The 57,103-nt window shown below is 68.3% G+C and carries 54 protein-coding genes (1 of these 54 cut by a window edge); 22 read left to right on the top strand and 32 right to left on the bottom strand.

Annotation, left to right across the window (positions count from 1 at the left end; all coding sequences use genetic code 11):
* Window positions 1–1,077, top strand: partial view of a fatty acid--CoA ligase FadD11 gene (gene fadD11 / locus ACWESM_RS29305; protein WP_452494496.1) — the 3' portion only. It extends 765 nt beyond the left edge of the window; the window shows 1,077 of its 1,842 coding nt (coding positions 766–1,842); the start codon falls outside the window, past its left edge; its stop codon occupies window positions 1,075–1,077.
* Here the strand turns inward: fadD11 and ACWESM_RS29300 are convergent.
* The 7 genes from ACWESM_RS29300 to ACWESM_RS29270 form a co-directional block, all read right to left on the bottom strand.
* Complete coding sequence (locus ACWESM_RS29300; RefSeq protein WP_364435040.1) at window positions 1,061–2,140, bottom strand: MBL fold metallo-hydrolase; 1,080 nt, start codon at window positions 2,138–2,140, stop codon at window positions 1,061–1,063. The genes fadD11 and ACWESM_RS29300 overlap by 17 nt on opposite strands.
* Before the next feature lie 43 nt (window positions 2,141–2,183).
* Window positions 2,184–3,422 (bottom strand): cysteine--1-D-myo-inosityl 2-amino-2-deoxy-alpha-D-glucopyranoside ligase, encoded by a 1,239-nt coding sequence (gene mshC / locus ACWESM_RS29295; RefSeq protein WP_452494494.1) that lies wholly within the window; start codon window positions 3,420–3,422, stop codon window positions 2,184–2,186.
* A 137-nt stretch (window positions 3,423–3,559) separates the two neighbouring features.
* Window positions 3,560–3,982 (bottom strand): hypothetical protein, encoded by a 423-nt coding sequence (locus ACWESM_RS29290; protein WP_355078009.1) that lies wholly within the window; start codon window positions 3,980–3,982, stop codon window positions 3,560–3,562.
* A gap of 78 nt (window positions 3,983–4,060) precedes the next feature.
* Window positions 4,061–4,870: an SCO1664 family protein gene (locus tag ACWESM_RS29285; protein ID WP_356966099.1), complete on the bottom strand. Its 810-nt coding sequence runs from the start codon at window positions 4,868–4,870 to the stop codon at window positions 4,061–4,063.
* Between the two features lie 4 nt (window positions 4,871–4,874).
* Window positions 4,875–5,459 carry a DUF3090 domain-containing protein gene (locus tag ACWESM_RS29280; protein WP_355078007.1) on the bottom strand — a complete coding sequence of 195 codons (585 nt, stop codon included), beginning with the start codon at window positions 5,457–5,459 and terminating at the stop codon, window positions 4,875–4,877.
* Between the two features lie 71 nt (window positions 5,460–5,530).
* Entirely contained in the window at window positions 5,531–6,289 is a 759-nt protein-coding gene (locus ACWESM_RS29275) for a histidine phosphatase family protein (RefSeq protein ID WP_355078006.1), read from the bottom strand.
* A 16-nt stretch (window positions 6,290–6,305) separates the two neighbouring features.
* The gene (locus tag ACWESM_RS29270) at window positions 6,306–7,235 is read right to left on the bottom strand and encodes an undecaprenyl-diphosphate phosphatase (protein WP_355078058.1); all 930 of its coding nucleotides are present in this window, start codon (window positions 7,233–7,235) and stop codon (window positions 6,306–6,308) included.
* Between the two features lie 281 nt (window positions 7,236–7,516).
* Between ACWESM_RS29270 and ACWESM_RS29265 the strand changes: the two genes are divergently transcribed.
* The 4 genes from ACWESM_RS29265 to ACWESM_RS29250 all read left to right on the top strand — a co-directional run bounded on the left by ACWESM_RS29265 (window position 7,517) and on the right by ACWESM_RS29250 (window position 11,553).
* Window positions 7,517–8,476, top strand: coding sequence for an aldo/keto reductase (locus tag ACWESM_RS29265; RefSeq protein ID WP_355078005.1), 960 nt, complete (start codon window positions 7,517–7,519; stop codon window positions 8,474–8,476).
* An 83-nt stretch (window positions 8,477–8,559) separates the two neighbouring features.
* Window positions 8,560–9,549, top strand: coding sequence for a heme/hemin ABC transporter substrate-binding protein (locus tag ACWESM_RS29260; RefSeq protein WP_355078057.1), 990 nt, complete (start codon window positions 8,560–8,562; stop codon window positions 9,547–9,549).
* Window positions 9,546–10,640 carry a FecCD family ABC transporter permease gene (locus tag ACWESM_RS29255; protein WP_364435050.1) on the top strand — a complete coding sequence of 365 codons (1,095 nt, stop codon included), beginning with the start codon at window positions 9,546–9,548 and terminating at the stop codon, window positions 10,638–10,640. Before ACWESM_RS29260 ends, ACWESM_RS29255 begins: the two co-directional genes overlap by 4 nt.
* An 82-nt stretch (window positions 10,641–10,722) precedes the next feature.
* Window positions 10,723–11,553: a heme ABC transporter ATP-binding protein gene (locus ACWESM_RS29250; protein WP_452494490.1), complete on the top strand. Its 831-nt coding sequence runs from the start codon at window positions 10,723–10,725 to the stop codon at window positions 11,551–11,553.
* A gap of 88 nt (window positions 11,554–11,641) precedes the next feature.
* Here the strand turns inward: ACWESM_RS29250 and ACWESM_RS29245 are convergent, their stop codons facing one another.
* The 5 genes from ACWESM_RS29245 to ACWESM_RS29225 all read right to left on the bottom strand — a co-directional run bounded on the left by ACWESM_RS29245 (window position 11,642) and on the right by ACWESM_RS29225 (window position 15,946).
* Window positions 11,642–12,430, bottom strand: coding sequence for a hypothetical protein (locus tag ACWESM_RS29245; protein ID WP_397276487.1), 789 nt, complete (start codon window positions 12,428–12,430; stop codon window positions 11,642–11,644).
* A 185-nt stretch (window positions 12,431–12,615) separates the two neighbouring features.
* Window positions 12,616–12,915, bottom strand: a complete 300-nt coding sequence (locus ACWESM_RS29240) for a recombinase family protein (protein ID WP_452494488.1) — start codon at window positions 12,913–12,915, stop codon at window positions 12,616–12,618.
* 29 nt (window positions 12,916–12,944) lie between these two features.
* Window positions 12,945–15,038 (bottom strand): MMPL family transporter, encoded by a 2,094-nt coding sequence (locus tag ACWESM_RS29235; RefSeq protein WP_452494558.1) that lies wholly within the window; start codon window positions 15,036–15,038, stop codon window positions 12,945–12,947.
* An 11-nt stretch (window positions 15,039–15,049) separates the two neighbouring features.
* Window positions 15,050–15,583, bottom strand: a complete 534-nt coding sequence (locus ACWESM_RS29230) for a hypothetical protein (protein ID WP_356966108.1) — start codon at window positions 15,581–15,583, stop codon at window positions 15,050–15,052.
* Window positions 15,584–15,589: 6 nt separating this feature from the next.
* On the bottom strand, window positions 15,590–15,946 hold the full coding sequence (locus ACWESM_RS29225) for a hypothetical protein (protein ID WP_397276481.1): 357 nt from the start codon (window positions 15,944–15,946) through the stop codon (window positions 15,590–15,592).
* 153 nt (window positions 15,947–16,099) lie between these two features.
* On the opposite strand from ACWESM_RS29225, the gene ACWESM_RS29220 reads away from it, so the two are divergent.
* From ACWESM_RS29220 to ACWESM_RS29210, 3 genes are read left to right on the top strand one after another with little or no spacing between them, the layout of a single operon-like run.
* Window positions 16,100–17,113, top strand: a complete 1,014-nt coding sequence (locus ACWESM_RS29220) for a YncE family protein (protein WP_452494485.1) — start codon at window positions 16,100–16,102, stop codon at window positions 17,111–17,113.
* Entirely contained in the window at window positions 17,113–17,412 is a 300-nt protein-coding gene (locus ACWESM_RS29215; protein WP_355077997.1) for a DUF5703 family protein, read from the top strand. The genes ACWESM_RS29220 and ACWESM_RS29215 overlap by 1 nt, the downstream gene beginning before the upstream one ends.
* 4 nt (window positions 17,413–17,416) lie before the next feature.
* Window positions 17,417–18,493, top strand: coding sequence for a quinone-dependent dihydroorotate dehydrogenase (locus ACWESM_RS29210; RefSeq protein ID WP_355077996.1), 1,077 nt, complete (start codon window positions 17,417–17,419; stop codon window positions 18,491–18,493).
* A 10-nt stretch (window positions 18,494–18,503) separates the two neighbouring features.
* Here ACWESM_RS29210 and ACWESM_RS29205 read toward each other — a convergent pair whose 3' ends face one another.
* Window positions 18,504–18,893, bottom strand: a complete 390-nt coding sequence (locus ACWESM_RS29205; RefSeq protein ID WP_355077995.1) for a hypothetical protein — start codon at window positions 18,891–18,893, stop codon at window positions 18,504–18,506.
* Window positions 18,894–19,653: 760 nt separating this feature from the next.
* Here ACWESM_RS29205 and ACWESM_RS29200 point away from each other — a divergent pair.
* From ACWESM_RS29200 to ACWESM_RS29190, 3 genes are all read left to right on the top strand, one after another.
* Complete coding sequence (locus ACWESM_RS29200) at window positions 19,654–21,135, top strand: PfkB family carbohydrate kinase (protein ID WP_364435072.1); 1,482 nt, start codon at window positions 19,654–19,656, stop codon at window positions 21,133–21,135.
* Window positions 21,132–21,872 carry a GTP cyclohydrolase II RibA gene (gene ribA / locus ACWESM_RS29195; RefSeq protein WP_356966117.1) on the top strand — a complete coding sequence of 247 codons (741 nt, stop codon included), beginning with the start codon at window positions 21,132–21,134 and terminating at the stop codon, window positions 21,870–21,872. Before ACWESM_RS29200 ends, ribA begins: the two co-directional genes overlap by 4 nt.
* Before the next feature lie 189 nt (window positions 21,873–22,061).
* On the top strand, window positions 22,062–23,894 hold the full coding sequence (locus ACWESM_RS29190) for an AMP-dependent synthetase/ligase (RefSeq protein ID WP_397276472.1): 1,833 nt from the start codon (window positions 22,062–22,064) through the stop codon (window positions 23,892–23,894).
* An 895-nt stretch (window positions 23,895–24,789) separates the two neighbouring features.
* Here the strand turns inward: ACWESM_RS29190 and ACWESM_RS29185 are convergent.
* The 3 genes from ACWESM_RS29185 to ACWESM_RS29175 form a co-directional block, all read right to left on the bottom strand.
* A complete protein-coding gene (locus ACWESM_RS29185) occupies window positions 24,790–25,068 on the bottom strand; it encodes a hypothetical protein (RefSeq protein ID WP_452494481.1) in 279 nt (92 codons plus the stop codon).
* Between the two features lie 2,010 nt (window positions 25,069–27,078).
* Window positions 27,079–27,609, bottom strand: coding sequence for a class IV adenylate cyclase (locus tag ACWESM_RS29180; RefSeq protein WP_397276465.1), 531 nt, complete (start codon window positions 27,607–27,609; stop codon window positions 27,079–27,081).
* A 73-nt stretch (window positions 27,610–27,682) separates the two neighbouring features.
* Complete coding sequence (locus ACWESM_RS29175) at window positions 27,683–28,135, bottom strand: winged helix-turn-helix transcriptional regulator (RefSeq protein WP_452494479.1); 453 nt, start codon at window positions 28,133–28,135, stop codon at window positions 27,683–27,685.
* 84 nt (window positions 28,136–28,219) lie between these two features.
* Here ACWESM_RS29175 and ACWESM_RS29170 point away from each other — a divergent pair, with 84 nt between their 5' ends.
* A complete protein-coding gene (locus ACWESM_RS29170) occupies window positions 28,220–29,530 on the top strand; it encodes an MFS transporter (RefSeq protein ID WP_452494477.1) in 1,311 nt (436 codons plus the stop codon).
* Between the two features lie 85 nt (window positions 29,531–29,615).
* Here ACWESM_RS29170 and ACWESM_RS29165 read toward each other — a convergent pair whose 3' ends face one another.
* Entirely contained in the window at window positions 29,616–30,242 is a 627-nt protein-coding gene (locus ACWESM_RS29165; RefSeq protein ID WP_452494476.1) for a hypothetical protein, read from the bottom strand.
* Window positions 30,243–30,551: 309 nt separating this feature from the next.
* Window positions 30,552–31,685: a hypothetical protein gene (locus ACWESM_RS29160; RefSeq protein WP_452494474.1), complete on the bottom strand. Its 1,134-nt coding sequence runs from the start codon at window positions 31,683–31,685 to the stop codon at window positions 30,552–30,554.
* Window positions 31,686–32,336: 651 nt separating this feature from the next.
* Here ACWESM_RS29160 and ACWESM_RS29155 point away from each other — a divergent pair.
* The gene (locus ACWESM_RS29155) at window positions 32,337–33,467 is read left to right on the top strand and encodes an FAD-dependent oxidoreductase (RefSeq protein WP_379252467.1); all 1,131 of its coding nucleotides are present in this window, start codon (window positions 32,337–32,339) and stop codon (window positions 33,465–33,467) included.
* Window positions 33,468–33,674: 207 nt separating this feature from the next.
* On the opposite strand, the gene ACWESM_RS29150 is transcribed toward ACWESM_RS29155, so the two are convergent.
* Together ACWESM_RS29150 and ACWESM_RS29145 are read right to left on the bottom strand one after the other, a co-directional pair.
* Window positions 33,675–33,902: a hypothetical protein gene (locus ACWESM_RS29150; RefSeq protein WP_379252466.1), complete on the bottom strand. Its 228-nt coding sequence runs from the start codon at window positions 33,900–33,902 to the stop codon at window positions 33,675–33,677.
* Window positions 33,903–33,998: 96 nt separating this feature from the next.
* Window positions 33,999–34,373 (bottom strand): DNA-directed RNA polymerase subunit beta, encoded by a 375-nt coding sequence (locus ACWESM_RS29145; protein ID WP_452494471.1) that lies wholly within the window; start codon window positions 34,371–34,373, stop codon window positions 33,999–34,001.
* A gap of 352 nt (window positions 34,374–34,725) precedes the next feature.
* Between ACWESM_RS29145 and ACWESM_RS29140 the strand changes: the two genes are divergently transcribed.
* Window positions 34,726–36,063, top strand: a complete 1,338-nt coding sequence (locus ACWESM_RS29140) for a hypothetical protein (protein WP_452494469.1) — start codon at window positions 34,726–34,728, stop codon at window positions 36,061–36,063.
* A 141-nt stretch (window positions 36,064–36,204) separates the two neighbouring features.
* Here ACWESM_RS29140 and ACWESM_RS29135 read toward each other — a convergent pair whose 3' ends face one another.
* Together ACWESM_RS29135 and ACWESM_RS29130 are read right to left on the bottom strand one after the other, a co-directional pair.
* Window positions 36,205–36,624: a hypothetical protein gene (locus ACWESM_RS29135; protein ID WP_364425722.1), complete on the bottom strand. Its 420-nt coding sequence runs from the start codon at window positions 36,622–36,624 to the stop codon at window positions 36,205–36,207.
* Between the two features lie 368 nt (window positions 36,625–36,992).
* Window positions 36,993–37,496, bottom strand: coding sequence for an HXXEE domain-containing protein (locus ACWESM_RS29130; RefSeq protein ID WP_452494467.1), 504 nt, complete (start codon window positions 37,494–37,496; stop codon window positions 36,993–36,995).
* A gap of 41 nt (window positions 37,497–37,537) precedes the next feature.
* On the opposite strand from ACWESM_RS29130, the gene ACWESM_RS29125 reads away from it, so the two are divergent.
* Window positions 37,538–38,107, top strand: a complete 570-nt coding sequence (locus ACWESM_RS29125) for a TetR/AcrR family transcriptional regulator (RefSeq protein ID WP_452494465.1) — start codon at window positions 37,538–37,540, stop codon at window positions 38,105–38,107.
* A gap of 162 nt (window positions 38,108–38,269) precedes the next feature.
* On the opposite strand, the gene ACWESM_RS29120 is transcribed toward ACWESM_RS29125, so the two are convergent.
* The 4 genes from ACWESM_RS29120 to ACWESM_RS29105 form a co-directional block, all read right to left on the bottom strand.
* Window positions 38,270–38,779, bottom strand: a complete 510-nt coding sequence (locus ACWESM_RS29120; RefSeq protein WP_452494463.1) for a hypothetical protein — start codon at window positions 38,777–38,779, stop codon at window positions 38,270–38,272.
* A gap of 16 nt (window positions 38,780–38,795) precedes the next feature.
* Window positions 38,796–39,329: a YbhB/YbcL family Raf kinase inhibitor-like protein gene (locus tag ACWESM_RS29115; protein ID WP_452494462.1), complete on the bottom strand. Its 534-nt coding sequence runs from the start codon at window positions 39,327–39,329 to the stop codon at window positions 38,796–38,798.
* Between the two features lie 22 nt (window positions 39,330–39,351).
* The gene (locus tag ACWESM_RS29110) at window positions 39,352–40,713 is read right to left on the bottom strand and encodes a M20/M25/M40 family metallo-hydrolase (protein ID WP_364425693.1); all 1,362 of its coding nucleotides are present in this window, start codon (window positions 40,711–40,713) and stop codon (window positions 39,352–39,354) included.
* 120 nt (window positions 40,714–40,833) lie between these two features.
* Window positions 40,834–41,337 (bottom strand): GtrA family protein, encoded by a 504-nt coding sequence (locus tag ACWESM_RS29105; protein ID WP_355077980.1) that lies wholly within the window; start codon window positions 41,335–41,337, stop codon window positions 40,834–40,836.
* Window positions 41,338–41,444: 107 nt separating this feature from the next.
* Here ACWESM_RS29105 and ACWESM_RS29100 point away from each other — a divergent pair, with 107 nt between their 5' ends.
* Entirely contained in the window at window positions 41,445–43,811 is a 2,367-nt protein-coding gene (locus ACWESM_RS29100; RefSeq protein WP_452494459.1) for a beta-ketoacyl synthase N-terminal-like domain-containing protein, read from the top strand.
* 299 nt (window positions 43,812–44,110) lie between these two features.
* Here the strand turns inward: ACWESM_RS29100 and sigJ are convergent, their stop codons facing one another.
* Window positions 44,111–45,031: an RNA polymerase sigma factor SigJ gene (gene sigJ, locus ACWESM_RS29095; protein WP_356966148.1), complete on the bottom strand. Its 921-nt coding sequence runs from the start codon at window positions 45,029–45,031 to the stop codon at window positions 44,111–44,113.
* A complete protein-coding gene (locus ACWESM_RS29090; protein WP_452494457.1) occupies window positions 45,028–46,221 on the bottom strand; it encodes an NAD(P)/FAD-dependent oxidoreductase in 1,194 nt (397 codons plus the stop codon). Before ACWESM_RS29090 ends, sigJ begins: the two co-directional genes overlap by 4 nt.
* A gap of 592 nt (window positions 46,222–46,813) precedes the next feature.
* On the opposite strand from ACWESM_RS29090, the gene ACWESM_RS29085 reads away from it, so the two are divergent.
* Window positions 46,814–48,268, top strand: a complete 1,455-nt coding sequence (locus tag ACWESM_RS29085) for a serine/threonine-protein kinase (protein ID WP_452494455.1) — start codon at window positions 46,814–46,816, stop codon at window positions 48,266–48,268.
* 13 nt (window positions 48,269–48,281) lie between these two features.
* Here the strand turns inward: ACWESM_RS29085 and ACWESM_RS29080 are convergent, their stop codons facing one another.
* Entirely contained in the window at window positions 48,282–49,259 is a 978-nt protein-coding gene (locus tag ACWESM_RS29080) for a zinc-binding dehydrogenase (RefSeq protein WP_364425720.1), read from the bottom strand.
* Between the two features lie 120 nt (window positions 49,260–49,379).
* On the opposite strand from ACWESM_RS29080, the gene ACWESM_RS29075 reads away from it, so the two are divergent.
* Window positions 49,380–50,150 (top strand): AraC family transcriptional regulator, encoded by a 771-nt coding sequence (locus ACWESM_RS29075; RefSeq protein ID WP_452494453.1) that lies wholly within the window; start codon window positions 49,380–49,382, stop codon window positions 50,148–50,150.
* 13 nt (window positions 50,151–50,163) lie between these two features.
* On the opposite strand, the gene ACWESM_RS29070 is transcribed toward ACWESM_RS29075, so the two are convergent.
* Window positions 50,164–51,165 (bottom strand): helix-turn-helix transcriptional regulator, encoded by a 1,002-nt coding sequence (locus ACWESM_RS29070; RefSeq protein ID WP_364425683.1) that lies wholly within the window; start codon window positions 51,163–51,165, stop codon window positions 50,164–50,166.
* Between ACWESM_RS29070 and ACWESM_RS29065 the strand changes: the two genes are divergently transcribed.
* Window positions 51,165–52,391 (top strand): epoxide hydrolase family protein, encoded by a 1,227-nt coding sequence (locus tag ACWESM_RS29065; protein WP_452494450.1) that lies wholly within the window; start codon window positions 51,165–51,167, stop codon window positions 52,389–52,391. The genes ACWESM_RS29070 and ACWESM_RS29065 overlap by 1 nt on opposite strands.
* Window positions 52,392–52,427: 36 nt before the next feature.
* On the opposite strand, the gene ACWESM_RS29060 is transcribed toward ACWESM_RS29065, so the two are convergent.
* Window positions 52,428–53,267, bottom strand: coding sequence for a LysR family transcriptional regulator (locus ACWESM_RS29060; RefSeq protein WP_397276434.1), 840 nt, complete (start codon window positions 53,265–53,267; stop codon window positions 52,428–52,430).
* 105 nt (window positions 53,268–53,372) lie between these two features.
* Between ACWESM_RS29060 and ACWESM_RS29055 the strand changes: the two genes are divergently transcribed.
* A complete protein-coding gene (locus ACWESM_RS29055) occupies window positions 53,373–54,098 on the top strand; it encodes an SDR family oxidoreductase (RefSeq protein WP_452494447.1) in 726 nt (241 codons plus the stop codon).
* Window positions 54,099–54,171: 73 nt separating this feature from the next.
* The gene (locus ACWESM_RS29050; RefSeq protein ID WP_452494446.1) at window positions 54,172–55,095 is read left to right on the top strand and encodes an NADP-dependent oxidoreductase; all 924 of its coding nucleotides are present in this window, start codon (window positions 54,172–54,174) and stop codon (window positions 55,093–55,095) included.
* A gap of 241 nt (window positions 55,096–55,336) precedes the next feature.
* On the opposite strand, the gene ACWESM_RS29045 is transcribed toward ACWESM_RS29050, so the two are convergent.
* On the bottom strand, window positions 55,337–55,849 hold the full coding sequence (locus ACWESM_RS29045) for a winged helix-turn-helix transcriptional regulator (RefSeq protein WP_452494444.1): 513 nt from the start codon (window positions 55,847–55,849) through the stop codon (window positions 55,337–55,339).
* A gap of 134 nt (window positions 55,850–55,983) precedes the next feature.
* Between ACWESM_RS29045 and ACWESM_RS29040 the strand changes: the two genes are divergently transcribed.
* Entirely contained in the window at window positions 55,984–56,937 is a 954-nt protein-coding gene (locus ACWESM_RS29040; protein WP_452494442.1) for an NmrA family NAD(P)-binding protein, read from the top strand.
* The last annotated feature ends 166 nt before the right edge of the window (window positions 56,938–57,103 follow it).

Genomic DNA, 57,103 nt, shown 5'->3' with positions numbered 1-57,103 from the left:
GGCGCGGTGCCGCGGGTGTGGGAGAAACTGAAGGCCGCCATCGAGTTCTCCGTCGCCGCCGAACCCGACGACGCCCGGCGCGGTGCGCTGCGGTGGGCGCTGGACGTGGCGGCGCGCAAGGCCGACGCCCAGCTGCGTGGCGAACCGATCGATGACCAGCTGGCGGCCGAATGGGCGCGGGCCGACGAGCAGGTGCTGTCGGCGTTGCGCGCCGGAATCGGTCTGGACCGACTGAAGTGGGCGATGTCGGGCGCCGCGCCGATTCCACCGCAGACCCTCGGGTTCTTCTTCGGCATCGGCATCCCGATCTCGGAGATCTGGGGCATGTCCGAACTGACCTGCGTGGCCAGCGCCTGCTCGCCGGAGCAGGCGCGGCTGGGTTCGGTGGGCCGGATGCTGCCGGGAATGCAGTGGCGGATCGCCGAGGACGGGGAATTCCTGGTGCGCGGGCCACTGGTGATGAAGGGCTACCGCAAACAGCCGCGGCAGACCGCCGAAGCGCTCGACCCGGACGGGTGGCTGCACACCGGCGACATCATGTCCGTCGACGCCGAGGGGTATCTGCGGGTGGTCGACCGCAAGAAAGAGCTGATCATCAACTCGGCGGGCAAGAACATGTCCCCGGCCAACATCGAGAACGCGATCAAGGCCTCGACGCCGCTGGTGGGCGCCATCGCCACCATCGGGGACGCGCGCCCGTACAACACGGCGCTGATCGTCATCGACGCCGAGACCGCGGCACTGTATGCCGCCGAGCACGCGCTGCCGGATGCCTCGGCGGCGGCGTTGGCGGCCGAGGACGGGGTGATCGCCGCGATCGCGCGCGGCGTGGCGGCGGGCAACGCCACGTTGTCGCGGGTCGAGCAGATCAAACGGTTCACCGTGCTGCCGGTGTTCTGGGAGCCCGGCGGCGACGAGGTCACCTTGACGATGAAGTTGCGGCGCAAGCCGATCGCCGACAAGTACGCCGAACAGATCGCACAGCTCTACGCCGAAGACCTCGCCGCGACCGTGCACGAACCCGACGGGCAGCGATCCCGCGCCGGCGGCGCGGACACGCTCACAGCTGGAAGGTGAGCCGCTGTGGGCGCACGTAGTCGGCCGGATCGTGCAGGGTGCGCAGTTCCGGTCGCCGTGGCGCGGTGATCCGTTCCAGTTCCGCGCGCAACGGTGCGTCGTAGGTCGCCGCGCTCGCGGTGAGTCCGGGCAGCCAGTTGTCGTGATGGCTCGGCACGAACAGCGCGGGGGTGAGGGCTTCGATGTAGGTGCGGGGATCGCGCAGCCCGTTGCTGATCTGGTTGTAGCCCTGCACCGCGCCGATCTGCACGTCGGTGGCCGGGAGCGCGGCGAGGGTGTCGAAGACCTGCGGGGCGCGTTCGGTGAGCGGTCCGGTCGAGTCGTGCCACACCAGGCACAAGCCCGGCACCCGGAACTGGTACAGCAGCACCCCTCCTTCGGGGTCGCGCAGCCGCGGCACACCTTGCAGCAGACCGCTCAGCGTCGGCGGGTGGGTCAGCACGATGCCCGGTTGCGGGCGGGGAAAGAAGCGCGGTGATCCGCCGACGGGATCGGACGGGGTGCGTGCGGAGTGCAGGTGCCGCACGACGGTCACCTCGACCGCGCCCACAGCGAAATCCTCCCGGGTGCCGATCGCGGTGCCCGCGTCACCGTGCACGGCGGTGGGGAACGCTGGATCGGTGACCTGTGCGGCGATGCTCGCGCAGTGCTCGGCGGTGCCGTGTACGACCGCGCCGCTGGCCTGGGCGATGCGTCCGGCGTCGGCGGCGTGATCGAAGTGGCCGTGGCCGATGAAGATCGCCGCGGGTGCCAGGTCCACCAGGTCCTGCGGGGTGGCGGGGACGTAACCGGTGCTGGTCAGCCGGGGCACCCACGCGTCGAGCAGGAACACCGAACCGCCGATGGCCAGGGCGAAGGTGGTGCAGCCGACCCACGACAGCACGACCCGGTCGGTGCGCAGGGCGCCGGTCTGCGGGTCGACGGTGTCGGCGCCGAAGAAGCGGGCGCGCGCGGCGATCGTGCGCGGGTCGGCGGGATCGGCCGCCGGCCGCAAGACGCCTGCGCTGAGGGAGGTCAGTTTGCCGCCGGGGCCGAACAGGCCGAGGCCGGGAAGCTTGCACACCCCCGTACCCCATCACGTGCGGGGGATGCGGGCAAGAGACCGGCTACAGGCGTACGCCCAGCAGGGCGTCGACGGCGGTGGTGATCAGCGCGGGGGCGTCGGTGTCCTGGCCGCCGTAGTCCAGTGCCTGGCGGGCCCAGTTGTCGAGGGCGTCGAGCGCCTTGGGGGTGTCCAGATCGTCGGCCAGGTGCTGGCGCAGGCGGGCGACGGTGTCGGTGGCCGACGGGCCCGCGGGCAACGCGGTGGCTTCGCGCCACAGCTCCAAGCGCTGCTGCGCCCGCTCGAGCAGGGCGTCGGTCCACATCCGGTCTTGCCGGTAGTGGCCGGCCAGCAGGCCGAGGCGGATGGCGGACGGGTCGACGCCGCCGCGGCGCAGCGTGGACACCAGCACGAGGTTGCCGCGGGACTTCGACATCTTCTCCCCGTCCAGCCCGATCAGGCCGGCGTGCACGTAGTGGCGGGCGAAGCGGCGGCCGGCGATGAGCGACTCGGCGTGCGCGGCGGAGTATTCGTGGTGGGGGTAGATCAGGTCGCTGCCGCCGCCCTGGATGTCGAATTCCGGGCCGATGCGGTTCAACGCGATCGCCGAACACTCGATGTGCCAGCCGGGTCGGCCCGGGCCGAACGGGGCGGGCCAGGACGGCTCGCCGGGCCGCGCCGCGCGCCACAGCAGCGCGTCGATGGTGTCGCGTTTACCGGGACGGTCCGGGTCGCCGCCGCGTTCGGCGAACAGCCGCTGCATGGTGGCGCGGTCGTAGCCGGATTCGTAACCGAACTGGTCGGTGGCGTCGGCACGGAAGTAGATGTCGGGGTACTCGGCGTCGTCGACGACGTAGGCGGCGCCGGAAGCCAGCAGTTTCTGCACGAATTCGACGACCTCGTCGACGGATTCGACGGCGCCGACGTAGTCGCGGGGCGGCACGATCCGCAGCGCGGCCATGTCCTCACGGAACAGGTCGGTCTCCGCCGCGCCGAGGTCGCGCCAGTCCACGCCGTCGCGGGCGGCGCGTTCGAACAGCGGGTCGTCGACGTCGGTGACGTTCTGCACGTAGTGCACGTCGTGGCCCGCGTCGCGCCACAGCCGGTTGACCAGGTCGAAGGTCAGGTAGGTGGCGGCGTGCCCGAGGTGGGTGGCGTCGTAGGGGGTGATGCCGCAGACGTACATGGTGGCGGTGGGGCCGGGGGTGACCGGGCGCACCAGACGGTCGGCGGTGTCGTACAACCGCAACGGCGGTCCTGCTCCAGGGACGGTGGGGAGGGCGGTATCGGACCAGGACTGCATGCTTACGAGGGTAAAGGTGTGGTGGAGATCATCGGGCCCCGGCCCGGTCGCCGCGCCCATGCGGCCGGTAGGGTCGCCTGCCGCGACCTGCGTCTTCCAGCAAATCGTGGGATGTCAATAATTACGGTTTCGCTGAATCAGCTGTCGGTGCCGCGGGTGGGATCGGTGACGGTGTTGGGGCCGATCGCGAACGTCCCGTCCAGTTCGGGGATGTCGGGATCGGTGTCGGCGAGCGCGAGCTGAGTGAATTCGCCGCGCGCGACGTCGAACTCGAGTTCGTGATAAGCGACCGTATCGCCCCAGTCCGCGGAAGGCAACGAGATGAACCGCATGGTGAACCGCCCGGAGTCCACCGAACCCTCGGTCATGACGTAGACGCCGAAGTGGTTCTCCCCCGCCGAGCTCAGCCAGTAGACGCCGTTGTCGTAGAGGTGCAGGTCGGTGTCGGGGTAGGGCTTCTTGTCGTAGAGGTGCACGTAGTGCAATGCGATGCGGTAGGTCGGCGCGCCGACGGCGACCCGCACCACCGGCGCCGCGCGATCGGGAGTGGAGTGGGGCATCGCGTCCTCCTCGTCGTCGCGCCGAGCGCTCGAAGCTTCAACTGTGCCAGGAAACCCCGCGCACGGCAGCGGTCGCGATCAGAACGCCGGCCACGGAATGGGCCGGGAGGTGCGCGGCAGCGGCATCACCGGGTCGTCGAGCACCTGTTGGGTGCGTTCGATCAACGCGTCGATCTCGGCGTCGGTGATGTGCTCGCCGAGCGTGTCGGCGAACGCGCCCGGCAACTGCTTGGCGAAGGCGGTGATGTCGGCGATCAGCCCGTCGTCGATGGGCTGCCCGGCCCAGCCCCACAGCACCGTGCGCAGTTTGTGGTCGGTGTGCAAGCAGATGCCGTGGTCGACGCCGTAGACCTGCCCGTCCACCCCTTCCAGCGCGTGCCCGCCCTTGCGGTCGGCGTTGTTGAGCAGGACGTCCAGCACCGCCATGCGCTGCAACCGCGGATCGTCGGCGTGGATCAGCGACACTTCGTTGCCGACGTCGTCCACCGCGCGCAGCACCTCGCGGAAGCCGTCGGGCACCGCGCCCGCGGGGCACAGGTCGATCAGGTCGAGGCGGTCGCCGCGGTCGGTGTGGTTGTCGACGCCCACGACCCAGCGTTGCACCATGCCGAAGCCGAAAGGGCCGTCGCGCAAGATGGTTTCGGGGATCACGCCCCAGCCGATCGCCTCGGAGATCAGATACGAGGCCACCTCGCGTCCGGCCAGGGTGCCGTCGGGGAAATCCCACAGCGGTCGTTCGCCGCGGATCGGTTTGTAGACCACCCGCAGGGGTGTCTCGCCGGTGGCGGTGTCGTTCACGTCGCAGACCAGGGTGACGTTGCTGGCGGTGCTGACCCGCCCGATCACGGTCAGTTCACCGTTGTGGAATCCGTCCCCGGCCTCGGCCACCGAATCACTCCTCCATTTCGGCCGCGCCGAAGATCTCACCGCGTTTGTAGCCGTTGGTGCGCACGCACATGTGCCCGCGCGCCGACAGCGGCTCACCGCACAGCGGGCACGGCGGGCGGCCCGCGGCGATCACCCGGGTGGAGCGCAGCGCGAATTCGCGGGCTTGGATCGGGGTGAGGAACACCCGCACCGCGTCGGGCCCCTCTTCGGTGTCGTCGAGGACCACCGACTCGTCGACCTCGGTCTCGGTGATCGCCAGCAGTTCCACCACCACCGCGCCCGCGTCGGCGTCCCAGCCCAGGCCCATGGTGCCGACACGGAACTCGGCGTCGATGGGGGTGACCAGCGGTGCGTTGTCGGCGACGTCCTCGGCCTGCGGGGGCACTTCGGCGCCGAAGCGGCGCGCGACCTCGTCCAGCAGCAGACCCATCCGGTCGGCGAGCACCTTGACCTGCTGCTTTTCCAGCAGCACGCTGACCACGCGCGGTTCCTGCACGGCCTGCAGATAGAACGCGCGATCGCCCGGCTCACCGACGGTCCCGGCGACGAAACGATCGGGGGTGCGGAATACATGGATTGCGCGTGACACATGCACCTCCTGATATGACCCTGATCGACTACCCGCGGCGCGGGGATTCCATACAACGACCGCTCGGTTGTTTACAAGGAATCTCGACGCTCCGCATTCCCATTATCCGCACTTGCGCTATTGCCGAGCTCGCCACCGGGGACTGGTCCGGAGACCTCGGGTCCCGGCGTCGACGACGACGCCGCTTGCTGTTGAGCGCCGGAGGCGGCGAGGGCCGACAGGTCGGCGCCGGTGTCGTTGAGCCGCCACACGTACGGTGCGGTCGGGGTGTAGCGCACGACGCTGAGCGAGGCCGGTTCGACGAGGATCCGCTGGAAGCCGTCGAGGTGGATGCCCAGGGCGTCGGCGAGTACCGACTTGATCACGTCGCCGTGGGTGCACGCCACCCACAGCGCGTCGCGGCCGTGCTGGGTGGCCAGGGCGCGGTCGTGTTCGCGGATCGCGGCGACCGCGCGGGCTTGTACTTGCGCCAGCCCTTCTCCGCCGGGGAACACCGCGCCGGAGGCGTGCCGTTGCACGACCTTCCACAGCGGTTCCTCCAGGAGTTCGGCGATGGGCCGCCCGGTCCACTCGCCGTAGTCCACCTCGACCAGCCGGTCGTCGAATACCGGTTCCAGCCCGAACTTTTCCGCCAGCGGCGCGACCGTGCGCTGGCAGCGCAGCAGCGGGGAGTGCACGATTCGTTCGATCGGCAGCCCGGCCAGTCGTTCGGCCACGGCCCTCGCCTGCTCCTCGCCGCGCTCGGTGAGCTCGACGCCGGTGCTGCGACCGGCCAGGGTGCGGGCGGTGTTCGAGGTCGACACACCGTGCCGCAACAGGATCACCGTCATGCGGTCAGCCTAGCGATCATGTCGCCGAGACCACCCCGCCCGCCAGCAGACCCATGAGGATCGCGCCCAGCACGATGCGGTAGCCGACGAACCAGTACAGCGAGTGCCGTGCCACGAAACGCAGCAGCCACGCCACCGACGCGTAGCCGACCGCGAACGCCAGCACGGTGGCCACCAGCAGTTGCGGTCCGCTGGCGTTGAGGCCCTCACCAGCGGGTTCGAACGCGTCCGGCAGGCTGAACAGGCCCGAGGCGGTCACGGCCGGGATGGCCAGCAGGAACGAAAACCGTACGGCCGCTTCGCGCTCCAAGCCCAAAAACAGGCCCGCGGTGGAGGTGGCGCCCGAGCGCGAGACACCGGGGATCAGCGCCAGGCACTGCGCGAAACCCATGGCCAGCCCGTCACGGGTGGTCAGTTGCTCGATCGGGCGATCCTTGCGGCCGAAGTGTTCACCGGCGGCGATGACCAGGGCGAAGAAGATCAGCATGAACGACACCAACCATAGATTGCGGGCGCCGGTGCGGATCTCGTCTTTGAGCAAGAATCCCAGCACACCGATCGGGATGGTGGCGATGATCACATACCAGCCGATGCGGTAGTCGAGTTCGCGCTGGGCCTGTTCGTCGAAGACGCGCTTGTGGTCGGCGGTGATGACCGGAAGTCTCGTCGTGGGCTGATCGTGCAGCGGGATCTGCTGGCGACCGCGCGTGGTCAGTTGCTCGCGCAGACCCGCGAACCAGGCCAACAGGATCCGCCAGATGTCCTTGGCGAAGTACACCAGCACCGCGGCCTCGGTGCCCAGCTGGGTGACCGCGGTGAACGAGGCGCCCGCGTCGTCGCCGAAGAAGACCGACGAGACGATGCGCAGATGCGCCGAGGAGGAGATCGGCAGGAACTCCGTCAGTCCCTGCACCAGACCCAGCACCAAGGCCTGCACCCAGGTCATCGACTCGCCGACCACGAACCATCCTCCACTTCCGCGCGGAATACGCGTTGCTACCTGGGCATTGGTGCGGCGATCGGTCGATTCTTCCTGACCACCGCGCCAATCACGCAGCGACAGTACAGTGTCGAGGCCGCGGCGGCGTGCCCGGCCGTGGCGCTGCCGCCGCCGCGCGGGTCGCGGGTGTGCTCGCCGCACCCGAGCGCGACCCACTGTGCTGGTGGCCGCCGAGTCGCGTATCCACACTCTAGGCTTGGCGCCGTGACGAATGCGCGGACACGGTGATGGAACAGCGGACGGTGGGCCGCAGCGGCCTGCGGGTGTCGCGGATGGGCCTGGCGACCCATACCTGGGGTGCGCACACCGACGCCGAGGACGCGGCGGGGCAACTGGTGGCGTTCGTCGAGGCGGGCGGCACACTGGTGGACACCTCCCCCGCCTACGCGGGCGGGGCCGCGCAGCGGATCCTGGCCGAATTGCTCGGTGACCTGGTCTCCCGCGACGAGCTGGTACTCAGCGGTTGCGCCGGGATCGCGCCGTGGGGATTCGCCGCGGCGGGGATGCCGGAGGCGGCGCAGGTCACCGTGGACACCTCGCGGCGGGCGCTGCTGCGGCAGCTGGACCGCACGCTGCTGGAGTTCGGCACCGACCATCTCGACATCTGGAATGTCGCGGTGTGGGATCCGCGGACGCCGTTGGAGGAGGTCGCCTCGACGTTGGAGCAGGTGGTGCGCTCGGGCCGGGTGCGTTACGCGGGGGTGCGCGGGTTCGGGGCCTGGCAGCTGGCCAGTCTGGCCGCGGTGGCGCCGGTGACCGCGGCGCAGACGCCGTATTCGCTGCTGGCGCGGGGGGCGGAGACCGATGTCGTGCCCGCCGCGCGGTTCCACGGTGTCGGGGTGATCGCCTCGGCGCCGTTGGCGGGCGGCATCCTCACCGGCAAGTATCGCGACGGTGTTCCCGCTGATTCGCGCGGCGCCGACGAGGCGACCGCGGCGGAGATCCGCAGTGGTCTCGACGACCGCGCCACCCGGGTGGTGGATGCGCTGGTGACCGCCGCGGACGGGTTGGGCACCTCGCCGCTGGCGGTGGCGCTGGCCTGGATCCGGGACCGGCCGGGTGTGGCGAGCATGATCGTCGGCGCCCGCGATATCGGGCAGCTCACCGGCGTGCTGGCCGCCGAGACCCTGGAGTTGCCGCGGGCGATCGCCGCGGCCCTGGACGACGTCAGTGCACGCGCGGAGTGACACAGATTAGCCTTGCCTGCATGAGCACTGCAGCGGCCAGGGGTGGGAGTCGGATCCGAACCGGATGGCGGCGCGCCCTGCCGATGTTGTTCGCGGTGAGCTTGCTGGCGGTGGTGGTCGCGTGTGGTACCGACGCCGGGTCCTCGCACGGCGGGCACGGGCCGACTACGGCGACGCTGACCGATCTGGATCCGGTGCCCATCGGGCCGGAGCCCACGCCCACGCTGCCGGTGACGGTGCGTTCGTTCGACGGCGCCGAGGTGACCGTCACCGACGCCTCCCGCATCATCGCCGTGGATCGCTACGGCACCCTCGCCCAGATCGTGTACGCGCTGGGGCTGGGGCCCAAGCTGGTGGGCCGCAGCACCTCGGCGGCGTTTCCCGCGGTGCGGGATGTGCCGAACGTGGCCGGGGGCAACGGGTCGCTGAATGTGGAGTCGGTGCTGGCGATGCGGCCGTCGGTGTTCTTGACCGACACCACCAGCGCGGCGCCCGCGGTGCGTGAGCAGTTGCGTGCGGCGGGGGTCACGGTCGTGTACTTCGATCCGGAGCGCACGATGGACGGGGTGGTGCCGCAGATCGAGGCGGTCGCGGGCGCGTTGGGGGTGGCGCAGCGGGGGCAGGCGCTGGCGCAGCGAACCCGCGACGAGATCGCCGCCGCGAGCGCCGCGGTGCCCGCGCAGGACCCGCAGCTGACCATCGCGTTCCTGTATCTGCGTTCCACCGCGATCACGATGCTCGCCGGGCCGGGGTCGGGTGCGGACGCGTTGATCGCGGCGTTGCGGGCGCGGGACGCGGGCGCGGTGGCCGGGGTGAAGGAGCCGTTCACGGCGATCACCAGTGAGGCCATGATCGGCGCGGCGCCGGATGTGCTGCTGGTGATGTCGGACGGGTTGAAGTCCGTCGGCGGTGTGGAGGGGCTGGAAAAGGTGCCGGGGATCGCGCAGACCCCGGCGGGCCGCGACCGGCGTGTGGTGGACATGTCGGATGCGGTGCTGCTGAGTTTCGGGCCGAACACCGGCCGGGTGATCGCGGCGTTGAGCGCGGCGGTGTACGGCACCGGGCACGCATGAGCGTCTCGGAGACGGACACCGCGCGGCCGCCGGTGCCGCCGCTGCCGAAGTCGCGGGGCCGTTCGCGGGTGCTGCTGGTGTTCGCGGTGGCGGTGGCCGGGCTGGTCGCGCTGGCGGTGGCGTCGGCGGCGATCGGTCAGGTGCCGACGACGCCCGCCGAGGTCGCGGGCAGCGTATTGCACCGGATCGGGCTGGATGTGGGGCCGATGCCCGCGCATCCTGCCGGTGAGGTGACGTTGTGGCAGGTGCGGTTCCCGCGGGTGGTGCTGGCGATGCTGGTCGGTGCGGCGCTGGCGACAGCGGGTGCGTTGTTGCAGGGTGTGTTCGCCAATCCGCTGGCCGAGCCGGGCGTGATCGGGGTGTCGGCGGGGGCTGCGGTCGGTGCGGGCGCGGTCATCGTGGTGGGTGGGGCGTTCGTGGCGGCGTGGTCGGTGGCGGCGGCGGCGTTCGTGGCGGGGCTGGCGACCACGTTGCTGGTGTATCTGCTGGCGCGCTCGGGTGGGCGCACCGAGGTCGTCACGCTGGTGTTGACCGGTGTCGCGATCAACGCGTTCGCGGGCGGATTGATCGCGCTGCTGCTGTTCGTGGCCTCCCCCGCCGCGCGCGATCAGATCGTGTTCTGGCAACTGGGGTCGCTCAACGGGGCCACCTGGGAGTCGGTGGGTGTGGTCGCGCCGCTGGCCGCGGTCGGGGTGGCGGCGGCGGTGCTGCTGGCGCCGCGGCTGGATCTGCTGGCGCTCGGAGAGTCGGCGGCCCGCCATCTGGGTGTCGACGTGGAGCGGTTGCGGCGCAACGTGATCGTGGTGGTGGCGATCCTGGCCACCGCCGGTGTCGCGTTCACCGGCATCATCTTGTTCGTCGGTCTGATCGTGCCGCATCTGGTGCGGATGCTGGTCGGCCCTGCCCACCGGATCCTGATCCCGCTCAGCGCCGTGGTCGGCGCGGTGGTGTTGCTGGCCGCCGACGTCGCCGCCCGTTCCCTCGTCGACAACGCCGACCTGCCGCTGGGCATGCTCACCTCCCTCATCGGCGGCCCGGTCTTCTTCTACCTGCTGCGCCGCACCCGCGCCCGGGCCGGAGGCTGGGCATGAGCGGGCCGCGCCGAGTGGCGCATGGCTGCGGTGAACGCCGAGAAGACCTCTCGATGGTGTGCCACTCGACGGGAGATGTGGGGTGAAGGTGCGGGTTGTGCACGAGGTGCCGGGGTGGCCGCGTCGGGGCGATGTGACGGTGCGGGCGTCGGGGGTGAGTGTGGAGCGGCGCGGGGGCGGGCAGGCGCGGCGGGTGCTCGACAGTGTGGATTTCGAGGCGGTGGCGGGGCAGGTCGTCGCTCTCGTCGGGCCCAACGGGGCCGGTAAGTCGACGTTGCTGGCCGCGTTGGCCGGTGAGTTGGCGCCGAGTGCGGGGACGGTGGAGCTCGACGGGCAGCCGTTGGCGCACTGGACGACGTTGGACATGGCCCGGCGGCGGGCGGTGTTGCCGCAGACCCACACCGTCGGGTTTCCCTTCACCGCGCGGGAAGTGGTGGCGATGGGCCGCGCGCCGTGGGTGCGCACCGAACGCCGCGAACACGACGAGAAACAGATCGCCGCCGCGATGGCCGCCACCGATGTCGCTCATCTGGCCACGCGATCGTTCCCGACTCTGTCCGGTGGTGAACGCGCCCGGGTGGCGTTGGCGCGTGTGCTGGCGCAGGACACCGCCACCCTGCTGCTGGACGAGCCGACCGCCGCGCTGGACCTCGGCCATCAAGAGGCCGTGCTGCGTCTGGCCGCCGAGCGCGCCGACGACGGCGCCGCGGTGGTGGTCGTCTTGCACGATCTGGGTGTCGCGGCCGCCTACGCCGACCGCGTCGCGGTCCTGGACTCAGGTCGCATCGCCGCCGACGGTCCACCCCGTGAGGTGCTCACCACCGAACTGCTCACGCGGGTCTACCAGCACCCGGTCGAAGTGCTCGACCACCCGGTCACCGGGGCACAACTGGTGCTGCCGGTGCGCCGCTGACCGCAGCAGCGGCACCGCCTGCCGGGGGTGCGGTCAGGGATCGTGTCCTCGGGTACATGACGAACCGTGACCACAGCTGTTGCAGTGCTCATGTCGCCAGGAAGGTTCTGATGGCTTCGTCGCTGGAGAGGTGGTTGGCACTGATGGTGACGTCGATCGTCGGGTAGTTTCTGCGCACGGCCTCGGCGATGCCGGTGAGTCGATCGGCGACTACTGCGGGGTCGCGCAACGAATCCTGCCCAAGGCCGTCGAAGCCGGGGAACCCGTCGGCGACCAGGTTTACCTCGGGGTTGGTGATGATGTCGTCGTAGGTTTGGAATTCCACGCTGACGATCTTGGATGTGTCGACGCGACCCGGTGTGGTGAATACGCGGTCGCTGACTCCCTCGACGTAATCGGCCGCCGAATGCCCTTCCGCGGCCATCGGATTCACCCGGATACGGGTGGCGTCGATACCCAGTACCATCCCCGCGGGATGGAACCGCATCGTGCCGTCGCGGACATCGGTCCAGCTCGTGATCGTTCCGTACACACCGGCGATATCGGGGCCGTCGGTCAGGTAGACAACGTCTCCGGCGGTGCTGTGCGACGCTGTGCGGATATAGCCTTCCTCGGCTGTGGTTTCTGGTCCACGGAAAGCTCGGGGAAAAACTTGGTCGACCTGCCACAGGCGTGCTCCGTTGTAGAAACGATCCGGCGGCGCGGAACCGGGTTCCAGCAGCGGACGCGGGAACGACGGGTCGCCGGTATCGAAAGCATGGCGAAAACCTCTGTCGGCGTCGGAAAACACTCGGGCTGCCGCCGCGGCTTCACCAGCGACGGGCCTGACGCCGTGTTCGGCATCAGCTCTGGCCAATCTCCTGATCTCGTTGCTCAAGTGCTGGGCGAATCGGGCATACGCCCGTGCGATCACCTCGGATCTGGTCAGCAAGTCAACGCCCTCGGCTCGATCACCGCAGCTTCCCCGTCTTCTCCCGGCACCGTCGCCGACGTCCGTGTGGTCCTGTGTTCGCGACCGTCAGCCGTGCCGGGGATACAGCCGGGTCGAGCCCAAAGCTGCCGTCAGGGAGATCTGGTCGTCGCGTCTGGCAGGCCGCGGGCGGCGGGGTCGTCACCGACCGCTCGCGCGGTCGGGACCGAGCGGGCGAGCCGGTCGAGTCCCGGGACCACGAGAGCGTCCCCGGCGCGGGCCGCCGCGCGCGTCTGGTCGGGCCCGGGGCGCTCACGGTTGGTGCCTGTCGATCCGTGGACGGGACAGCTGCGTTGCCCGCTGCTGCCGAGCTCACACAACCGGTCGCGCTGAGCGATGAGATCCTTTGTGCCCGTGGAACAGCGGGCATAGACGATCAACGTGCCGGACATGCCCGAAAGCGTAAACGATTGCCGGTGTCCTACCGCCAGATCAGTTTCAGCACCGCGGGTGTCAGCAGCATGCGGATGACGGTGGCGTCCAGGATCAGGGCGGCGATCATGCCGTAGGCGATGTATTTCATCAGCACCAGATCCGAGAACCCGAACGCACCGGTGACCACGATGAGGATCGCGGCGGCGGAGGTGATCACGCCGCCGGTGTGGGCGATGCCGTAGCGGATGGCCTCGGGTGCGTCCGCGCCGGCGGCACGCGCTTCCGACACCCGCGACAGCAGGAATACCTCGTAGTCGGTGGACAGCCCGAACACCACCGTCACGATCAACGCCAGCACCGCGAACATCAGCGGTCCTGGCGTGAACTGGAAGATCCCCGCGCCGTGCCCCTCGACGAACATCCAGGTCAGCATGCCGAGGGTGGACACGAGGCTGAGCGCGCTCATGGCCACCGCTTTCAGCGCGAGCACCAGCGAGCGGAACGCCGCGTACATCAGCGCCAGCGCCGCGGCGACCAGGATGGCCAGCAGTACCGGCAGGCCGTCGAGCAGGCCGTTGATGCTGTCGCGTTCCAGGGCCGGCACGCCCGCGACCATCACCTGTGTGCCGGGCGGTTCGGGAATGGCGCGCAGTGCGGCGATCACCCGGTCGGCGTCGCGTTTGTCGGTCAGCCCGGCGGCGAGCACGTTGATGCCGTCCTTGGTGGGTGCGGCGGGTTCGAAGCGTCCGGTCAGGCCGGGGATCTGGTTGGCGGCGTAGCGGATGTCGCTCAACTGCTGTGGGTCGGCGCCGAGCACCACCAGTTTCAGTGGCTCGGTGCGGAAGCTGGGAAACAGGGCGTCGAAACGTTCCTGCGCCACTCGCGCCGGGTTGTCGTCGGACAGATAGCGTTCGCTCAGGCCGCCGAATTCGATGTGACGTATCGGGATGCTCAACGCCAGCAGGGCCAGCACGATCGGCACGGCCACCGCCAGGGGGCGGCGCATCGCCCACAGCGCCAGGCGGGAGAAGAAACCGGCGTCGATCTGGGCCTCGGTCTTGCTGCGGGAGAAGCGTTTCCACCCCAGGAAGTCGATGCGGCGTCCGACGATGCTCAACGCCGCGGGCAGCGCGGTCACCGACAGCAGCGCCGCCAGCAGCACCGAGCTGATACCGCCCAGCGGCACCGAGCGCAGCACCCCGTTGGGGAAGATGAACAGCGCCCCGAGGCTGAGGGCGATGATCGCCGCGGAGAACAGCACGGTGCGCCCGGCGGTGGCGACGGTGCGGGCGGTGGCCTCTTCGACGGTGTGGCCCGCGGCGAGTTCCTCGCGGAAGCGGGTGACGGTGAACAGGCCGTAGTCGATCGCCAAGCCCAGGCTGACCAGGGTCATCACGGCGCTGGCGAAGACGTTGACGTCGAGGTGGTCGGTCAGCGCCCGCAGCGCGCCCTGGGTGCCCAGGATGGTCATGCCGCCGATGAGCACCGGCAGCAGCGCGCCGATCACGCCGCCGAACACGAAATACAGCAGGATCGCCACCAACGGCAGGGCGATCATTTCCGCGCGTTTGATGTCGCGTTGCATGCCGGTGTTGATGCCTTCGACGATCGGCTGCAATCCGGCCAGTTGCACGGTCGTGCCGCCCGGGCCGCCGCCTGCGCGTCCGGCGCCGAGATGGTCTTCGATCGCGGCGTAGTTCTGCACCGTCGCGGTGCCCGAACCGCGCAGGCCGACGCTGGCGAAGGCGTGGGTGTGCGTGGCGTCGGTGGCCTGGGCGGAGAACGGGCTGTCCCAGTAGCTGTCGATCTTCTGGATGCGGTCGGGGTAGGCGGCCAGCAATCCGGCCAGGTGCTGGGTGACCGGGCCGCGGACGGCCGGGTCGTCGACGGTGGCGCCGTCGGGTGCGGTGTAGAGCAGGATCAGGTCGCTGTCGGTGTCGCGACCGAAGGTGCGGTCGGCCAGTTCGGCCGCGGCCACCGATTCGCTGCTCTCGTCGAACCAGCCCTCCTGGGTCAGCCGCCCGGCCAGGTCGCGGCCGTACCAGCCGGAGACCAGCACGAACAGTACGAACAGGGCGAGAACGAGGTAGCGGTTGCGGTGGACCCACCGCCCCCACCGCAGTGATCCGGAACGGCGCATCGCGTCGCGGGTCAGCCGCAGGCCGGGGTGCGGTAGTCGGCCGAGCGCAGGATGCCGCACAGGTCGGTGCGCGAGATCTTCCACTTGCCGTCGACGAGCACGAAGTGCACGACGGTGGTGCGGACCGCGGCGCCGGTTCCGTCCTTGTCCAGCCGCATGGTGGCGGTCAGGGTGCCGTCGTGGTTGTCGAACACCGGGTCGGTGACGCCGTAGACGGCGCGCGGGTTGTCCTGCAGCGCCTTGTACATGTCGGGGATGGCCTGGCGGAAGGATTCCCCGTCCTCGATGAGGGCGGTGCGTTCGCTGTCGGGCAGCGCAGGGTCCAGTGCCCGCTTGATCTGGGCGTCCAGGTCGGCGGCGGTGGGCAGCGGCGGGTGGGCGGCACGGGAGGACACGGCGATCGAGGACGACAGCGACGCGTTCGCCGAGGACCGGGCGGCGTCGACGGCGGCCTCGTCGGTTCCGGTGTCGCACGCGGCGACGACCGCCGTCAGCAGCAGACCGGCGGCGGTGAGCGCGGCGCGGGCGAGTGGTGTGTGGGTCATCACTTCCTACATACCTTCGATGACGGAGCTGATCCGTCCCAGCAGGGCACGCACGGTCGTGACGTCCCGTCCCGCGGCGGCCTCGATCGTCGCGGTGTCGGGGATCATATCCCGCACCAGGGCGGCGACACTGCGCTCGTCGTCGAGGTCGATGTCGGTGACCGTGGCGTCGGCGGTGGCGAGCACGTCCTCCGGGCCGGGGACGGCATCGCCCAGATCGCGGCGGTAGATCTCCAGTGTCAGGGTGGCGCGGATGGTGCGGAACGCGAAGGGGTGGCCCTCGGCGGTGGTCCCGAAGCCGTGCGCGTGGGGGCCTACGGTGATGTCGTCGATGACAAATCCCGACGTATGGTCGGCTTTCAACCCGGATCTCCCTGTATCGGACAGTGTGGTCTCCACCGTAGCCGCCGCCGCCGACATTCCGCTCGAGCCGCCACCCCGGTCGGTCGGTTGGTTGCCGCATCATGGTCAGATGGTGAGGTTGCGGAAAATTCGTCGGTAGAAGGAGTTCGGTGGATGCGTCCTCGCGGCTCGCTCGTCTCGGTGTTCGCGGGTGCGGCGGTGCTGGTGTTGCTGGCCGGCTGCTCCTCCGGCTCGGGCGGCCCTGATCTGCCGACCAGGGAACCGGCCACCCCCGCGGTCGCGCCTGCGGTGACGACGCCGCCGGTCGGGCGGGTGCTGCCCGCCGGTCCGCTGGCCGAGCTGCAAGCCGATTCCGGCGGCGGGTTGCTGGCCGGTCTGGACGGTTCGGTCCTCACCGTGCTCGATCCCGCCGCCGCCGCGCCGGTGGTGCGCACGGTGACGTTGCCCGATCGCGCGGGCGGTCTCACGCCGGGCAAGCCGGGTGAGATGCTGGCGGCCGCACCGGGGCGGGTGCTGCGGGTGGACCTCGCCTCCGGGGCGGTGTCCGCGGTGGCCGTCGACGGCGATGTGCGGTCGGTACGCGCACGCCCCGACGGCGGGTTGCTGGTCGGCACCGCCGACGGCCGGGTGCTGGACCTGGCACCCGACGGTGCGGTGACCCGCACGGTGTCCGGGCTCGTCTCCGCCGATGTGCTGGCCGAAGCCGACGGGAACCTGACCGTGCTCGACCGGCATCAGACCGCCATTTTCGAACTCGACCCGAGCGAACAGCGCCCCGGATTGGCGCTGCGCGCCGGTGACGGGGCCACGCAGCTGATCGGCGACACGCGCGGACGGTTCGTGGTCACCGACACCGCGGGCGGCGAACTGCTGGTCTACACCGCGGGACCACTCGTGTTGCGGCAGCGTTTCCCGGTAGGATCTTCGCCTTACGCACTTGCCTACGACCAGCGGTCGGACACCGTGTGGGTGACGTGCACGCAGCGCAACGAGGTCGTCGGATTCGACCTGTCGACTGGTATACCGAAGGAAGTGGGCCGCTACGCCACCGTCAGGCAACCGAACTCGGTGGCTGTCGAGCAACGCACCGGTGATCTGTTCGTGGGGTCCGCGACCGGCGACGGTCTGCAACGGATCGGTGCGGACGATCGGAAGAGAGGGCACTGATGGCTCGGACACCACACGCGGACGAGGATTCCGCGGCATCTACCGAACCGGCAGCACATCGGGGGCGCGGGCGCGCACTGCCCGCGGGCTGGGAAACCACCAGCGACGACTACGAGTACGTGCCGTTACGGCTGCCGCCGGATGTCACGCGGGTGACCGCGTCCATGCGGCTGGCGATCCAGGCGGAGTTCGGCGGCTGGGAACTCTCGCGGGTGCGCGCCTACACCGACGGCAGCAGGCGGGTGCTGCTGCGGCGGCGAAAATCCGCACTACTACCCCAGCCCGAACCCGGAATGTGAGCCGATGTACGCCCTGCTACTCCGACTGATGTTCCTGGTCGCGCCGGAACGCATCCACCACCTGGTCTTCGCGGTCATGCGGCTGGCCGCCTGGCTCGCGCCGCTGCGCTGGGCGATGAGCAAGGTCCTCGTCAGCCGCGATCCGATTTTGCGCGCCGAGGCGTTCGGGGTCGAGTTCCCCGCGCCGCTGGGACTGGCCGCCGGTTTCGACAAGAACGCCGACGGTGTGGATGCCTGGGCGCCGCTGGGGTTCGGTTTCGCCGAGATCGGCACCGTGACCGCGCAGCCGCAGCCGGGCAATCCGGCGCCGCGGCTGTTCCGGCTGCCCGCCGACCGCGCTCTGATCAATCGGATGGGGTTCAACAATCACGGCGCCGCCGCGGCCGCCGAACGGCTGCGTGACCGGCGTGGTGGGGTGCCGATCGGCGCGAACATCGGCAAGACGAAGATCGTGGCGCCCGAGGCCGCGGCCGCGGACTACGCCACCAGCGCCGCGCTGCTGGGGCCGCTGGCCGATTTCGTCGTGGTCAACGTCAGCTCCCCCAACACGCCGGGCCTGCGGGATCTGCAGGCGGTGGAATCGCTGCGGCCGCTGCTGCGGGCGGTGCTGGACAGTGTGCGGGTGCCGGTGCTGGTGAAGATCGCGCCGGATCTGTCCGACGAGGACATCGACGCCGTCGCCGATCTGGCCGTGGAACTCGGCTTGGCGGGGATCGTGGCCACCAACACCACCATCCGCCGGGACGGTCTGCGCACCGACGCGGCGCAGGTGGCCGCCATGGGGGCGGGTGGCTTGTCCGGTCCGCCGGTCGCCGACCGTTCGCTCGAGGTGCTGCGGCGGCTGTACCGGCGGGTGGGTGACCGGCTGGTGCTGATCTCGGTCGGAGGTATCGAAACCGTCGACCAGGCGTGGGAACGCATCCTGGCCGGGGCGACGTTGTTGCAGGGCTACACCGGTTTCATCTACGGCGGCCCGTTCTGGATGCGCAGGATCCATCGTGGGCTGGCGCAGCGGTTGCGTGCCGGGGGCTATCGCAGCATCGGTGAGGCCGTCGGCGCGGAGCACAAAGCCCACGCCTGAATCAGGTGAGCTAGCCGAGTACGAACGGTGGTTCGGCAGTGCGGGTGCGCACTCGCCGGGATCGTGGTCGATGCCCCGGCGGTGTCGGATCTCCCTTCGGCCGCAATTGCTGGCCCAGCCGAGCGGCCATTCGCTTGGCGAGCAGGATCACCGCGTGGTCGCGCAAGATGCCCAGTTGGTCGGCATAGGCCTCGACGCGGGCCTGGGTCATGCGGTCGTGCACGACGTGCGGGTCGCTGAGCAGTTCGTCCAAAGACATCCCGGCCAGTGCCTGGCCCCGGGTCAGCCGCCGGTCCGGTAGCCAGCTCAGCCGCCAGCTGTCGGTCGCGTCGGTGTCGCGGTAGGCCGATTCCGGGGTTATGTCACTGGTCATCGTCCATTCGGTGGTGTGTATGGTCATCGCGGTCTCCGGTGCAACAGGTGGAGTGAGGCCGGCTCCAGGGTGCTGAGTTCGATGATCACGAATGCCTCCTGTCGTGCATCCGCTGGTGCGGCGCGGTGCAGGCGCCGCATCGTGTGTTCCGCCGGTCCGGCGGGCGCGGTGGGTGTGCCCGGGCCGGAGAAGTCCGCTGCCGGGCCGGGTGGTCCAGGGGGTGGCTCGCTGCTGTGCGGCGGCCGGGGGCGCCGCGGTATCGGGCGAGTCGGTGGGCGTCGCGCGCCGAGGGTGGCGTGCGAGGCTGGATCGGCGCGGTGGCAGGCGCCACGGCTGTGGGATTCGGGAAACGGAGTGGGTAGCGGCCGTCGGGCCGAGAGGCCGGGGGCGCTACGGCGTGTGGTCGGCGTACCGGTGTGCCGCCGCGAGGCGGGTGATGACCGGCGCGTTGCCGCGGGGAGCGTCCGGCGGCCGGTTCAGTCCCTCACCTGCTTGGGCACCAGCTCGGTATCGGATCCGCCGGAGCGGTGTCGCCGTCGCCGTCGCGGCTGCCGTATCTGAAGAATCATTCTCATCACCAGCCCTCCCGATGTGCCTGGTGGTGCGATGGGGATCGCCACATACAGTGTGGCATTTGCCGTTCCCCGCGCGCAATTGCCGTTGTAATTTGGTAATTGACAATTTGCCCGCTGGCTAAACCCGATTTGCGTGGCCAACATGCGCGCGACGGCCCGGTGTCGCGCCGATAGAGGAGGGTGGCATCGCCATGGTCCCGCAGGATTCGGGAATGGTTGCCGTTCGCAATATCCTCACCCGCTTGTGCAAACGCTCCGGCCTGAGCTCGGATCGGTTGCGCAGCACCGAGATCGACGTACTACCCCTGCTGGATCTGCTGGCCGTGCGGCAGTACGCCCGGCGTGCGGGCGTCGACCGGGAAGAGGCGGTGCTGCCGCTGGTGCGCGAACTGGCGCTGCGCTTGGGCCCCACCCACCGGCTCGTCGTCGACGCGGAACTGTCACTGGGGCTGTTGCGCGAAAACCCGCCTGCCGGAGTGGATCCCGGCCGGCTCTACGCGCCGGACCTGGGTGAGCGCCGCGAATATCTCGCCGAGCGATGGGCGGTGTTGCACGAAGCCCTTGGGGCGCAACCGATTCCCGGCACACTGACGGTGCGCTCACTGCGTGGCGCCCCCGAGCGCCGGGCGTTCACCGAACTGGCCGCGCAACTGGCCACGGCATCGGTGTTCGACGGCGCGCACGTCGTCGACTTCGGTGCCGCGACGGAAACCGCTGCGGCCGAAACCGTTCCGGTGGACGACCGCAGTGTGGTCACGGTGATCGGCGACGCGGTCATCGACCACATGTACGTGGTCGACCGTATCCCCGGCTCCGGCGCGACCGCGCGCGGCAGCTACCGGGAGCATCCCGGCGGCAAGGGCCTCACCCGCGCCGTGGCCGCGGCCCGGCTGGGGCTGCGGGTGCGGTTGATCTCGGCGGTCGGCGACGACGACGCGGGCGATCGCATCCTGGAATACCTGCGCAGCGAACGCGTCGAGACCGAACTCGTCAAAGTGGTGCCTTTCGCGCCGACGCCCGTGACCGCGGTGATCGTGGCCCGCACCGGCGCGGCGAGCACGATCGGCTGCAAGGACGAGCGAATCCGGTTGAGCGCGCAGGAATTGCGCACCGACGCGATCCGTTCGGCGATCGCCACCGCGGACGCGGTGCTGCTGACGTTCGAGCAACCCACCGGCGTCATCGAGCAGATCATGGGGCAGCTGCGCGAACTGCCGCGGCGGCCGCTGGTGGTGGTGCATCCGGCGCCGCGATTGGAACGCCCGCAGTACCTGTATCAGCATCTCGGGGCGGTGGACTACCTCGTCGGCGGCGACAAGGACCTGCAAGCGCTGGCGATGGCCGGCGATGACGCGACCCGGTGTGGCGAGCCGACCGCCACACGGCTGCGCGCGCTCGGCGTCGGCGCGGTCTGCGCGATCCAGGATTTCCGGTGCGAGGTGTGGTCGGACCAGGTCAGCGACCGATTCCAGCCGTTCCCGACGGCGCTGGAGGACTCGGTGGGCGCTCACGCTGCCTTCTCCGCCGCCCTGGTATATCGTCTCGTTTCGACGCGCCGCCCCGCCGAACGCAACGACTACGTCTGGGCGACCGCCGCAATGGTGGCGACGCAATCGATCGGGGATGTCCCCGGGGCAATGCCACTGGTGAGTGAGGTCGAGCGAATTTACAAACTCGCTACGGAGGAGCATTGACCAAAGTTGTGGATCCTGCCGACACCGAGCATCGGTTCCGTCGCAACGGGCATGATCTGCGAGTTCGGGTGGTGGAGTTGACCGGGGAGGGCGAGAAGGGGCACCTGCTGCTGTTCGGCGCGGTCGCCGACGGCTGCCTGGTGCGGGTGCACTCGCGCTGCCTCTACGGAGAGGCGCTGCGGTCGCAGGACTGCGACTGCGGGCCGGAACTGGACAAGGCGCTGGATCTCATCCAGGCCGCGGGCTCGGGCGTGCTGGTCTACCTGGAACAGGAGGGCCGCGGCGCGGGCCTGATCGCCAAAGCGCTGGGCTACCGGGAAAGCGAGCGCTCGGGCGCGGATACCTTCTCGAGCTACGAAGCCCTCGGCTACCCAGCCGACGGGCGCACCTACGTGGCCACCGCTCGCGCACTGGCCGAACTCGGACTGCGCTCGGTGCAACTGTTGACCAACAATCCCGCCAAGGTCGAGGCCCTGCGGCAGGAAGGGTTGCGGGTCACCCCCGTGCCGTTGCGTACCCGGGCGCTGAGCGAACGCGCCCGCGAGTACCTCGAGGCCAAGCGCACCCGGCGCAAGCACTGGATCCCGACCGACTCCGCGCCGTGGGCGTTCGAGGAGCACGACAGCGCTCCCACCGGCGAACTGCGGGGGGCGGTGGACGCGGTCGTGCTCGCACCCGGTGAGAACGTCCGTCCGCGTCCAGGGCCCGGCGCCGCGCCGGATCTGATCGGTGCCTGAAGGATTGTTGAAGTTTGCCCCACCCGGCTTCCCGCCTGTGGCTACCATGAGTGAGCCGCGCCACATGTGGCGCGCCGACTCGTAGGACTGACAGCGCCTTCATCGCGCTGTGTCACGGCTTCGAGTCCTGGATCGGGCGTCGGCGCGGACCGGCGCCCGGTTCACGCCAGCGCTATCGGGAACAGGGATATGACGACAACAGAAATCGGATACGCGCATCAGTCGGGCAAAACGGTGTACACCGTTCCCGCCGCATTCCAAGAGACCGCGCGGCTGCGCCCCGACCAGATCGCCTTGCGCAAGGTGGGCGGCACCCAGCAGTACACCTGGCGCGAGTACGCCGCACGGGTGCGTTCGATCGCCGCGGGCCTGGCCGGGCTCGGCGTCGGCCACGGCGACACCGTCGGCATCATGCTCACCAACCGCCCCGAGTTCAATCTCGTCGACACCGCCGCCCTGCATCTGGGCGCCACCCCGTTCTCCGTCTACAACACCAGCTCCCCCGAGCAGATCACCCACCTGTTCACCAACGCGGGCAACAAAATCGTGGTGACAGAACAGGTCTTCCTCGACCGGATCACCGCCTCCGGCGTGCCGGTCGACCACATCATCCTGGTCGACGGCCCCGCCGAGGGCACCGTCACCCTGGAAGAGGTGGAGGCCGCGCCCGCCGCCGACTTCGATTTCGACGCCGCCTGGCAGGCCGTCGGCGCCGACGATTTGGCCACCCTGATCTACACCTCCGGCACCACCGGACCGTCCAAGGGCGTGGAGATCACCCACCGCAACGTGCTCGCCCAGATCATCGTCCTGGTCAGCGGCCCGCTGCAGGTCGGCCTGGACGACCGGGTGGTGTCCTACCTGCCCGCCGCGCACGTCGCCGACCGGATCTCCGCCCACGCGCTCAACCTGCTCACCGGCATCCAGATCACCACTGTCCCCGACCCGCGCGAAGTCGCCGCCGCGCTGCCCGACGCGCGCCCGACCACCTTCTTCGGCGTCCCGCGCGTCTGGCAGAAGATCAAGGCCGGTGTCGAGGGCAAACTCGCCGAAGAACCGAGCCCGGTCAAGAAAGCGCTGGCCAACTGGGCGATCAGCACCGGAATCGCCGCCGCACGCGCCGATCTGGCGGGCAAAGGACGCAGTCCCCTGCTGAGCGCGCAGCATCGGATCGCCGAGACGCTGGTGCTGTCCAAGCTGCGCCACGCCTTGGGCCTGGATCACCTGAAAGTCGCCTCCTCCGGCGCCGCGCCCATCCCGCCGGAGACCCTGGAGTACTTCCTCGGCCTCGGCTTCACCGTCAGCGAGGTGTGGGGCATGTCGGAAACCACCGGCGTGGGCACCTACACCGAACTGGACAAGCCTCGCCCCGGTTCGGTCGGGCGCGCGGCCGACGGCGTGGAGGTGCGACTGGACGCCGACGGTGAGGTGCTGGTGCGCGGCGCGATCGTCACTCGCGGCTACCGCAACATGCCGGACAAGACCTCCGAGGCCATCGACTCCGACGGCTGGCTGCACACCGGCGACATCGGCACCTTCGACGCCGACGGTTACCTGCGGATCGTGGACCGCAAGAAGGAACTGATCATCAACGAAGGGGGCAAGAACATCGCCCCCAGCAACATCGAGAACTCGGTGAAGGCCGCCTCCTCGCTGATCGGTCAAGTCGTGGCCATCGGTGACGCCAAGCCCTACATCGCCGCCCTGATCGTGCTCGACCCCGACGTCGCCGCCCTGCGCGCCAAGGAACTCGACGCCACCGGCGAGGACATCGCCGCCCTGGCCGCCCGGCCGCAGATCGTCGAGGAAGTACTCGCCGCGGTCCAGGCGGGCAACGCCAAACTGTCCCGCGTGGAACAGATCAAACGCTTCACCGTCCTGGGCGCGGTCTGGGAACCCGGCGGCGACGAGCTGACGCCGAAGATGTCGCTCAAACGCGCGCCCATCGCGGCCAAGTACAGCGCGGAGATCGAGGCGCTGTACGCCAAGGAACCCTCCGGCCAGGTGGTCAGCGTCAAGTAAGCCCGGCGAAAAGCGCTGTGGCCCAGAGCATCACGCCCGGGTCCACAGCGCTTTGTGGTCCCGGGCCCCAGAGACGAAGATCGTGGCCGTCATGCGACTGTCGCCACGCGCGACGAGATCAACAGTGGTTCCGGTAGTAACCGCGCGAAAAGCAACGGATACGGCGAAGGCGCAGTTCAGCGGCGGCGGTTGGCTCCCGGACCGAGCAACGCGGTGAGATCGCGCATCGCCTGCGGCGACGGTTTGAAGTAGCGGCGCAGGTTCTCGGCTTTGCGGTGCCGGGACTTGGCCATCAGTTCCAGCAGGCTGGCCCGGACTCCCCGAGGTGCGTCAGGCCGGAGTGCCGGAGTTCGTGCAGATCCCAGCCGGTTGCGGGTCCCTCGATCGCGGTGGCAGGGTCGAGCAGGTCCCGGGCCTGGTCGTAGGACAGCTGCGCCGGGCCGGTGTCAGGCAGAGGTCGCGCTCGGCGAGGTACTTGCCGGGCCGGCGGTGAGTGACGAACACCGGTCCCGGGTGCGTCCTCGGAGCAGTCGCGGCAACAGTCGGGCGGTGCCCGCGTCCCAGTACACCTTTTCCAAGACGTGCTCATGGTGGGCGGCACCGCGGCGGTGGGTGCGGTGTTCGGCGCCTTTGGACTTCACCCGGGCGCACCGTCCCGCCTGGTCCAGTTCTTCGATGTTGAGTTGGAGCAGTCCTCTGCGCGAGCGCATGTTTCGTAGAGCATCCGCCACAGTGTCTTCTCCTGGACATGGACCTCGCGGCGGGCGATGAGCCGGTCGATCGCGGCGCGCGAGCGCGCCGGGGTGTCGCAGTCCGGGCGAGGTCGACCGCGCAGCCGAGGCGGGCAGTTCCGGTCCGTCCCAGCCTTGTTCGGCGCACCAGCTCAGCCATTTGCCTACCGCGCGGCGCGGCGCGCGTTCCGAGTGTTGACCGCCGCTGCGCCCCACAGCGATTCCAGCGCTGCGCCGATCTCGGCGTCGGACACCGAGTCCAAGGCGCGCGAGCGCGCGATCAGTCCCTCGGGGCCGTGTCCGTCGAGGGCGTCGACGGTTTTGACGATCGCGAAGCCGGAGGCGCGGCGGGTGTTCGCCGATCCGATCGTGTCCAGGAACGCCTCGGCGCTGCGCAGGGTCCGAGCCGGCGGGGTGCGCGGCCGGGTCACGGTCGCGGCCATCGGCCCTAAGGGGACCGGGCATGTTGCGTCGCAGTCCGATCGCCGCAGTACGGCACTGACACTTCCCCGGATAGCAGACTGTCATCCGGGGAAGGAGATGCGCAGGCCCAGCCCACCGAACATGTAGGCAGTATGCGGAGCATGATCGTGCGTTCCGCCGACTGGCTGGCCGCTTCAGGCAGCGCGGCATGCGGCATGAGCGTGCGTTCTCGGCACGCCCGGTGGAGCGTCGAATCCAGGATTCGACAGGTGAACACCGTGCTCGAATCCGCGACCTACACGACCGAATGCATCGGAATGCGGGTCGCTGATAGAGGTCACGGTCACGATCCTGGCCGCCGACGGCCCGACCGATCTGCAGCTTGCCGCGGGTAGCGCCACGCCCGTGGCGGTGATGCAGTCTCTTCGAAAGTTCGGAGCGCTCTCCCTCGCCGAAGCCCCTGCGATGGCCGAGGAGCTCTGTCACCCGGGGGCTCAACGGAGCCGGGTCGAATTGGAAGTTCTAGCGATTGCGCTTCGCGCAACGGGTGCGCTTGTCACTACCCGGTCCTACGACACAATTTGAGCAGTCACTCATCGGCATAATGGTGCGTCGCCGAGCTCGAGATGTTCTCGGCGCGTCGTTTTCTCGTCGACCAGAGCTCGCGCCAAGTATCGCGCGCCACGTGGCATTAGAGTTCGTTGAAATGGCGGTGGACAGGGGGACTTTGTGACGTCCGATGAGTTGCGCGGCGAATGCCGCGATCTGGTGGCGGTGCGTTCGCCCGACGGACACATCCAGCGCTGGTCGGTGACAGCGCGAGCCCTTGTCACAGGTCGGTGGCGAGTCATGTTGACCGATGGGGCCGGCGGGGAATGGGTCGCTGAGAGCGACGATGTGTTCGATGGGTTCGCGGCGGTGCGAAAACTTCCGGAGGGCAGTGGTTTTCGATTTCTCGTTGTCGGCGCACGGCCGGAGTATTGGCCGACCCCGATGAGCAGTGGGATGGGTGGTGGGTTCGAGTTGTGGGCCCGCTACCGGTGTGGCCTTCGTAACGTTTTTCGTACTGCGATCGCAGGTGTGTCGCGAGGTCGCGGCTACCGGTACATATTTTCGCCCGCGCCCGCGTCGAAGGTTTCGACTGTCGAGCAACAGCACGCCTACCGTGAGCAGTGGCTGGCCTGGAGTCGGTTGAACTGATGTGACATTGGTACGAGCGCGCCTGCCTCCGAGGCACCGGCCAAGCTGTCCTGGCGCGCGATATGCGGCATGACAGTGCGTTAGCCGGTCAGAGCGGAGCCTCAGTCTGCCCGCCGCAGCCACTGAACCGTCATGACCGGGCGCGCTTCCAGGCTCGCGCTCGCTGTGCCGGTGCCGCCACTCGGTCCGGACACCACGGCGGCCGGCCCAGTATGAGCGGTTTCCCTGCTCGTGCGCTGCCGAGTAGCTTCCCGAGCAAGGTCAGGGTTGGAAGGTGACTGCGGTGAGTCGTTCACCGTCGGCCCATAAGCGCGCGTCTCGCCTACCTGAAGTGGCCGCTGCCGCCGCTCACCGGGCGAGCCCCAGCCTGGCATCGGAGCTTGTGGTCGGGCCGGTGGCGGTAACAGGCATGAGGTCGCTCGCCGACGGGTCGAGGTGTGCGCAGCAGAACCCAGGCCCTCCTCGAAAGTTCCCGCCGCAGCGGATCCCTATGGATCTCCCTGGCAGGCACCGTTATTGCTGCCCTCGTGGCGACGTCTGGACCTCACGCAGTTGGCTTGCACCCACCGCAATAGGCAACACTTGTAGTAATCGCGCGGAAAACACCTCATATGGCTGGACCAGTGGCGATGGCGTTGTGATCGGTTCGGGCTGCGGGCGGCCGCGAACACCTGCGTCGCCACGAAACCCGACCTCCACCACGCCGACCAACCTCATCGGCACCCGAGCCGAGCACCAAACATGCTGCGCCGCAGTCCGAATCAGTCGATCACCGCTGGTGAAGACAACTTCGTTGTTTTTCGCGCGATTACTACCAGAACCCCCAACACTCAGAACCGTAGTTCGCCGACAGTGTTGAGATCGATGCCGTGCCGCGCGTAGATCTTGATCGTGTTCTCGCCGGTCAGATCGGCTTCGGTGTAGCCGAGCAGTCCGGCGATCCGGATGACGTCGTCCTTGGTCGCGGCTTCGATCTCCAGATACGGCGGGATCCGCGGCCAGGTATCGATCTCGAGCTGCGCGCCGTCGAGGACGAAGCTGATCCGCTTGGTCTCCTGATAGGACTTCGCGGTGAAACCCAGCATCTCGAGCAGGGCATTGGCGGCGGCGAAGTCGTCGACGCTCACCTCGACTTCGTGGGTGCCGTCGATGGCGTCGCTGGTGATGTGCTTGACGGCGAGTGTGGTCCCATTGCCGTTGTCGCGCAGCCTGATCCACTTCGAGTCATCGCCCGGTGTGATGTCGTAGACGTAGCGGCGCATGAATCGCTCGCCGAGTTTCCGGCCGCCCTTGTCGATGATGTGCTGTTCGATGGCGCCGGGGTCGATGTCGAGAATCTTGGCTTCGTGCTCGATGGGCACTGCTGACTCCTGTTTCGGATGGGCGGTCGATCGAACTTACCCGCCGCGCGCCGCTGGTACCGCCAACTCCTGCTCAGCCGACCTTGTCGACTCGGGTCGTTGCCGCGGTGAGGGTCTTGCCTGCCGGGGTTTGCGGGCGCAGTTCGGCGACCGGGCTGCCGTCGAGGTCCAGGAGTGTGGAGCGCGGCTCGTTGCCGGTGAAGGCGTGGCGTTCTCCCCACTGGCGCAACGCGACAAGCGTGGTGAAGAGGTCCTGCCCGGCTTCGGTGAGTTCGTAGATGTGCCGCTTGCCGCCGGGGTTCGGGCTGCTGGTGAGGATGCCGTGATCCACCAGCCGACGGAGGCGGTCGGCGAGGATGTTCCGCGCGATGCCCAGGCGCTGCTGGAACTCGGTGAACGCGGCCGCGCCGTCCATGGCCTCGCGCACGATCAGCAAGCTCCACCGATCGCCCACCAGGTCGATCGTTCGGGCTACGGGGCAGGTGGGGTCGGTCCACTCGCGTGCGGAACCGAGCGGCGTCGTCATCGCACTCCTCCCTATCGGTTGCAATACGAAACCATTATGCCTACGCTTCAATGGTTTCATTTTGCTACCAATGATGGAGGTGTGGTGTCGACCGGAGTTACACGATCGCAGCGATGGATCCTGGCGCTGATCTGCGCCGTGGCGGTGTCGACCATCTACGCGATCCAGCCCGTAACCGAAGCGGCGGGACGGGATCTGGGGCTGTCGCCGCAGTCGCTGGGCGGGCTGGTCGCCGCCGGACAGATCGGCTACTTCGCCGGTCTGGTGGTCTTGGTGCCGCTCGGAGACGTGGTGAACCGCCGCCGCCTCATCACCGCGCATCTGGCACTCACCGCGGTGGGCACCGCTATCGCGGCCGCAGCACCGAACGGTGTTTCCGTGATGGCGGGGTTGGCGATCGCGGGGTTTTTCGCAGTCGTGGTGCAGGTGACGGTCGCGTATGTCGCTGCTGTCTCCGAGCCGGGCGAGCGGGGCCGCAATATCGGGGCCGTCACCTCGGGCGTGGTGATCGGCATTCTCGGTGTCCGTGTCCTCGCGGGCGCGCTGGGCGATACGGTCGGCTGGCGAGCGGTCTACGCGCTGCTCGCCGCGTCCTGTGCGGTGCTCGCCATCACCGCCCGAGCGAGGCTGCACCCGGACCACAGGACGAGCGAGGTGCGATACACGCAGATGCTGGCATCGATGGGACGGCTCGTGCGCACAGATCGACTGTTGCTGAGCCGGGGCCTGATCGCCCTGTTCCTGTTCGCGTCCTTCGGGACCCTGTGGAGCGGGCTCGCGCTGCCACTCGGCGCCGAGCCGTGGAAGCTGGGCACCACCGAGATCGGGCTGTTCGGATCGGCCGGGCTGGCCGGAGCGCTCGGGGCCGCCCGTGCGGGACGATGGGCCGATTCCGGTCGCGCGCAAACGATCACCGGCTGGTCACTTGCTCTGCTCACCGGCTCCTGGTTGCTCATCGCCCAAGCCCGATCGAGCCTCTGGCCGCTCATCGCCGGTATCGTCCTGCTCGACTTCGCCGTCCAAGCCGTGCACGTGAGCAGCCAGCACCTGCTGACCACCGCCCATCCGAACCGCGCCAGCAGCGTCATCGGCGTCTACATGGCCTTCTACTCCCTCGGATCCGCCCTCGGCGCCATCACGACCACCTGGGCATACAGCTCGTGGGGATGGCTGGGCTCCTGCTGGGTCGGCGCGATCTACGCCCTGTCGGCACTGATGCTGTGGGGGCTGGGCCGACTCGGCGGCATCGCGCGTCCCGCCGACCCGAGTGCCCAAGGCGCGAAAGCGCGGACGAACGCCGACCCCCGGCTCCGGATCCCACCGCCCACAGCTCGTTCCGCGAGCGCCCCGCACTCTGAGCTGGAGTGCCGAGCCGGATCGTCGGAGCATCCTTGACGGATGGCAGGCATCCGGCCTGCCACACACGCCTGCGCGCTCGGCGCGAAGCCGCCCCGACCCGCGGTGGTCGATGTTCGCGGGCTCACTGCCACAACTGCTTCGACCAGTCACCCCGAACGCGATAGGCACGGCCATCGCCGATCTGCGTCGTCCCGCCGGGAACGACATCCCCGTGGTAGGGGTACTGCTCCGTCACCGCCGCCAGCACGAACTCCAGGAAGCCGCCCTCGAACAGGTCCCACTCCCGCATCGAGTCGAACTTCGCGGCGACCGGCCACCGGTCCGAGTCCGGGCCCCGCATCAGCCAGAAGAACTGGTCGGAGCTCCAGTTGTTGCCCCACTTCAAAAGCCCGCCCTCGGCCGGGAACAGCGGATACGGGCACTCGTCGTAGTCCCCGCCCTGGTAGGCCTGGGCCAGCATGGCGCAGTATCCGTAGGGCTCCGTCGTGAAGTACAAGAATCCCTCGAAACCCAGCGGCGCCCCGATCTGGGGGCTGGGCGCTGCTGATGGTGTGTAGATGTGCAGCTCGTCCCTGATGCTCACCATCCCGTACCGGTCGGCGAACGCCCGGTAGTCCGCGGGCAGTTGGAAACCGATCGTCTCGGGCCCGAGCTCCCACGGAACCGGGACCACTCCGCCCACAGGCGGCGGCCCGATCACCGAGCCGAGCCGGTCCAGCATTTCCTCGATGTTCACGTCCACTCCCATCAGCCGTCCGTTCTCGCTGGAGGCTATCCACCTCCCAGAGTTGGAAGCACGGGGTCGGGTTCCGCTCGCCCTGATGTCCGAACACACCCGCGACGGGCTGGCCGCAGCCAGAGCCCGAGGACCCACTGGCGGCCAGAACCCCGGACTCGGCCCCCGGGAGGTGTGTCCGGATCGGCAAATGTACGACAAAAGTGACTGATCACAGCCCTAGCGGCGCGCTTATCCGGAGCATCACCATCGGCCGCGAAGTCGCTGGATGTCCCAGCCCAGACCCCAAGTCGAGCTGTTTTTCGCCTGCCCGAGAGTTGATCAGTACGCCCACGAGCTGTTCAGTAGCCCCTGCGCCGCAGTGACGATGTCTGTAGCAAGCTGGGAAGGCGTGGCGGTTTGGTTGGCTTCCCAGTCGCTGTAGCGGTCGGTGAGCTCCAGCAGCGGGCGCAGCGATTGCGGCCGGTCGAGCTGCATCCAAGCCTGGGTCGCGATCAGTTCGGCACCGATCACGGGCGGCAGATGGCCCTGTATGATCTGACGAAGCCACCATCGAACCAGCAGGTGCCGGACATCGCGCTCACCGGTGGGAATCGTTGCCACGATGTCGAGTTCGTCCAGCACCTGGTCGAACAGTTCCTCGGCTCGGTCTTGCTCTGCTCGAGTGAGTCCGCCGAGCAGAGGCAGGGACTCGCTGTCGATATCGACAACCAGTGCGACGAGGGCAGCTTCGATGAGCTTTTGCGGTTCCACCGGGCGTCCGATGAGACGTTCCAGCGCCAGCATGCGCAGTTGTTCTACGGCTTGGTCGGGACTGACAGCGTAGGGATCAGACGGTGCGACGACCCGCAAGGTCGGTGGTCCGCCGCTGTCGCCGAGCAGGTAGTTCCAAAAGGGAACTGTTGCGTGAGCCAAGTCGAGGTCGCTGGCCTGTCTCAGAAATTCATGCCGAAGATAGTCGGAAAGGTCCAGGCCGTAGTAAATCGCGTCGGTCCGGACAATCGACAGCACCGGGTGACCCCATTGCCCCGCGATGCCGGGCAGGAACCGATGACCGAAAACAGGAACCAGCCGCGGCGCGGCCTCGAGCCCGCGGCGCGCGATCCCCAGACATCGGATCGGATCAGCGGGCCGGTCACCCCATGCCGGGTGCCAGAAACCGTTGTGCTCAACGTCGAAAAGCACACCCTCGGCGGGTTGAGCGAGCCACGCACGCAAGACTTCCGTGTCGTCGCGTCGCCAGTCCGGCCAGCCTCGCCATCCGGACTCAGGCTCGTCCACGGGAAGTCCGGCCGCCAGGAAGGCTCGGTGGTCGTCGGCGAATCGAAAGTTGTAGCGGGATTCGATGGCGTCGAATTCGCTGTCGGTCAGCCCCGGTGTGATCTCGGCCGGCAGCTGGCGCTGGAGCCGGCGGGCAGATTCGATCGACAGCCTGTCACGCCGGTGCTCATCCATGGCCGCTCGAACACACCGCTACCCCGCTCCGCCCGAACGGGTTCGTTCCGATCCTCACGCGACCTCATTGTCCTCGGCTCCTTCATCGAACCCCCCCCCACCAGGCACGGGAAGGAACATGCCCGCCCCTCGCCGGCATCATGCACCCCGCACGCGGTTGCTGCCCGCCGTGTAACGAACCAGCAGGGGTCAACGCCGGTGTCGAGATGTCGACCCGCGCAGGAAGGTCGATGCCGCAAGACGACACCACTGAAACTCCTTGCCGCACAACGCGAATAGCTATCGGTGGTTCCTCAGCGCCGAATTCCGCGGACTTGGACCTCAACCCCCTACCCGCCGACGATTCTGGCCAACGTCGGTTCCGCGGACAAGTCGGGGACACAGATCAATGAGGTGCTCTGCACCGCAAACGTGTACGGGCCCGGTAGGCCCCGGCGCCCGGCCCTTCGTGAAAGCTGTCGAGCAACCGGGGCTGTCAGTCCGGTCGATCCATTCCCAGCGCAGATCTGAACGCAGGCAAGGCGTTTCATGGCTGGATGCCTGACGAGTTTCACGCTGCGCGTGGCCGTATGCGGCATACGGGGGATGGACGCATGCGGGTGCAAGCCGGGCGCAAGGACGGTGCAATCCCTGCCCAGCACTCTCGTCACCATGACCAAGTCAGTAACGATCATCGGCGCCGGACTCGGCGGACTCGCTCTGGCCCGCGTCCTGCACGTCCACGGCATCCCGGCCACGGTGTACGAGGCCGAACCGACCCCGACGGCACGCACGCAGGGCGGCATGCTCGACATCCACGACTACAACGGCCAACTCGCCATCGCGGCGGCCGGACTGATGGACGAATTCCGCGGCCTCATCCTGGAGGGCCGCCAGGCGATGCGGGTCCTCGACCCGAACGGGACCGTCCTGCTGGACAAACCCGACGACGGCACCGGTGGACGCCCCGAGGTGCAGCGTGGCGAACTGCGACAACTGCTGCTCGACTCGCTGCCGGCAGGCACCGTCCGATGGGGTCACAAATTCAGCGGCGCTCGCGCTCTCGGCGCGGGCCGCCACGAGGTCACCTTCGCCGATGGCAGCACGGTCGTCACGAGCCTGCTGGTCGGCGCCGACGGCGCGTGGTCACGGGTCCGGCCGCTGCTGTCCACCGCCGTACCCGACTACACCGGCGAGTCGTTCGTCGAGACCTACCTGTTCGACGCCGACACCCGCCATCCCGCCGCCGCGGAAGCGGTCGGCGGCGGGTCGATGATGGCGCCCTCGCCGGGCCGAGAGATCCACGCGCACCGGGAAAGAGGCGACACCTTGCACGCCTACGTGGTGCTCGCCCGGCCGTACGACTGGTTCGCCGCCATCGATTTCACCGATGCCGCCGCGGCCACCGCACGGATCGCGCAGGAGTTCGACGGCTGGGCACCGGAACTCACCGCACTGATCACCGACGCCGACCTACCGCCGGTCTGGCGCCCGCATTACACCCTGCCGATCGGGCACCGGTGGGATCGGATACCAGGGGTGACCCTGCTCGGCGACGCCGCCCACCTCATGCCCACGAACGGCGAAGGCGCCAACCTCGCCCTGCTCGACGGCGCCGAACTCGGCAACGCCCTCGCCGCGCACCCCGACGACATCGAGACCGCCCTGAGCGAATACGAGCAGAACATGTTCGCCCGCAGCACCGAGGTCGCCACCCAAACCGCCGAGCTCTTCGGGGACCGGAACGACGGAACGGCCCAGGGCCTGGTCGCCGCGTTCACCGCACGCGAGCACACCCCCTGACCTCGAGCCACTCCGTCGGGCATTCGTACCTGACGCGGGCGCGCGTTGATCGGCAACCCAGCTTCCCTCCGGATCGGTTGAAAAACCAGGCTTGTCAACGCGCGCTCGCGCCGAACACCCACATCGACCGGCAGCTACCCGAATTTCGATGGTTGCGCGACTACGACCGGAACCCTGCCCGGGGCCGCAGCGCGTTCGGGCCGACTTTCACGGCTCCAGATACAACCGCTCGCACGGCAGGCGCGGATGCCCGTCGGTGTCGTCCATCGACACCTCGACCGCGTCGTGCCAGTGCCGGGCGCGCCATTCCTGGACGAACAAGCACGCGGCGGTCACGCAGGCGACGAAATCCATCCGGACGCCGTGCCAGAACACCGACAAATGGACATCCGGCTCGGACGGCAGCGGAGACACGCCGCGCTGATCGCCGTTCACCGTTGCGGCTCCGTCGGCGCGTGTCGAACATGGAGACCGCAGCGTTCGCATCCGCCGATCCCGCAGCGCGTCAACGTGTTCCACACCGCAGGCGCATCATGCATACGCGATGCCCCGCTTCCGGCGAGCAATGCTTTCGGCCACGCATCCACGGATAGCGGCCACAACGACGCTTCCCGAGGGACGAAAAGCGCTGGCGGGTCGAGTGACCCACGCACGGAACGTGGTACCGCGATCGGCCGGACTCGGCAACGCCACGGTTCCACCAGCGCCCACGAGCGAGACATTGAGCCGGAACATCTCCGCGAACAGCGTGATGTCATCGGGAAGGTCGGGCTGCGTCAGATACGTCCACCGCTTCGACCGAGGATGCGACATGATCGGCCCGATAGCGTGGTGGTGCCGCTGCATCCATACCTTCACGTCCTGCCCCAGCATGGCGGGCATGATCACCGCCCACGCCACCCCCATGCGTAGCACTATGCGCCCCACCTGAGGCGGATCGACCTCCGCAGGCAGATCGCACACCTGCCGGTAGTAGGCGCACCGGGACAGCGGTGTGTTCCCGAAAAGTACCCGGCCTATCATCAAACCCCCTGCTCAGATCAATCGACGGTGGAGATGCGCCCGGTACCGCGATATGCGGAAACCACCAGGAAGCGGGAGGGGGCGCGCGGTGAGATTCGCGCTGAGCTCCCCCTGACCGGGCGCGTATTCAGCACACACTTCGGATGCGTGGCGAGTAAGGTCGCAGCGGGTGTTGAAAGGTGGTGGATCGGCTTCTTCCGGTGACGAAATGGCGGGCGTGATGAACAGTGCGAACATGCACCTTTCCCAGTGGCTGGCCCGTTCCGGCTGGAGTCGCAGCGAATTGGCGCGCCGCGTGCGCACGCTGGCGGTCGAATGGGGCGAGCCCCAGATCAGGCCCGACGCGTCCAGCGTGCGGCGCTGGGTGGACGAGGGAGAACGCCCGCGCCCGCCGGTTCCGGCAATCCTCGCGGATCTGTTCTCGGCGCACTTCGGATATCGCGTGACGACCTATGACCTCGGTCTGGGTGAGATGCCGGCCGTTGACCGCGCCCTCGTTTACCACCCATCGTGGACACGGACACTGGAAGCGGTCGCAGACCTCGGGAGGGCAGACGTGGATCGCAGGAAGCTCCTTGCCACAGCTCCGTTCGCCGCCGTCACGGCGATCGGGCCGTCCCGCGACTGGCTGCTGAACACTTTGGATCAGCTACCGGATGAACGTCGGCGAGTACGGCTCGAGGACGTCACCGCCGTGAAGAACATGTTCGGCACATTCCAAGAAATGGATATCTTCCAGGGCGGTGGCTCGGGGCGGCTGGTGCTGGCGGCCTACATGAACGAGCACGTGTACCCGCTGCTGCGGCGCACGCACACAGAAGACGTCCGCGTGGCGCTGTGCGGTGCGGCGGCCGAACAGACCTACCTGCTCGGATGGATGGCGTTCGACAACGGCGAGCACGGCACGGCGCAGCGGTATCTGATCCAGGCGTTGCGCTTGGCCGAAGAGTCACGTGATCCCGCGCTCGGCGCGCACGTCCTCGCCGGACTGGCCGACCAGGCGACCTTGCTCGGGCATCCGCACGAAGGCCGACGCCTCGCGCAGGCGGGCCGCCAAGGCCTGGCGAAGGTGGACGCGCCCGCTTGCCTCGCGGATTTGTGGACCTTGGAGGCCCGCTCGCTCGCCGTCATCGGTGACAAGACAGGTGCCGCGCGTGCGATCAACGCCGCGGAAAACGCGTTCGCTCGCATCGAGCCCGATCGTGAACCCGAATGGGCACTGTTCATCGATCAGGCATACATCTGCGGTGAGTGGGCGAACGCGTTTCGCGATCTGGGACAGCCGGAACAAGCCGCATCGCACGCCCGCCGATCGATCGCCTACGCCCGTGCGCAGAACCGAGCACGGCGAGGAGCGCTCTCGCACGCCGCGCTCGCGGTCACCCACCTGCAAAGACACGACCTCGAGGCCGCTCACGCCACCGGCGTGCGGACACTGGATCTCGCCCGAAAGGTCAAGTCCTCTCGCTCCGTGGAAGCCGTACGCGACATCCAGCGGCGCATGGTCGCTTTCGGTCCACATCCTTTGGTCGCGGACTTCGCCGAACGCACACGATCTCTGCTCGCGGCCTGACCGCGCAGCACCTGGCTGGAGGGCAGCATACGCAACCAGCGCCGTCGACTTCCCTGTGCCGGACATGCCCGTCACCAAGACCACCGCCACAAACGGATCGTAGGAGACGCCGCTGCTCGGCTCGCCCTCGGATCAGCCCGGCTAGCCCAATTGCTCGACAGCGAAGCCGACCAGTAGCACGGCGAATCCGCCGATCTCCCCCATGATCAAGGCGGCGAGGACGAAACGCATCGACGGCGGCGGGTTGCGCATCTGGTTGTCGGTCTCGCGCTGCAGTCCGAGCCGGATGTAGTTCGCGATCGTCACCACGAACAGCAGGATGATGGCCCCTGCCGCGGTGGCATTCACCGCGGTCGGCCAGCCCGACAGCTCGACGAACCACGCGATCAATCCGGTCGCGAACGAATACAGCAACGCGGCCCGGTGGGCGATGTCGACGTAGGGGTGGGCCAGACCGTCCGGCGAAGTGGTCATCGCCTGCCACTTCCACACGCCGAGCACCAGCGCCCACAGGAAGATGAGCCCGGCGAAGAAGAGCACCCAGGCGGTTTCCGTGCGAATGATCACGTTCTTACCCTCATCAATCCGTCGCGCCCACCTGGGCGGCTGTCCAGCGGCAGCGTAGCGCCTGGATAAGCCCCTGGGAATACCGCGGCGGCGCAGCCCTGTCCGGGGCGGCGCGCTTCTGGCTACGCCGATTGAAGGGACCTGACAGCATGGACACCATGGGTTCCGCTGCAACTGACCCGCGCGTGTTCCCGAGCTTCTCGTCACGAACCAGGTGAGAACGGCGGCAGGGCTGTCCGCGCCCGGCCCCAAGGGCGGAGACAGGCCACTGCAATGCCAGCTCCGGCCATCAGAGTGCGCGAAAAGACCGCACGTGACAACGATTCCCGAGGGCGCAGCCGAATCTGGCTCGGCCTTCAGGATCAATTCGGCCGGTCGGTGACGGCCCGTGCGACGGCGTGCACGGCCGCGAGCGTAGTGGGCAGCAACACCGCGCTGCCCAGCCAGGTGTGGGTGTCGTCGCGCCGAACTCCGGCCCGGCCCAACGTTCGCCAGGCCCACAGCGAGAACGGAATGACCACCGTCGGCGCGGTCGCCACCCCGGGCGTATAGCCTCGGTGCGCCACGGTGAGCGCGAGATGACCGACGCCGTGGACGCCGAAGCCGAGCAGCGTGGCTTGAAAGAACCGGGAGCCGCCGCCGGTCCGCGCGCCTGCGGCCGAGGCCGTCAGCACGATCAGCCCCATCAGTGAGATGGCCACCCGCGAGTGCGCGGGCGAGACCTCCGTTCGTAGCCATGCCGGCCCCGGCAGCGGCTTGCCGCCCTTGGCTGCGTTGGTTCGCGACCACCGCGACATCGTGAACCACTCTTCGGCGTCGTTGGCCAACCAGGCCAGGAACAGCCCCCACGTCACGGACTTCCGCATCTCGATCTACCCACTTTCATTACGTGATGTAACGTAACTATATGGCGACAGGGCGACCCCGCAATAGTGAGATAGACCAGGCGATCATCGCCGCGACGATCGACCTGCTGATCGAATCGGGCTACGCCGATCTCACGATCGAGGCGGTCGCCTCCCGCGCGAGGATCGGCAGGCCCACGGTGTATCGGCGCTGGCCGACCAAGGATGAACTCGTAGTGCGCGCGCTCATCGAGGCGGTTCCGCCGTTGGAGGCGCCCGACACCGGCGACGCGTTGCGCGACCTCACGGAACTCGCCGTCACCTTCGTGACCCGACTGGCCGCGTCACCACTCGGGCGAGTGGTGCTCGCGGTGCACGCCGACGTCTGCCGCAACGCCACGCTCGCCGGTCAGCTGCGCGAGCATTACCTGCGACCGCGAAACGACGTGATCACCGCCGTGATCGAGCGTGCCCGCCAACAAGGCGGGCTGCGCCCCGACCTGCCGACCGAGACTGTCCGCGACCTCGTGTTCGGCCCACTGGTCTATCACTGGCTGATCACCAGCGAACCCATGGACCGGACCGCCGCGGATACCCTGGTCGCGGCAACACGTCGCGCGATCAGTAACTGAGGCCACCAGTCATCGGTGAAGACCCGGATGCCCGAGAACCAGCACTTCCCGAGCTTGTTGAGCCATATCCGCCCGATTGCGGCGGCAGTAAGCGCTCCGTGCACCACTGAATCCATGTGCCGACGAGAAACGAGTCGACACTGGAACTGCCGACGGGCCGGATCAAGTCGCAAGCCCGAGTTGGCCATACGGAACCAGATGGTCGCGATCCACCGTGCTCTGCCAGCCCCGCTCGGTCGCCGCCAGCGCGTGGCCGCTTGCGGCGGGATCCCTCGGCCACGGCTCGCGCAGGTGGATCTGGATATCGTCCTGCAGAACCTGCACGAGCTCCATCGCGAACCCTTCGGCAGTTGTACTGCCCGGGTCACTGGGATCCAGGGCTATGGTCGTGCCGACCTCCGGTACCGAAATGCTCACCCACGCCGTCGGGATCGGACGCCCCGCCGACTCGTGGAAGCGGCGCCACTGTTCGGGGTACTCGGTGCCGACCTTTGCCGAGAAGCCGAGGGACCGTTCGATGTCGGCAGCGAGCAGGTGCGCGCCTCGGACCGCTTCAGAGATGTCCATAGGGTGATTCTCGACGGCGCAGGCCGATTCGCGCCCGCGAAATCCTGTTGCATGAGCGCTGCCGGCAGAAAGCGCCGTGGCCCCGAGCGTTTCGCTCAGGGCCACGATCGTGCGGCGGTTCCTACTTCTGCTCGTAGGTGGCGACCAGGGTCGCACGAGCCAGCGTGTGCGAGAACAGGTTGAAGCCCAGGTAGGCCGGGGTGGCGGTCTCATCGATGCCCAGGTTGTCGACGTCGACGGCGTGCACGACGATGAAGTAGCGGTGCGGGCCGTGCCCGGGCGGAGGGGCCGCGCCGACGAAGCCGTGGAAGCCGCCGTCGTTGCGCAGGGTGATCGAACCGGTCGGCATCGCGCCGCCCTCTTCGCCGCTGCCCGCGCCCGCGGGCAGGGAGGTCGCGCTCACGGGGATATCGGCGACGACCCAATGCCAGAAGCCGGAGGCGGTGGGCGCGTCGGGGTCGTACACCGTCACCGCGAAACTCTTGGTCTCCGCAGGGAAACCCGACCAGGACAGCTGCGGGGAGATGTCCTGGCCACCCGCCCCGAAGATGCCGCTGACCTGCTCATTTTTGAACGGCTGCCCGTCGGTGACGTCGTCGGAGGTGAGCGTGAACGACGGCACCTGCGGAAGCGCGTCGTAGGGGTTGTAGGTCATGAAACCTCTCTTCCGGATCGGATCAGCTGTGCAGTAGGAAGTGTTCCAGCACGCGGGTGCCGAATTCGAGGGCCTCCACCGGCACCCGCTCGTCGACGCCGTGGAACAGGGCGGTGAAGTCCAGCTCCGGCGGCAACTGCAACGGCGCGAAACCGAAGCAGCGAATACCCAAGCGGGCGAACGCCTTCGCATCCGTCCCGCCGGAGAGCATGTAGGGCACGGTGCGGCCGCGCGGGTCATGGGCCAGCACGGCGTTGTTCATCGCCTCGACCAGATCGCCGTCGAAGGTCGTCTCGTAGGAGTCGAGCTTGGTGATCCACTCGCGTTCGACGTCGGGGCCGATCAGCTCGTCCACCTCCCGCTCGAACTCAGCCTGCCGTCCGGGAACCACACGGCAGTCCACCACCGCCTCGGCGGTCTGCGGGATCACGTTGGCCTTGTAACCGGCCTGCAGCATGGTGGGGTTCGCCGTGTCGCGCAGGGTCGCGCCGATGATGCGGGAGATGGTGCCCAGCTTCGCCAGCTGGCCCTCGATGTCGGGACTCGCCGGATCGAACTCCAGACCCGTCTCCTCGGCGACGGCGGCGAGGAACGCGGCCACCGAATCCGACAGCACCAACGGGAAGGTGTGTTTGCCCAGACGGGCCACCGCGTCGGCGAGGATGGTGACCGCGTTGTCCTCGTGCAGGAATGAGCCGTGGCCCGCGCGGGCCTTGGCGCGCAACCGCATCCAGCCAAGGCCCTTCTCGGCGGTCTCCACCAGATACAGCCTGCGTTCGGTGCCGTCGGGCCGCGGCACGGTCAACGAGAACCCGCCGACCTCCCCGACCGCCTCGGTGACGCCGTCGAACAGATCGGGGCGGTTGTCCACCAGCCACTGCGAACCCCACTTGCCGCCGTTCTCCTCGTCGGCGAGGAAGGCGAAGACCAGATCGCGCGGCGGCACCGTGCCCTCGAGCTTGAACTGGCGGGCCACCGCCAGCGCCATCCCGACCATGTCCTTCATGTCGATCGCGCCGCGACCCCACACGTAGCCGTCGCGCACCGCACCGGAGAACGGGTGCACGCTCCAGTCCGAGGCCTCGGCGGGCACCACGTCCAGATGCCCGTGGATCATCAGCGCCCCGCGACTCGGGTCGGCTCCCTCCAGTCGCGCGAAGACGTTGCCGCGCCCCTCCGCGCCGGACTCGACGTACTCGGTGACATACCCCGCTTGATGCAGTTGGTCGGCCACCCACTGCGCACACTCGCGCTCCCCCTTGGTGGTGGCCAGGTCGCCGGTGTTGGAGGTGTCGAAGCGGATCAGCGTGCTGACCAGCTCCACCACTTCCGACACCGCGCGGGAGTTTCTGTTCGGGTCGAATCCTTCGCCAGTTGCGGACACGCTCCCTTTCCTACCACCCGCGCGGCAGGGCGAACGCGCGGACGGGTGTCACGGCGAGGCGACGCGGCCCGCACGGTGCGCGATCACCTTCGACAGGGTTGTCATCAGAGTGATCGGAACTCACACCGGATCGGGCGGCTGGACCTTGTCGGGGAACACCACCCGCACGAAGGCCCAGAACCGGAACACCATCCCCAGCGCGGTGCCGATCAACTGGGCGGCCACGAAGTCGGCCACGTTCTGGGTGAAGCGGGAGACCTCGGGCACCTCGAGATGCAGCACGTACCGCGACACCCACAGCGGCGCGGTGTTGATCGCGACGGCAAGGAAGCTGACCAGATAGAACAGCGCGGCCTCGTGATGACCGCGCCGCCCACCGCGTTCATCGAAGGACCACTGCTTGTTGAGCACATATGACAGCGTGATCGCCGCCAGCACAGCGACCACTTTCGCCGTCACCGGATGCGGCTCGAGCACAGTGCTCTTCAAGGTCAGGAACACCGCGGTGTCCAGCGTGAACGCTGCGACACCGACGGAAGCGAATCGGAATAGTTCTCGACGCCGTGCCTCGCCCCCCAGCGCGGACGTCACCCGGGCGAAAACGGGGCGTTCGGAAAACAGCACAGGTAAAGTCTCCGACACATGTCCCGACCCCACAACAAGATCGGCAGATTCACCGCACCGCCTGTTGCGCGAGTGCACGGTCGGTGGATCGCGGGCAGGTGAGTAGCGTGAAAAAGACCAAGCGGCGCAACGGTTCTCGGCCGGACCGCGTCGGCGCGGAGCCGATCGCCGTGATCGGCATGAGCTGTCGCTTCGCCGGCGGCGCCGACTCTCCGGAAGCGTTGTGGCGGTTGCTGATCGAGGAGACCGACGCGATCGCCGACGAGCCGCCGCCGGGCCGCTGGTCCGGCGACCACCGCGGGCGCGATCGTGCCGCAGTGGGCAAGACGGTGTCGGTCGCGGGCGGGTATGTGGCGGATGTCGCCGGTTTCGACGCCGAATTCTTCGGGATCACCCCGCGTGAGGCGGCCGATATGGATCCGCAGCAGCGCTTGGCGCTCGAATTGGCCTGGGAAGCCTTCGAAGACGCGGCGATCCGGCCCGACCGGGTGCCGGACACCGGCGTCTATTTCGCCAACAAATTCAACGATTATCGCGCCGTCAAACTCGCCAGGGGCGCCACCGCCATCACCCCGTTCACCAGCACCGGAGATGTCGAGGGTGTGATCGCCAATCGGGTGTCGTACTTCCTGGGTTTCGACGGTCCCAGCATGACCGTGAACGCCTCCTGCGCCGGATCGCTGGTGGCGGTGCACCTGGCCTGCCAGGCGTTGTGGACGGGTGAGAGCGCCCTGGCCGTCGCCGGTGGCGTGCAACTGAATCTGATACCGGAGACCGCGATCGGGTTGTCCGCGCTGGGTGTGCTGTCCGCACGCGGCCGGTCACACACCTTCGACGCCTCCGCCGACGGCTACGTGCGCGGCGAAGGCGGTGCGGTCGTCGTGCTCAAGCCGCTGCGACAAGCGTTGCGCGACGGCGACCGCGTCTACTGCACCCTGCTGGGCAGTGCCACCAACAACAACGGCAGGCACCGCTCCATGCCCGCCAGCAGCGCAGACGGTCAACGGCAGCTGTTGCGGCGGGCCTGCGCGCGAGCGGGTGTGGACGCCGCGACGATCGACTACGTCGAGGCGCACGGCACCGGCACCGCCGTCGGTGACCGCGCCGAATTGACCGCACTGGCAGAGGTTTACGGCACCGGCAGGCCGCCCGGCGCACCGCTGATCGTCGGCTCGGTCAAAACCAATATCGGACACACCGAAGCGGCCGCGGGCATGGCCGGACTGGTGAAAGTCGCGCTCGCCCTGTCGCATCGCCGGATCCCGCGCAGCCTCCACTTCGACCACGCACCCGCGGAATTCGATCCCGCCGCGACGGGAGTGCGCGTGGCCGACACCGCGATGGCGTGGCCGCGGCACGACGCCCCCGCGCGCGCCGCGGTGAGCGCGTTCGGTTTCGGCGGCTCGAACGCCCACGTCATCGCCGAAGCGGCACCCGCACACGATCCGGTCGATGACAGCGACGTCTCGCAGCGGCTGGTGGTGCTGTCCGCCCGCACCGAAGCCGCGCTGCGGGAACACGCTCATCGGCTGCGTGAGCGCCTCGTGCGCGACCCGGACATCCGCCTGAGCGACCTCGCGCACACGCTTGCCACGAGAACCGCCTTCCAGCATCGAATTTCGACGGTCGCCGACAACGTGGGCCAGGTTGTCGAATTCCTCGACGCCTACCTCGCCCGCGCTGGGAAGGACACCGACGGAGACGACCACGAGGCGCTGAATCTGCTGCTGGCGGCGGCTCTGCGTCCCAGCACAGTGGACCACCGCGACCTACTGCACGCGGTGGGAAGGCTGTTCGAGCGTGGCATCGAACCCGACTGGACTGCCGTGAACCCGGCGGGCCGCCCGGTCTCGCTGCCCACCTATCCGTTCCAGCGCGAACGGCATTGGGCGGACCCGCAGGCCCGCGGCGAGGCACCCGGGTCGCCCTCGTGGGACGCGGTGCCCATCGAAATCGCTGCCACTACTGGCATTTCGAGTCCAAGATCTCAGTCCGCGGCGGTCGCGGCGTCGGGCGCAACTGCCGAATCAGTCGATTCCATCGCGATGATCGACGACTCGGCGGCGCGCCCCGTGGCGATCGCGTCGAGTGACCCCACACGTTCCTCCGCGCCCGGCGTCGCTGCGCTCGCCGCCCTGGTCACCACCGAACTGGCCGAAGTCGTCGGCATAGAGCCCGACCGGGTGGCCGCCCGGCAGAACTTCGAACAGCTCGGAATCGGCTCGGTGCACGCCGTGGAGCTGTCGGCCCGACTCGGAGCCCGCCTCGGCATCGAGGTCCCCGCCGCCGTCATCTGGGGCTGCCCCACCGTGGAGCTGTTGGCCGCCGAACTCCACGCCCGCCTCGAACCCACGAACCCGGCGACGGCGCCCCCGGAACCCACTGCGTCGGCGGCGGACCCGCGACCGCCGGTGCAGGAGGAAGCTCTGTCGACCGCTGAACTGCTCGCATTGAGCCGGGAATTGCTCGGCTGAACCGAAATCGCGAGCGAGAGCATCTGCGGTGCAGTCGATTCGCGCTTTCGCTGCGGTCGATCGCACGCTCGTCCGGCCTGCGGGAGATCAGCCGGAGAGGTGGGACAGCGCGACGTCCTCCCAGTGGTCCGATCAGTGGGTTCGGGTGGTGCGCGTGGGTGCCGACAGGTGCCCTCGCGGGAAGATCCCACGACATGGTCCACCTGGCGCGCCCTGCGTCCACACATCGACGCACTCCTCAGCTACACCACTACCGACACCGTCCCCGGCATTTATGGGATGCACCAGGTGGGGCGGGACTACGCCGTGGGCGTTTCAGTGCGGCTGATGGCGCGCGGGATTTCGAGAGCGGCCAGTTTGTCGGGGTTGCGGATGCCGTAACCGCTGACGATCTGGTCGTCGGCGATGTCGAACACGAGGACGGCTTCCAGTTTGTCGCCGATATAGCACGCGAGTGCCGGTTGACTGTTGCAGTTCACTGTCTCGATGCGTACTTCCGGTCGCCGCTGAGCGTATTTGAAGACCGCCATGAGAATCGCGCCCACTCGTTCGGCGCCGACCATGACCAGCTCCGGCAGTGCGGTCACCTTGCCGCCGCTGTCAGTGGTCCAGGTGATGTCCGGCGCGAGCAGCGACAGCAAGCCTTCCATGTCCCCGGTGGTCGCGGCCGTGATGAAGCGTTCGGTGACCGCGGCGGTTCGGACGGTGTCGACGGGGCCGTAGCGCTTGCGCCGGGAATGGACATGGTTGCGGGCGCGGCGGGCGGTCTGATGCACGGCGTCGACGGATTTCCCTGTTGCGGAGGCAATTTCGTCGTAGTCGAAGCCGAAGACCTCACGCAGCACGAAGACCGCCCGCTCGGTGGGGGTGAGCGTTTCCAGCACGATCAGCATCCCCATCGAGACCGATTCGGTGAGTACCACATCGCTCGAGGCGTCACCGTCGGTGAGCAGCAGCGGCTCGGGCAGCCACGGTCCGACGTACTCCTCGCGACGACTGGCGCCGGCCCGCAACGCATTCAATGCCTGCCGCGTGACGAGCTGGGCCAGATAAGATTTCGTATCCCGGACCGTGGCCAGGTCCACCCCCCGCCACCGTAGATAGCTGTCCTGCAGCACGTCGTCGGCTTCGGTCGCCGAGCCCAGGATTTCGTAGACGATGGTGAACAGCAGCGGTCGCAGGTGAACGAAACGCTCGGTGTGCTCGTCGGTGGAGGTCACGGCTTCGGAACTCCCTGCGGCTCGGCTGCGCTCAGATCCTTACGCCTGCCCAAGCCCAGGAAGGTCGGGATCGCGCCGGGTTTGCGGGCTTCCTTGCGGATGGTCCCGATCGGGCCCGCGAGACCCACCCGTTCCTTGATCCACCCGGCAGTTCGCCCGCCGAGATACATCGGCACGGGTGTGTCGTCACGACGGCTGAACTGCATCGCACCCGCGCGGCTACCCAAACCCACGGTGCAGGCGGTGAAGGCCACGTCCAGCACAGCAGGTTCGTCCCCGGCGATGCGGGCCAGTACATTGTCGGCGGCCTGCGCGCCCAAGGGTTGGGCGGCATAGCAGCTCATCCGCAGTGGGCGGCCCGAGGGCGCGACCGCGTCCCCTGCGGCGACGATGCGTTCGTCATCGAGACTGGTCAACGTCTCGTCGGTCAGCAGCCGGCCCAGGTCATCGGTGCGCAGCCCACTGCGTGCCGCCAGTTCGGGCACCCCGAATCCGGCGGTCCAGATCGTGATCGCACCGGGCAGCACATCGCCGTCGGTCAGGACGACCCCGTCGCGCCGCACCTCGCCCACCCGCGCCTGATCACGCACCTCGACTCCATTCTCAGATAACCACTTCGCCACCGATCGCCGGGCCGGATTCGAGAAGTTCGCCGCCAACTTACCGCCGCCCACCAGTGTCACGGTACGGCCCTGCTCCACGAGTTCGGCGGCGGTCTCGATGCCGGTGAGCCCGCCGCCGACGACGACAATCGGCGCATGGACCGGCACGTCCGCCAGCGCCGCGCGCAGCCGCTGGGCGTGTTCGAATTCGGCGATTGGATAGGCGAATTCGGTGGCACCGGGCACCGACGCCGGCACCGCGGCGGTGCTGCCGACCGCGTAGACCACGTAGTCGTAGTCGAGCGCGCGCCCCGAACCCAGTTCCACCCGGCGGGCGGCGGTATCGATGCGGATGGCACGATCGACGATCATCCGCACCCCGGCGCCGAGCAGTGTGTCGTAGTCGATGGCAGCCTCATGGGTACCGGCCACGAACTGGTGCAACCGCATGCGCTCGACGAACCGCGGACGCGGATTGACCAGTGTGATCTCGACATCGCGCCGCAGCCGCAGCCGATTGGCCGCCACGGTACCGGCGTAACCGCCGCCGATCACAACCACTTTGGTGATGGCATTGAAATCAGTCATGCCCTCCAGACACGCCACACCGTCCAGATCTGACACGAAGTGACAGCCGTCACATTCGCAGCCCGTCGCCAGCCCGCCGAGATCGTCGGCTCGCGTACAGGCGAAGTGCACGAATCGGCAGTACAGGGCGGCCTGCGGGTCCTCCCAACGCAGGTATCGCGTCGCCGATCTGGAACATGTTCACTCAGAGGATGACGGCTTCCGGCAGCCCCCAGCCCCGCCGCAGGGCGGTCCGATGACGAATGCAGAACCACAGACCTCGACGCCGCGGTTCGGCACTGGTCGCCCGGCAGCGTCTTGGGCACGGTGATCGTGTCGACCTTGTCCATCGGGTTGGCCGCGAGCAGGTCGTGGCGCACGGCCCACCGGCAGATCGGCGGCGTCGGGGCCGATCTGTTGATCCGGGTATCTGAAGAGTGCGAGGACGCCGCGCGGTCACTCCTCGGCATACTTGGCCGCGATCGGTTCGAACCGGTCGACCTTCGGCGACGGCCACGGACCGTGCGGCAGGTCCCCGTCGCGAAGCCGAGCCCGGAAACCAGGAGTTATGCTGCCTGCGGTCCGGGCGGCCGGGTCTAGAAGGGGGCCATAGGTGTTGAGGCAGCACGAGTCGTTCGCCGGCTACGTGATCGAGGGCGTGCTCGGGCAAGGCGGTATGGGCACCGTCTATCTGGCGCGGCACCCGCGCCTGCCGCGGCTGGTGGCGCTCAAACTGCTCAATCGCGCGGTGTCCGAGGACCAGGAGCTGCGCAGGCGGTTCGAACAGGAAGCCAATGTGGTTGCGCGCCTGGAGCATCCGGGCATCGTCGGCGTCTACGACCGCGGCACCGAGGACGGGCACCTGTGGATTTCCATGCAGTACGTCCGTGGCACCGACGCTGCGCGGCTCGATCCCCGGAGCACCCGCTCCGAACAGGTCCTGCGGATCGTCGGCGATACGGCGAAGGCGCTGGACTACGCCCACAGCCGAGGTGTGCTGCATCGCGACATCAAACCGGCCAACATCCTGATCGCCGAACCGGAAGCCGGTCGCGAAACACATGCTCTGCTCACCGATTTCGGGATCGCGCGAATACTCGACGCCGATACCAAACTGACCGCCACCGGAACGTTCACCGCCACACTCGCCTACGCCTCGCCGGAGCAACTGTCCGGTGAGCCGGTCGATCACCGCGCCGATCAATACTCCCTGGGGTGCACCCTCTACACGATGCTGGCGGGGCAACCACCGTTCCCCTCGACCAATCCCGGTCAAATCGTCGCCGGACACATCGCCAAGCCGGTGCCGCGCCTCAGCGAAACCCGCCCCGAGTTGCCACGACGACTCGACGAGGTGCTCGCCCGTGCCCTGGCCAAGCACCGCGACGAACGATTCGCCAGCTGCGGCGACTTCGCCGCGGCCGCGGCGGCGGCCCTGCGCGGCGACGCTCTCGCCGTGGCGCCCGCGCCGACTTTCGTCGACCAACGCTCGGCCCACCCCGCCACGGCGGTCGACCCGTGGCCGCGTTCGGCCCCGACCCTGCTCAACCAGCCTTCGGAGCCCCGGTGGCGCGCCCAACACCTACCGCCGCTGCAGCCGCTCACGCCCATCCACGATCCGGCCCGGCCATCCGGCGTCGTTCCCAGGATCGGCGCTGTCGTCGCGTTCGGCTTCGGGCTGGTCTTCTGTCTGATCATCGCCAACGGGGTGATGGAGCTGACGACCCCGCATATCGAATACGGTCACCGCCAGACGCTGCGTGAGGTCGCCCTCGAACTTCTCGCCCCCATGGCGATCTCCACCACGATGGCACTGGTGCTGCTCGGCGGCTCGATCGCACTGTTCCGGCGCAAGCGAGCGGGCCGCATCGCCGTGGCGTTGGGTACCGGGATCCTCACGCTGGTCGGCTTGGTCGGAGCCGGAGCCGGTCTGGGTGGCGACAGCCGTACCAGCGACCTGGTTTTCGTCGGCACGCTCCTGTTTTTCTCCTGTACGGGGCTGCTGTGCACCCTGTCCCCCGCGACCAGGCGCTGGCTCGCTGACAAGCGTCCCAGGAACCGGCCATGAGCCCGCAGAGCGCTCAGGGCACCACCACGATCTTTCCGGTGGCCCGGTTGCCCTCCATGTACCGATGGGCCGCGACGATGTCGTCCAGACCGAAGACACGGTCGAGGTTGGGTCGATAGACACCGGCCTCGACTTCGTCGACGACGCGCTGCAGCACGGCCGCGCCCGCGCTGCCCTTCAGGTTGTCGCTGTGGAAAGCCGTCAGTTTGGTTCCGGACGGGATCATCGCTATCGGTTCGAAGTCCGAGATCAGCCACCCACTCAGCGAACCCGCCACACATACCGTGCCGCCCCGGCGGACCAGGCGCAGCGAGTCCACCGCCGTGCGCGCTCCGACGAGATCCAGCACGTAGTCGGGCCCTTCGGGCCAGACCGCCTGCACGCCGGCCGCCAGCGACCCGCCGTCGTCGACGAGTACGTGGTCGACGCCGATCGCGGTCAGCGCGTCGATCTTGTCGTGCCGTCGGGTCGTGGCAGCGATCTCGATGCCGCGGCCGGACGCGATCGACGCTGCCGCCATACCCACCGACGATGTCCCACCGCGAATCAGCAACCGCCCCTGGCTATCCGCCACGATGCCCAATGCGTCGAGTGAGCCCTGCGCGGTCAAGTATGTCTCGGGCAGTGCGGCCAAGACCTCCCACGGCAACCTGGTGGTGACCGGCATCAGCAGCGAATTCGGCAACAACGCGTACTGCGCGTAGCCGCCGTCGAACTCCCGGCCCATCTCACCCATCACCGCCGCGACGGTCGCGCCGACCGGCAACATGGGATCGGTCGAGGCTGCCACGATTCCCACACATTCGATCCCGAGCACACGGGGGAACCGGACGTTCGGGGAATGTCCCTGACGGGTTCGCAGCTCCGATCGGTTCAAGCCCGCGCCCTTCACCCGCACCAGGCTCCAGCCCTCCCGAATCGCTGGTACCGGTAGCTCACGGATCTCCAGTACCTCCGGGTCACCCGCCCGTACACAGACGGCCGCTCGCATCGTCGTACTCGTCGTCTCACGCCGCATCGGGGCGGCGGTGCTGTCTGAATGGAGGTCATTGCGCATGCGTCCACTGTCGCCAGCCGATCGTGTGGCCGTCTACCGATAGAATGCCAACTCATGCCCGTTGGCCGCCAACTTCCCCGGCTCGGCCCGACATCCCAGCTGTGGCCGTCCGGAGGGGTGCACCTGTGGCCGTCGGGGGGAACGAGCTCGGTGCACTCCCATCCGCGTGGACACCTGGTCTACGCGGCTCGCGGCGTCCTGTCCGTGCACACCGAACAGGGCACATCGATCGTTCCGGCCAATCGAATCGCGTGGACCCCTGCCGAGTTCACGCACTACCATCGGGCGCACGGCGACACCGACATGCGGATCGTCTTCCTACCCCCATCCCAGGCGCGGCTCGTGCCGGACCGTCCCGCCGTGTTCCTGGCTTCCGGCCTCGCCCGCGAAATCTTGCTCACCCTCACGAGCCCACGCGACCACGACCGCGCCGCGCGCGCTCGCCTTCGCCGCGTCCTCGTCGATGAACTCCAGGAAGCACACGAACAGCCACTCGTGCTGCCGAAACCCCATGACGACCGGTTGCAAGCGATTGCGCGGATCCTCTCCGAGAACCCCGCGGACAACACGTCACTGGCCGAACTCGGGCGCACGATCGGAGCCAGTGCCCGCAGCCTCAGCCGCCTGTTCCACAACGAACTCGGCATGACCTTCTACGAGTGGCGCACCCAGCTCCGCGTCTACCACGCACTCGTCCTGCTCGCCGACGGCCACGACACCACCCGCGTCGGCCACGCCTGCGGCTGGGCGAACCCCAGCAGCTTCATCGCCGCTTTCACCAACCTCGTCGGCACCACCCCGGGCCGCTACCGCACCACTCCATGACCTCGGCACCACATCACAAGGCCCCGCCCGTCGGTGGCGACCAACGACGTCGACCTGACGACGGGGCGAGCGCGCGCTGGTAGCGCTCGCTGATCGTCCGCAGGGTCCGCACCAGTTCGGGTGAGTCCACGATCTCGAAGTCGGCGCCAAGCAGCCCGAGGTAGAGCGCCAGCATTTCCGGATGGTCGGAGCCGGGTTCGAACGCGCACCGGTCCTCGCTCAACGGCTCGACGTCGACGGGAATCGGGAGTCGGCTGCGCACGTGATCCGCGGGCGCGTGCACGATCACCCTGGCGCGGAAGCGCCACGTCGACTCGCCGATTCCGCGGGCGACTCGTGCGGTGATCTCATGGTCTGGCGGCAGCGGCCGCGGCGTAAAGCGGGGGCCGGTCGGTGTGCGGGGCCGCATCCTGTCGACGCGAAAGGTCCGCCAGTCAACGCGGTCGAGGTCCCAGGCCATCAAATACCAGCGTTGTCGATCGTTGATCAGACGATAGGGCTCCACCGAACGCCGACCGGCGGCCCCCGAATGCGTCTGGTAGTCGAACCGCAGTCGTTCATGGTCGCGGCAGGCGTCGGCGATCACGGTCAGCACATCCGGGTCGACGAGCGGGCCGCGCGGGGGAAGCGCGAGAGTGTGCGACCCGAAGGCGTCGACGCGACGGCGCAGCCGCGACGGCAATATCTGTTGCAGTTTCGTCAGTGCACGCAACGAGGTCTCTTCGATGCCCGCGATGGAACCGGCTGCGGCGCTGCGCATCCCGATCGCGATCGCGACCGCTTCGTCGTCGTCGAGCAGCAGCGGCGGCAGCGCACCTCCGACACCCAGCCGGTATCCACCGTCGACACCCGGCCGAGCCTCGACGGGATAGCCGAGCCGTCGCAGGCGGTCGACGTCGTTGCGGACGGTGCGCACGGTGACCTCCAGTCGAGCGGCCAACTCGGGTCCGGTCCAGTCGCGGCGCGCTTGCAGCAGCGAAAGCAGACGAAGCAGTCGTGCCGAGGTTTCGAACATTGATCGATCTTCTCCCGAATCGAGGAATCAACCTTTCCGCAATTGCAACTACCTTATGTTTCACCAGCGCGAAACGCTCGCCCGAGCCGACAGAGAGAACCCCAATGAGTGACGCAGTCCAGCCCTTTCGCATCCACATCGCGCAGTCCGATCTCGATTACCTGCACCATCGGCTCGCCGATGCCCGCTGGCCGGCCGAGTTGCCCGATGCCGGCTGGAACCGCGGCATACCGCAGCTCTACCTGAAGGAGCTGGCCGAATATTGGCGCACCGGCTACGACTGGCGTGCGCAGGAAGCCGCGCTCAATTCCTACCCGCAGTTCACGACCGAGATCGACGGCCAGCGCATTCATTTCCTGCACGTCCGCTCCGGCCGAGCGGACGCGACGCCACTGCTGATCACCCATGGCTATCCCAGCGCGGTCGCCGAATTCCTCCACCTCATCGAGCCTTTGGTCGACCCGGCCGAGGGGCCTGCGTTCCATGTGGTCGCGCCGTCGCTGCCCGGTTATGCCTTCTCCACTCCGCTCAGCGCGACCGGCTGGGCGATGGGCCGCACCGCGAACGCGTGGATCGAGCTGATGCGCAGGCTGGGCTACCAGCGCTACGGGGTTCACGGCGGCGACGTCGGCGCAGGCATATCCGGCCTGGTCGGCGCCCGCGACAGCGAGCATGTCATCGGCGTCCACGTCGTGACCGATCCGCTGACCGCCGCCAATGTGGCGACGTTCCTTCCCGGAATGGCCGAGCGCCTCGATGCCGACGACCCGGTCGACAAGCTGATCCTCGAGCGCATGGACGCGTTCCGCAAGGAGGGTTCCGGATACTTGTCGATCCAGCAGAGCCGACCGCAGACCATCGGTTACGGTCTCGTCGATTCGCCGCTACTTCAGCTAGCGTGGATCGCCGAGAAGTTCGAGGAATGGACCGACTTGCCGATCGATCGCGACCAATTGCTCACTACCGTCAGCCTTTACTGGTTCACCGGAGCGGGCATCACCGCGGCGCACACCCTCTATGACCAAGCGCACTCCTCGGATTGGGGCGCGCCCGCGGTACCGCAGGGCTTCGCGGTGTTCAGTGCGGACGAGACCGTGCGCAAGGTAGTCCCGGCGCCGCCGGACGCGCACTGGACCGAATTCGAGCACGGCCTGCACTTCCCGGCCATGGAGGCGCCGGCTCAACTGGCAGCTGATCTGCGAACATTCTTCGAACATCTGCGATAGCCCGAACCCGATGCGGTCGGCGAACAGTGGTGCCGATCAGAGGCGTGTCGCGGTGCGGACGAGGTCGGCAACGGCTTTGGATCTGCTGTGTGGCGGCCAGGCGATGACGGTCGTGACCACAGGTGCGTCCGGCACCGCCACCACGGCATGATCGTCGCGTAGCTGAGTTCGCAGCGACTCGGGCACGACCGCGCAGGCCAGTCCGAGCGCGATCAGTTGGAGCAGTTGGGTATGGTCGCGCACCCGCGGGCCGGGGCCGTCCGGATAACTTCCATCCCGTCGCGGCCAGCGCGGCAGAGGCAGATCCGTCTGGGCGTTGAGTTCGGCGAACGACAGATGCGCCCGGTCGGCGAGGGGATGACCCGCGGGCAGGACCACCACCTGCTGTTCAGTATGCAGATCCTCGGTGTCGAATCCGGCTGTCGAGTCGTAGGGCCGGTGGAGCAGCGCAACGTCGGCACGCCCGTTGCGCAGCAGAATTTCCGGTTCGCCGGGCCCGCACAGCATCACCTCGACGGCCACGGCGCCCGGTTCGGCGGCGTAGGCGTCCAGCAGCTTCGACAACAGTTCCCTGGACGCGCCGGCCTTGGTGACCAGCACCACACCCGGCTGGTCGGCCGCGGCGCGGCGGGTGCGGCGCTCGGCGGCTTCGACCGCGTCGAGCGCGGTCCGGGCCTCGCGCAGCAGCACCGTCCCGGCCTCGGTCAAGGCGATGGCGCGAGCGGTGCGGTGCAGCAGAACGACTCCGAGCCGCCGCTCGAGCTGCTGGATGGCTCGCGACAGTGGTGGTTGCGCCATGGAGAGCCGTTGCGCCGCTCGCCCGAAGTGCAACTCCTCGGCGACGGCGACGAAATATCGCATCTCCCGCGTCTCCACCAGGCCATGGTAACCGGCGATGACCTCGACCGATACCCGTGCGGTATCGACGCAAACCCGACCGGTCTTGGACGCCGCACCCGCAGCCGCAGCAGGATCGACGGTGTGAGTGAACAGACGATCGCGCTGGTGACCGGCGCGAACAAGGGAATCGGATACGAGATCGCCGCAGGCCTGGGCGCGCTCGGCTGGCGAATCGGTGTGGGCGCGCGGGATCGGCAACGCCGCGACACCGCGGTGGAGAAGCTGCGCGCGGCCGGGACCGATGCGTTCGGTGTGCCGCTCGACGTGACCGACGACGCGAGCGTGGCCGCGGCGGCCGAATTGATCGCCGACCAGGCCGGCGGGCTCGACGTCCTGGTCAACAACGCCGCGATCACCGGCGACCTGCCGCAGACACCGACCACCGTCGATCCCGCGACCGTGCGAATCGTCGTGGAAACCAACGTGATCGGGGTCATTCGGGTCACCAACGCGATGCTGCCGATGCTGCGCGCCTCGGCCTCACCGCGAATCGTCAACATGTCCAGCAGCGTCGGCTCGCTCGCCCTGCAAACCACACCCGGCATCGACATGGGCCCGGTTCCCGCCGCCTACTTGGCGTCGAAGACCTTCCTCAACGCCCTCACGGTCCAATACGTCAAGGAACTCAGCGACACCAAAATCCTGATCAACTCCGGCTGCCCCGGCTTCACCGCCACCGACCTCAACGGCTTTCGCGGCGTCCGCACACCGCAACAGGGCGCGGCCATCGCGATTCACCTCGCGACCCTGCCCGACGACGGACCGACCGGCGGATTCTTCGACGACGCCGGAACAGTGCCCTGGTGACAAGAACACCGTTGCCGCCCGTTCCCGTTCTCGACGTCAGCTGCGCGCCGCGCGCCGAGGGAGAAGCAAGACCATGACAAAGGCAGTCAGATACGACGAGTTCGGCGGAATCGAGGTCTTGCGGGTCGACGACGTCGACCGGCCCGTACCCGAGGACGGGCAGGTCCTCGTGCAGGTAAGGGCGGCTGGCATCAATCCCGGTGAGGCGGCCATCCGTACCGGCGCGATGGCCGACATCTTTCCCTCGACATTTCCGTCCGGGCAGGGCAGCGACCTCGCTGGGGTTGTCGCCGAGGTCGGCGCCGGAGTCGACCGATTCTCGGTCGGCGACGAGGTGATCGGGTTCTCCGAGAAGCGGGCCGCCCAGGCCGAGGTGGTCCTGGTCGACGTCGACAACCTCACACCCAAACCGCGCAACGTCTCATGGGAGGTGGCGGGCGGCCTCTACGTCGCCGGCGTGACCGCCTGGCGGGCAGTGCATTCCGTACAGCTCGAGCAGGGCGAGGCCGTTGTGGTCTCCGCGGCGGCCGGCGGAGTCGGCTCGCTCGCCGTACAGCTCGCTCGCCGTGCCGGAGCCATCGTCATCGGCCTGGCGAGCGAGCGCAACCACGAATGGCTGCAAAGCCACGGCGTGATTCCGGTCGCCTACGGAGCCGGCGTCGCCGAACGGATCGAGACCGCCGCACCGGGCGGCGTCGATGCCTTCATCGACACCCACGGCGGCGGCTACGTCGAACTGGCCCTGGCTCTCGGCGTCTCGGTCGAACGGATCGACACCATCGCCGATTTCGCGGCAGCCGCGAAGTACGGAGTCAAAACCGAACCCGGAACCGACGCCAGGCCCGGCGCCGAGGTGCTCGCCGAATTGGCCGCCCTGATCGCCGACGGACACCTCGAAGTCCCGATCGCGAACGTCTACCCGTTGGTGCAGGTCCGCAAGGCCTACACCGAACTCGAACGCCGCCACACCCACGGCAAGATCGTGCTCGAGCCCTGACCTGCACCAACACAATGCAGCCTGCTCCGAACGGCCTCGCTCATTGCCGCGGCGCGTGCCTCCGTGGTGATGGGCAACGCGGACGGACCAGGCGAATCCCGATCTGTCCTGGCTTCGAACGCGTCCGAAGGGCCGAACTGCATCGAGTTGCGGTAGCCGCGGCTGTCGCGGCTCGGCACATCAGGCCGTTGCTCCGCGCGGTTTTTCCGTCTGGCATCAGTCCGTCAAAGGAGACGTGCGCTTAGTTGGCGCCGCGTCGGCGCCGCGCCTCCCGCAACTCGGGGTCGAGACGTTCACGCATGAAACCGTCGGCCCCTGGGCCGGCGAGGAAGGCGAGGTCGACGGCCGAGAGGGGGCGTCCGCTGTGCTGGTCCACGAGGCCGGGCATGACCTCCTCCCCGGTGTCCCGATCGGTGAGGACCACGCTCGGCGCATCCGATCCCGTGTGTTTGCGGCCCCAGGCGTACAGGGCGACGAGGACCGGAGAAAGGTCTTGCCCCTTGTCGGTGATGACGTACTCGTAGCGGGGCGGGGACTGGCTGTAGCGCCTGCGTTCGAGCAGCCCGGATTCGACCAAAGTGCGCAATCTCCTGGTCAGCATATTCGGGGCGATGCCGAGGTTGCGTTCGAACTCGTCGAATCTGGTGAACCCGTCCAGCGCGTCGCGCACGATCAGCAGCGTCCACCAGTCGCCGACATACTCCAGAGCGCCCGCAATCGGGCACCCCATCGCCTGGAAACTCGTTCGCCGCACCTGCTGATCCTTTCGCCATCCACAGTAACCCTACAGTAACTTGCATAATAGTAGTTACCGGTTCTAGCGTGGGCGTCGCAGCCGGACCACGAGCTGCCACATCTCACCCTGGTGAACGATCGGAAGGCGCACTTGTGACTTTCTCCCCCGACAGCCCCCGAACCACCACGCTCGTCATCGGTGCGGGCGGACGACACGGCGGCACCGGCTCACATGTCGTGCGGCGTCTTCGTGCACACGACCACGCGGTCCGCGTGCTGGTCCGCGCGGATGACGAACGCGCACAACGCCTTCGCGCTCTCGGCGCGCAAATCGTCGTGGGCGATCTGCTGGATCGCCGGACGCTGGATGCGGCCGTGCGGGACGTGGACACCGTGTATTTCACCTATCCGGTCGCTCCCGGCATCGTGCAGGCCGCCGCCGATCTCGCCTCCGCGATCCGGCATGCCGAGACCACGCCGCGGCTGGTCGTGATGTCCATGGCGGTCTCGGCCCCCGACAACCCCAGTGGGCTGGGACGCGCGCAATGGGCCGCTGAACAGGTGCTGTCCTGGGCGGGACTGGAACCGACGATCTTACGGATCAAGGCCCTGTTCTACGAGAACATCGTGCTGTTGCACGCCGGATCCATCCGCCAGACCCGCAGCTTCGCCAACAGTTTCGGCGATGCGGCGGTGCCGTGGATCAGCGGTCTCGACGCCGCCGATCTCGCCGTGGCGGCGCTGACCGACCCGGCGCGATACCCTCGCGGCACCACGCTCTACCCGCAGGGGGCGACCGTGCACAGCCACGCCGAGATCGCCGCTCTCATCGGAGCCGAAACGCGAACACCGGTCCGATACACCCCCATCCCTGCCGGTCAATGGCAGCGCGAACTGGAAGCCCTCGCACACAAAGGCACCGAACCATCCATCAATCCAGCCATGGCGCAGCACATTTCGGCCATCGGCGCGATGTTCTCCCAGCTGCCCTCGGCCCCGCCGGTCGATACCACCGCACTCACCGAGGCCATCGGCCGTTCGCCGCAGACGTTCGCCGAGTTCCTCCGCGAACACAGTCACCAATTCGTTGCGGCCCCCGGACGTTGATCCATCGGATCCCGGCGTGTGCGCACTAGTGGGCAGCAACGCTTCATGTACCAGGTGACACGATTCTCACTGGCACGTCCCCCGTGGGTTCACGCTGACTGAAGGACTTTCAGCCGGAACTCACGGCATTTCGGTGTGTGACACCGGGATTCGCGGTGAGTTCCGG

Source organism: Nocardia sp. NPDC003999, assembly GCF_053604885.1.
The sequence above is the reverse complement of the archived record's forward strand: the minus strand, read 5'-3'. Positions and strand labels throughout refer to the sequence as shown.

Excerpts from the sequence above, each read along its gene's own strand:
- ACWESM_RS29090 (WP_452494457.1), bottom strand. The coding sequence starts at position 46,221 with ATGACTGATTTCAATGCCATCACCAAAGTGGTTGTGATCGGCGGCGGT.
- ACWESM_RS29240 (WP_452494488.1), bottom strand. The coding sequence starts at position 12,915 with ATGTCCGGCACGTTGATCGTCTATGCCCGCTGTTCCACGGGCACAAAG.
- ACWESM_RS29075 (WP_452494453.1), top strand. The coding sequence starts at position 49,380 with ATGCCCGTTGGCCGCCAACTTCCCCGGCTCGGCCCGACATCCCAGCTG.
- ACWESM_RS29290 (WP_355078009.1), bottom strand. The coding sequence starts at position 3,982 with ATGCCCCACTCCACTCCCGATCGCGCGGCGCCGGTGGTGCGGGTCGCC.
- ACWESM_RS29215 (WP_355077997.1), top strand. The coding sequence starts at position 17,113 with ATGGCTCGGACACCACACGCGGACGAGGATTCCGCGGCATCTACCGAA.
- ACWESM_RS29145 (WP_452494471.1), bottom strand. The coding sequence starts at position 34,373 with ATGGGGGTGGCGTGGGCGGTGATCATGCCCGCCATGCTGGGGCAGGAC.
- ACWESM_RS29130 (WP_452494467.1), bottom strand. The coding sequence starts at position 37,496 with ATGCGGAAGTCCGTGACGTGGGGGCTGTTCCTGGCCTGGTTGGCCAAC.
- ACWESM_RS29050 (WP_452494446.1), top strand. The coding sequence starts at position 54,172 with ATGACAAAGGCAGTCAGATACGACGAGTTCGGCGGAATCGAGGTCTTG.
- ACWESM_RS29125 (WP_452494465.1), top strand. The coding sequence starts at position 37,538 with ATGGCGACAGGGCGACCCCGCAATAGTGAGATAGACCAGGCGATCATC.
- ACWESM_RS29115 (WP_452494462.1), bottom strand. The coding sequence starts at position 39,329 with ATGACCTACAACCCCTACGACGCGCTTCCGCAGGTGCCGTCGTTCACG.
- ACWESM_RS29265 (WP_355078005.1), top strand. The coding sequence starts at position 7,517 with ATGGAACAGCGGACGGTGGGCCGCAGCGGCCTGCGGGTGTCGCGGATG.
- ACWESM_RS29210 (WP_355077996.1), top strand. The coding sequence starts at position 17,417 with ATGTACGCCCTGCTACTCCGACTGATGTTCCTGGTCGCGCCGGAACGC.
- ACWESM_RS29220 (WP_452494485.1), top strand. The coding sequence starts at position 16,100 with ATGCGTCCTCGCGGCTCGCTCGTCTCGGTGTTCGCGGGTGCGGCGGTG.
- ACWESM_RS29255 (WP_364435050.1), top strand. The coding sequence starts at position 9,546 with ATGAGCGTCTCGGAGACGGACACCGCGCGGCCGCCGGTGCCGCCGCTG.
- ACWESM_RS29140 (WP_452494469.1), top strand. The coding sequence starts at position 34,726 with ATGCACCTTTCCCAGTGGCTGGCCCGTTCCGGCTGGAGTCGCAGCGAA.
- ACWESM_RS29200 (WP_364435072.1), top strand. The coding sequence starts at position 19,654 with ATGGTTGCCGTTCGCAATATCCTCACCCGCTTGTGCAAACGCTCCGGC.
- ACWESM_RS29190 (WP_397276472.1), top strand. The coding sequence starts at position 22,062 with ATGACGACAACAGAAATCGGATACGCGCATCAGTCGGGCAAAACGGTG.
- ACWESM_RS29070 (WP_364425683.1), bottom strand. The coding sequence starts at position 51,165 with ATGTTCGAAACCTCGGCACGACTGCTTCGTCTGCTTTCGCTGCTGCAA.
- ACWESM_RS29155 (WP_379252467.1), top strand. The coding sequence starts at position 32,337 with ATGACCAAGTCAGTAACGATCATCGGCGCCGGACTCGGCGGACTCGCT.
- ACWESM_RS29175 (WP_452494479.1), bottom strand. The coding sequence starts at position 28,135 with ATGACGACGCCGCTCGGTTCCGCACGCGAGTGGACCGACCCCACCTGC.
- ACWESM_RS29275 (WP_355078006.1), bottom strand. The coding sequence starts at position 6,289 with ATGACGGTGATCCTGTTGCGGCACGGTGTGTCGACCTCGAACACCGCC.
- ACWESM_RS29260 (WP_355078057.1), top strand. The coding sequence starts at position 8,560 with ATGTTGTTCGCGGTGAGCTTGCTGGCGGTGGTGGTCGCGTGTGGTACC.
- ACWESM_RS29080 (WP_364425720.1), bottom strand. The coding sequence starts at position 49,259 with ATGCGAGCGGCCGTCTGTGTACGGGCGGGTGACCCGGAGGTACTGGAG.
- ACWESM_RS29230 (WP_356966108.1), bottom strand. The coding sequence starts at position 15,583 with ATGACCCACACACCACTCGCCCGCGCCGCGCTCACCGCCGCCGGTCTG.
- ACWESM_RS29235 (WP_452494558.1), bottom strand. The coding sequence starts at position 15,038 with ATGCGCCGTTCCGGATCACTGCGGTGGGGGCGGTGGGTCCACCGCAAC.
- mshC (WP_452494494.1), bottom strand. The coding sequence starts at position 3,422 with ATGCAGTCCTGGTCCGATACCGCCCTCCCCACCGTCCCTGGAGCAGGA.
- ACWESM_RS29205 (WP_355077995.1), bottom strand. The coding sequence starts at position 18,893 with ATGACCATACACACCACCGAATGGACGATGACCAGTGACATAACCCCG.
- ACWESM_RS29185 (WP_452494481.1), bottom strand. The coding sequence starts at position 25,068 with ATGGCCGCGACCGTGACCCGGCCGCGCACCCCGCCGGCTCGGACCCTG.
- ACWESM_RS29270 (WP_355078058.1), bottom strand. The coding sequence starts at position 7,235 with ATGACCTGGGTGCAGGCCTTGGTGCTGGGTCTGGTGCAGGGACTGACG.
- ACWESM_RS29160 (WP_452494474.1), bottom strand. The coding sequence starts at position 31,685 with ATGGATGAGCACCGGCGTGACAGGCTGTCGATCGAATCTGCCCGCCGG.
- ACWESM_RS29165 (WP_452494476.1), bottom strand. The coding sequence starts at position 30,242 with ATGGGAGTGGACGTGAACATCGAGGAAATGCTGGACCGGCTCGGCTCG.